At 71.5% G+C, this 50,320-nt stretch carries 42 protein-coding genes and 1 riboswitch; of the genes, 24 read left to right on the top strand and 18 right to left on the bottom strand.

Annotation, left to right across the window (positions count from 1 at the left end):
* Window positions 1-347 precede the first annotated feature (347 nt).
* The 3 genes from DMH12_RS13835 (at window position 348) to DMH12_RS13825 (ending at window position 3,263) form a co-directional block, all read left to right on the top strand.
* A complete protein-coding gene (locus DMH12_RS13835) occupies window positions 348-1,175 on the top strand; it encodes a glycerophosphodiester phosphodiesterase (protein WP_125491870.1) in 828 nt (275 codons plus the stop codon).
* Between the two features lie 149 nt (window positions 1,176-1,324).
* Entirely contained in the window at window positions 1,325-1,963 is a 639-nt protein-coding gene (locus DMH12_RS13830) for an ATP-binding protein (protein WP_125491869.1), read from the top strand.
* Between the two features lie 334 nt (window positions 1,964-2,297).
* On the top strand, window positions 2,298-3,263 hold the full coding sequence (locus tag DMH12_RS13825) for a DUF5926 family protein (protein WP_125491868.1): 966 nt from the start codon (window positions 2,298-2,300) through the stop codon (window positions 3,261-3,263).
* A 150-nt stretch (window positions 3,264-3,413) separates the two neighbouring features.
* Here the strand turns inward: DMH12_RS13825 and DMH12_RS13820 are convergent, their stop codons facing one another.
* Together DMH12_RS13820 and DMH12_RS13815 are read right to left on the bottom strand one after the other, a co-directional pair.
* Window positions 3,414-4,268, bottom strand: a complete 855-nt coding sequence (locus DMH12_RS13820; protein WP_312023933.1) for a hypothetical protein — start codon at window positions 4,266-4,268, stop codon at window positions 3,414-3,416.
* 55 nt (window positions 4,269-4,323) lie between these two features.
* Window positions 4,324-4,989 (bottom strand): bifunctional DNA primase/polymerase, encoded by a 666-nt coding sequence (locus DMH12_RS13815; protein ID WP_125491867.1) that lies wholly within the window; start codon window positions 4,987-4,989, stop codon window positions 4,324-4,326.
* 682 nt (window positions 4,990-5,671) lie between these two features.
* On the opposite strand from DMH12_RS13815, the gene DMH12_RS13810 reads away from it, so the two are divergent.
* Together DMH12_RS13810 and DMH12_RS13805 are read left to right on the top strand one after the other, a co-directional pair.
* The gene (locus DMH12_RS13810; protein WP_125491866.1) at window positions 5,672-7,093 is read left to right on the top strand and encodes a PP2C family protein-serine/threonine phosphatase; all 1,422 of its coding nucleotides are present in this window, start codon (window positions 5,672-5,674) and stop codon (window positions 7,091-7,093) included.
* A gap of 133 nt (window positions 7,094-7,226) precedes the next feature.
* Window positions 7,227-8,729, top strand: a complete 1,503-nt coding sequence (locus DMH12_RS13805; RefSeq protein WP_125491865.1) for an aminopeptidase P family protein — start codon at window positions 7,227-7,229, stop codon at window positions 8,727-8,729.
* A 90-nt stretch (window positions 8,730-8,819) separates the two neighbouring features.
* Here the strand turns inward: DMH12_RS13805 and DMH12_RS13800 are convergent, their stop codons facing one another.
* A complete protein-coding gene (locus DMH12_RS13800; RefSeq protein ID WP_125491864.1) occupies window positions 8,820-9,284 on the bottom strand; it encodes an ATP-binding protein in 465 nt (154 codons plus the stop codon).
* Window positions 9,285-9,517: 233 nt separating this feature from the next.
* Between DMH12_RS13800 and DMH12_RS13795 the strand changes: the two genes are divergently transcribed.
* From DMH12_RS13795 to DMH12_RS13755, 9 genes are all read left to right on the top strand, one after another.
* Window positions 9,518-10,357, top strand: coding sequence for a hypothetical protein (locus tag DMH12_RS13795; protein WP_125491863.1), 840 nt, complete (start codon window positions 9,518-9,520; stop codon window positions 10,355-10,357).
* A gap of 149 nt (window positions 10,358-10,506) precedes the next feature.
* Window positions 10,507-11,268, top strand: a complete 762-nt coding sequence (locus DMH12_RS13790; protein ID WP_125491862.1) for a YcnI family protein — start codon at window positions 10,507-10,509, stop codon at window positions 11,266-11,268.
* 124 nt (window positions 11,269-11,392) lie between these two features.
* Window positions 11,393-12,043, top strand: coding sequence for an SCO family protein (locus DMH12_RS13785; protein ID WP_125491861.1), 651 nt, complete (start codon window positions 11,393-11,395; stop codon window positions 12,041-12,043).
* Complete coding sequence (locus tag DMH12_RS13780) at window positions 12,040-12,534, top strand: copper chaperone PCu(A)C (protein ID WP_125491860.1); 495 nt, start codon at window positions 12,040-12,042, stop codon at window positions 12,532-12,534. Before DMH12_RS13785 ends, DMH12_RS13780 begins: the two co-directional genes overlap by 4 nt.
* A 23-nt stretch (window positions 12,535-12,557) precedes the next feature.
* Window positions 12,558-14,699, top strand: a complete 2,142-nt coding sequence (locus DMH12_RS13775; protein WP_125491859.1) for a copper resistance CopC/CopD family protein — start codon at window positions 12,558-12,560, stop codon at window positions 14,697-14,699.
* Window positions 14,700-14,707: 8 nt separating this feature from the next.
* Window positions 14,708-15,982, top strand: a complete 1,275-nt coding sequence (gene efeB, locus DMH12_RS13770; protein ID WP_125491858.1) for an iron uptake transporter deferrochelatase/peroxidase subunit — start codon at window positions 14,708-14,710, stop codon at window positions 15,980-15,982.
* Between the two features lie 93 nt (window positions 15,983-16,075).
* Window positions 16,076-17,008 carry a prephenate dehydratase gene (gene pheA / locus DMH12_RS13765; protein ID WP_125491857.1) on the top strand — a complete coding sequence of 311 codons (933 nt, stop codon included), beginning with the start codon at window positions 16,076-16,078 and terminating at the stop codon, window positions 17,006-17,008.
* Window positions 17,009-17,527: 519 nt separating this feature from the next.
* Window positions 17,528-18,805 carry a serine--tRNA ligase gene (serS, locus tag DMH12_RS13760; RefSeq protein WP_125491856.1) on the top strand — a complete coding sequence of 426 codons (1,278 nt, stop codon included), beginning with the start codon at window positions 17,528-17,530 and terminating at the stop codon, window positions 18,803-18,805.
* Window positions 18,802-19,644, top strand: coding sequence for an HAD family hydrolase (locus tag DMH12_RS13755; protein WP_125491855.1), 843 nt, complete (start codon window positions 18,802-18,804; stop codon window positions 19,642-19,644). The genes serS and DMH12_RS13755 overlap by 4 nt, the downstream gene beginning before the upstream one ends.
* Window positions 19,645-19,826: 182 nt before the next feature.
* On the opposite strand, the gene DMH12_RS13750 is transcribed toward DMH12_RS13755, so the two are convergent.
* The 5 genes from DMH12_RS13750 to DMH12_RS13730 all read right to left on the bottom strand — a co-directional run bounded on the left by DMH12_RS13750 (window position 19,827) and on the right by DMH12_RS13730 (window position 23,732).
* Window positions 19,827-20,117, bottom strand: a complete 291-nt coding sequence (locus tag DMH12_RS13750; RefSeq protein ID WP_260474208.1) for a hypothetical protein — start codon at window positions 20,115-20,117, stop codon at window positions 19,827-19,829.
* A gap of 115 nt (window positions 20,118-20,232) precedes the next feature.
* Complete coding sequence (locus DMH12_RS13745; protein WP_125491854.1) at window positions 20,233-20,952, bottom strand: ABC transporter permease subunit; 720 nt, start codon at window positions 20,950-20,952, stop codon at window positions 20,233-20,235.
* Between the two features lie 11 nt (window positions 20,953-20,963).
* Window positions 20,964-21,875 (bottom strand): ABC transporter ATP-binding protein, encoded by a 912-nt coding sequence (locus tag DMH12_RS13740; RefSeq protein WP_125491853.1) that lies wholly within the window; start codon window positions 21,873-21,875, stop codon window positions 20,964-20,966.
* Window positions 21,872-22,780 (bottom strand): ABC transporter permease, encoded by a 909-nt coding sequence (locus tag DMH12_RS13735; RefSeq protein WP_125491852.1) that lies wholly within the window; start codon window positions 22,778-22,780, stop codon window positions 21,872-21,874. The genes DMH12_RS13740 and DMH12_RS13735 overlap by 4 nt, the downstream gene beginning before the upstream one ends.
* Window positions 22,770-23,732, bottom strand: a complete 963-nt coding sequence (locus DMH12_RS13730; RefSeq protein ID WP_125491874.1) for an ABC transporter ATP-binding protein — start codon at window positions 23,730-23,732, stop codon at window positions 22,770-22,772. The genes DMH12_RS13735 and DMH12_RS13730 overlap by 11 nt, the downstream gene beginning before the upstream one ends.
* A 250-nt stretch (window positions 23,733-23,982) precedes the next feature.
* Between DMH12_RS13730 and DMH12_RS13725 the strand changes: the two genes are divergently transcribed.
* The 5 genes from DMH12_RS13725 to DMH12_RS13705 all read left to right on the top strand — a co-directional run bounded on the left by DMH12_RS13725 (window position 23,983) and on the right by DMH12_RS13705 (window position 29,189).
* Entirely contained in the window at window positions 23,983-24,825 is an 843-nt protein-coding gene (locus DMH12_RS13725; RefSeq protein ID WP_125491851.1) for a M24 family metallopeptidase, read from the top strand.
* Window positions 24,822-26,579, top strand: a complete 1,758-nt coding sequence (locus DMH12_RS13720) for an SDR family oxidoreductase (protein WP_125491850.1) — start codon at window positions 24,822-24,824, stop codon at window positions 26,577-26,579. Before DMH12_RS13725 ends, DMH12_RS13720 begins: the two co-directional genes overlap by 4 nt.
* Before the next feature lie 149 nt (window positions 26,580-26,728).
* The gene (locus DMH12_RS13715) at window positions 26,729-27,337 is read left to right on the top strand and encodes an RNA 2'-phosphotransferase (RefSeq protein ID WP_125491873.1); all 609 of its coding nucleotides are present in this window, start codon (window positions 26,729-26,731) and stop codon (window positions 27,335-27,337) included.
* Between the two features lie 10 nt (window positions 27,338-27,347).
* The gene (locus DMH12_RS13710) at window positions 27,348-28,253 is read left to right on the top strand and encodes an LLM class flavin-dependent oxidoreductase (protein WP_122616511.1); all 906 of its coding nucleotides are present in this window, start codon (window positions 27,348-27,350) and stop codon (window positions 28,251-28,253) included.
* Between the two features lie 48 nt (window positions 28,254-28,301).
* The gene (locus DMH12_RS13705) at window positions 28,302-29,189 is read left to right on the top strand and encodes a Cof-type HAD-IIB family hydrolase (protein ID WP_185832306.1); all 888 of its coding nucleotides are present in this window, start codon (window positions 28,302-28,304) and stop codon (window positions 29,187-29,189) included.
* Window positions 29,190-29,207: 18 nt separating this feature from the next.
* Here the strand turns inward: DMH12_RS13705 and DMH12_RS13700 are convergent, their stop codons facing one another.
* From DMH12_RS13700 to DMH12_RS13680, 5 genes are all read right to left on the bottom strand, one after another.
* On the bottom strand, window positions 29,208-30,251 hold the full coding sequence (locus tag DMH12_RS13700; protein WP_125491848.1) for a M23 family metallopeptidase: 1,044 nt from the start codon (window positions 30,249-30,251) through the stop codon (window positions 29,208-29,210).
* A gap of 122 nt (window positions 30,252-30,373) precedes the next feature.
* Window positions 30,374-32,056 carry a GAF domain-containing sensor histidine kinase gene (locus DMH12_RS13695; protein WP_125491847.1) on the bottom strand — a complete coding sequence of 561 codons (1,683 nt, stop codon included), beginning with the start codon at window positions 32,054-32,056 and terminating at the stop codon, window positions 30,374-30,376.
* A 114-nt stretch (window positions 32,057-32,170) separates the two neighbouring features.
* Window positions 32,171-35,677: a thiol reductant ABC exporter subunit CydD gene (gene cydD, locus DMH12_RS13690; RefSeq protein ID WP_125491846.1), complete on the bottom strand. Its 3,507-nt coding sequence runs from the start codon at window positions 35,675-35,677 to the stop codon at window positions 32,171-32,173.
* Between the two features lie 22 nt (window positions 35,678-35,699).
* Entirely contained in the window at window positions 35,700-36,704 is a 1,005-nt protein-coding gene (gene cydB / locus DMH12_RS13685; protein ID WP_125491845.1) for a cytochrome d ubiquinol oxidase subunit II, read from the bottom strand.
* A gap of 20 nt (window positions 36,705-36,724) precedes the next feature.
* Window positions 36,725-38,230, bottom strand: coding sequence for a cytochrome ubiquinol oxidase subunit I (locus DMH12_RS13680; RefSeq protein ID WP_125491844.1), 1,506 nt, complete (start codon window positions 38,228-38,230; stop codon window positions 36,725-36,727).
* A 210-nt stretch (window positions 38,231-38,440) separates the two neighbouring features.
* Between DMH12_RS13680 and DMH12_RS13675 the strand changes: the two genes are divergently transcribed.
* Window positions 38,441-38,842, top strand: coding sequence for a cyclophilin-like fold protein (locus tag DMH12_RS13675; RefSeq protein ID WP_125491843.1), 402 nt, complete (start codon window positions 38,441-38,443; stop codon window positions 38,840-38,842).
* Window positions 38,843-38,910: 68 nt separating this feature from the next.
* Here DMH12_RS13675 and hisC read toward each other — a convergent pair whose 3' ends face one another.
* Window positions 38,911-39,990 (bottom strand): histidinol-phosphate transaminase, encoded by a 1,080-nt coding sequence (gene hisC / locus DMH12_RS13670; RefSeq protein ID WP_125491842.1) that lies wholly within the window; start codon window positions 39,988-39,990, stop codon window positions 38,911-38,913.
* A gap of 401 nt (window positions 39,991-40,391) precedes the next feature.
* Here hisC and DMH12_RS13665 point away from each other — a divergent pair, with 401 nt between their 5' ends.
* The 3 genes from DMH12_RS13665 to DMH12_RS13655 all read left to right on the top strand — a co-directional run bounded on the left by DMH12_RS13665 (window position 40,392) and on the right by DMH12_RS13655 (window position 43,976).
* Window positions 40,392-41,504: a LacI family DNA-binding transcriptional regulator gene (locus DMH12_RS13665; protein ID WP_125491841.1), complete on the top strand. Its 1,113-nt coding sequence runs from the start codon at window positions 40,392-40,394 to the stop codon at window positions 41,502-41,504.
* 313 nt (window positions 41,505-41,817) lie between these two features.
* On the top strand, window positions 41,818-42,924 hold the full coding sequence (locus DMH12_RS13660) for a metallophosphoesterase (protein ID WP_125491840.1): 1,107 nt from the start codon (window positions 41,818-41,820) through the stop codon (window positions 42,922-42,924).
* 182 nt (window positions 42,925-43,106) lie between these two features.
* A complete protein-coding gene (locus DMH12_RS13655) occupies window positions 43,107-43,976 on the top strand; it encodes a hypothetical protein (protein ID WP_125491839.1) in 870 nt (289 codons plus the stop codon).
* 24 nt (window positions 43,977-44,000) lie between these two features.
* Here DMH12_RS13655 and DMH12_RS13650 read toward each other — a convergent pair whose 3' ends face one another.
* The gene (locus DMH12_RS13650) at window positions 44,001-45,371 is read right to left on the bottom strand and encodes a VWA domain-containing protein (RefSeq protein ID WP_125491838.1); all 1,371 of its coding nucleotides are present in this window, start codon (window positions 45,369-45,371) and stop codon (window positions 44,001-44,003) included.
* An 89-nt stretch (window positions 45,372-45,460) separates the two neighbouring features.
* Entirely contained in the window at window positions 45,461-47,254 is a 1,794-nt protein-coding gene (thiC, locus tag DMH12_RS13645) for a phosphomethylpyrimidine synthase ThiC (RefSeq protein ID WP_125491837.1), read from the bottom strand.
* A riboswitch (TPP riboswitch) is annotated at window positions 47,247-47,436 on the bottom strand. (Overlaps the previous gene by 8 nt.)
* A 71-nt stretch (window positions 47,437-47,507) precedes the next feature.
* Between thiC and DMH12_RS13640 the strand changes: the two genes are divergently transcribed.
* The gene (locus DMH12_RS13640; RefSeq protein ID WP_125491836.1) at window positions 47,508-48,962 is read left to right on the top strand and encodes a YibE/F family protein; all 1,455 of its coding nucleotides are present in this window, start codon (window positions 47,508-47,510) and stop codon (window positions 48,960-48,962) included.
* Between the two features lie 48 nt (window positions 48,963-49,010).
* Here the strand turns inward: DMH12_RS13640 and DMH12_RS13635 are convergent, their stop codons facing one another.
* Together DMH12_RS13635 and DMH12_RS13630 are read right to left on the bottom strand one after the other, a co-directional pair.
* Window positions 49,011-49,448, bottom strand: a complete 438-nt coding sequence (locus DMH12_RS13635) for an SsgA family sporulation/cell division regulator (RefSeq protein ID WP_125491835.1) — start codon at window positions 49,446-49,448, stop codon at window positions 49,011-49,013.
* 98 nt (window positions 49,449-49,546) lie between these two features.
* Window positions 49,547-50,281: an IclR family transcriptional regulator gene (locus DMH12_RS13630; protein ID WP_260474209.1), complete on the bottom strand. Its 735-nt coding sequence runs from the start codon at window positions 50,279-50,281 to the stop codon at window positions 49,547-49,549.
* Between the last annotated feature and the right edge of the window lie 39 nt (window positions 50,282-50,320).

Here is a 50,320-nt window from a genome sequence, read left to right as displayed (position 1 = left end):
GGCGGAGGCAGCGGGAGCGTCCACCGGCACGGGGGGTGCGGACGGGGCCGGGGGTACCGCGGTGCCCTCGTTCTCGGTGCTCACAGCTTCTCTCCTAGTTCCACGGCAGTGTGTCGGTCACCCTGGTCGCGCCCAGCCACGCTCACGCGGTGGTCCACGGTCCGGCGCAATGCGGATGTGCTGGCCTTTTTGTATGCCATCAGCTTTTCCCACGGGCCGTCAGAGCACCATAAGCGGTTGCTGTGGGTCCTGGACCGTCCCTTACATGGGATATTCAAGGCTAAACGGACGCGTTGTCGAGTCGACCCGATGGCACGTCTACCCGCCCGCGGTGGCACCATGACGCGGTGACCCACGCACGACAGCACCGGATTCAGGTCGTCGCCCACCGTGGGGCCTCCGAGGAGGCCCCCGAGCACACCCTGGCCGCCTACCGGAAGGCGATCGAGCACGGGGCGGACGCCCTCGAGTGCGATGTGCGCCTGACGGCGGACGGTCATCTCGTCTGTGTTCACGACTGGCGCGTCAACCGTACGTCGAACGGCCGGGGAGCGGTGTCCGCGCTGGAGCTCGCCGACCTGGCCGAGCTGGACTTCGGGGCCCGCAGGACCCGCGAGTTCTGGCGCACGCGCGACGAGCAGCCGGACTGGGAGCACCGGCCCGAGGACCGGGAGGACACCTCCGTCCTGACCCTGGAGCGGCTGCTCCAACTGGTGGCCGACGCCGGACGGCGGGTGGAGCTGGCGATCGAGACCAAGCACCCCACGCGGTGGGCGGGTCAGGTCGAGGAGCGGCTGCTGCTGCTCCTGAAGCGGTTCGGACTCGACGCCCCGGCCTCGGCCACGGATTCCCCGGTGCGCGTGATGAGCTTCTCGGCACGTTCGCTGCACCGGGTGCGGGCCGCCTCACCGACGCTGCCGACTGTCTATCTGATGCAGTTCGTCTCACCCAGGCTGCGCGACGGGCGGCTGCCCGCGGGTGTCCGGATCGCGGGCCCCTCGATCCGGATCGTGCGCAACCACCCCGCCTACATCGAGCGACTGAAGCGCGCCGGCCACCAGGTGCACGTCTGGACCGTGAACGACACCGACGACGTGGATCTCTGCGCCGACCTGGGCGTCGACGCCATCATCACCAACCGGCCGCGCGCGGTACTGGACCACCTCGGACGCTGATCGGGCGCTGTACCGGGGCCGATTCGTCCACAGGCCTTGACCCGGCGGCCCGTCTGCCGCATTCTCCGGTCTCGGCCACACCGACGAAATCCAGCCACGTGATTACAGGGAGTGCTCCGGCGCGTTCGGTGCGTGTTCGACCGTGTCGAATGCGTCACTGGGCGAGGACGGGCCGGTTTCCGGTTCAGGCCAGAGGGGCATCCACACCGTGGCGTGGGGCGAAGGAGGTCTCGGGGGTGGCGTTGGTGGTGGCACAGGAAGTGCCCACGTCGTCGAGCATGGCCGTTCCCCATGGCCCTGCGGGCGTGGGGAGAGCAAGGCACCGGATGCGCGAGCAGCTGCGCAGCGGCGGTGTGGCGGAACCGGTCATCGACGACGCCGTACTGGTCCTTTCCGAACTCTTGAGCAATGCGTGCAAGCACGGCCGCCCGCTGGGCGACGCCCTCGCCGGCGACGGCGACGTGCGCGCCGCGTGGCGGGTGGACCCGCGCGGGCGGCTGGTCGTCGAGGTCACGGACGGCGGCGGTCCGACCCGGCCGGCGCCGGCGACCCCCTCGGTCACCGCGCACGGCGGCCGCGGGCTGAACATCATCACCGCGCTCGCCGACGACTGGGGTGTACGGGACGACGCGCGCGGCGAGGTCACGGTCTGGGTCGTCGTCCACGACGACGTGCACGACCCGGACGCCGGACACCGGCGCGACGACTTCGCCACCCGGATCGCGGCACCGGCGGTGTCGGAGATCCCCGGCCTGGACTTCGCGGACGTCGTCGAAGAGGCGGGCTGACCCCGCCGGCTTCGGCGCGGCACCTCTCGCCGCTGCGAGGCGCGGAGGCCCGGAGGTGGTGGGCGCAGAGGCGGCGAGCCGGGACGCGGGCCGGGCCGACTCCCGTCGTCGGGCCTCGCAGGGGTCCCGGGCTTCGCGCAGCCGCCCGCCGCGATTCCCCTCCAGCCCATCCAGATCCCTCCAGGCCGGCCCGTCCAGGCCCATCCAGCCACCAGGCAGACAGACCCACCCCCTGTCCACAGACGCCCCGTTGTCCACAGGTTCCCGTCCGTCCCCGCACGAACGGCTAGGCTCGCGCCGTACGAGATGAGCCGCCCACCGGGAGACACCCACGATGGCCAAGAAGCGACCCCAGACGAAGGCAAAGCGCCCGCAGGCCACCGCCGGAGAGATCCCGGTCGTCGGTGCCCGCGAACCCTGCCCCTGCGGCAGCGGCCGCCGCTACAAGGCGTGCCACGGCCGAGCGGCCGCGCAGGCGACGACCGCGCTGGTGCACCGCCCCTTCGAGGGGCTGCCCGGCGAGTGCGACTGGGTGGCCCTGCGGGAGCTGGTCCCGGCGGCCACGGTGGAGCTGACCCTGCGGGACGGCCTGCCCGAGGGCGTCCCCTCCGTCACACTGGCCACGGTGCTCCCGATGGCCTGGCCGGCCCTGCGCCGCGACGACGGCTCGGTCCTGCTCGGCCTGCAGAACGACACGGCTTCGGGCGACATCAGCCGCGACCTCGCCGACACCCTCAAGCAGGCGCTGGAGGCCGCGCCGGGCACCCCGGTGCAGGGCCGCCGCGCGCCGGCCGAGGGTCCCCGGCTGCAGGACCTGCTCGCACCCGAGGGGGCGTTCGAGCCGGAGGTGCACACGGGTTTCGAGTTCTGGGTGCCGGACCCGGAGAACGCCACGCCGGAGGTGACCGCCTCCCTGGAGCGGGCCAACGCCGCGGCCATCCCGACCGTCCGGCTGCAGAGCGTGGACGCCGCGTACTGGTGCGAGACGCCGGACAAGAACCACCTGCGCTGGGTCATGCCGCACGAGGAGGAGCGGCTTCTGGACGCTCTCGCGCGGCTGCACGCGGCCGGCCGGTCGTCGCTCGGCGAGGGCACCCGCCTCGTCGGCTCCTTCCGCGCCCATGGGCTCACCGTGCCGGTGTGGGACCTGCCGAGCGAGGTCACCGCGCAGGACATCGAGAAGCCCGCCGCCGAGTTCGGTGAGCGGCTCGCCGAGGCCCTGGCCGCGGACGCTCCGCTCACGCACGACGAGCGCCGGGCGCGCGGCGGCCTGACCAACCGGCAGGTGACCCTCAGCTGACGCGCGGCGGCAGGGGCCGGCCCGGCTGACCGACCGGTCAGCCGGAGCGCCCGCCGTGGAGCCGGTGACTCCGGTCACAACTCGCGGCGCGGACAAGCCAATCGGTGACCGGAAAACAGGAGATCGAATTTGCTAACAGCCGATCTCTTGTTACCGTTCGAGTAGCCCGGTTGCTGGTGCATCCCCCGTCGCCAGCAACCGGGTCTTTCCATGTCCCGGGTCGCGCACGCACCGCGACCGACGGTCAACTCCCCGTTCCCGCAGGTGAGTTGCTTCTCCCGCGGTCGGGGTTCCCGACGAAACCGTTGCTTCCGCTACTCCCGGCGCCCGCGTCATCCTGGCTCTCCGGTCGCGTCCGGTGTCCCTGTTGCTGCCGGTTCGCAGCAGCAGTGGCCCGTACCCGGCCCGGCTCGCGAACTCCGCGACCGCGGTGTATCCGGCCAATCCGCCCCGAGCGCGTTCCCGGGGTGTCTCGCAGGTGCCCGGCGCGTCCTCGGCGCTCACGGCGCACCGCATTCGCAGGCTGCGCCCGTCGGGCCCCATGAGGCTCAGCACGGCTTCGAGCCGGTCGCCGGTGGCGTTGCGGTAATAGGTCCGCGCCCAGGTCTCCGGCCCCTGGGCCAGGACGCAGGTCTGCGCCTCGACGCCTTCGGGCGAGGTGAGTTCGGGCCCGCAGCGCACGGCCGTGGCCGGTCCGGGCGGCAGCGGCGAACGCGGAGAGGCGGCCCCGCTCGGCGCGGGGGTGCCGCCGGCGGCACCGTCGGACGCCTTGGAGTCACCGCCCTGCGAGAGGATCCGGACGGTCGCGGAGGTGTCCGGCCCGGGGTCGGGCGGCGGCCCCGCGGACGCCACGGCGAACGGCAGCACCACCGCGCAGACCACGACGCCGGCGATGCCGTACAGACGGACGCGCCGCCGGTCCGGCCCTCCACGGCGCGGCCCGGCGCGGTGCAGGCCGGCGCGGGGCGTCGCGGCGGCACGGTGCTCCCCTGCATGAAGCGGCATGGTCCGGACGATAACGACGAAGGCCGGACAGACCCTTCGCGCGCGCCGGAGACCCCTACAACTCGGGCGCGCTCACACCCGTACGAGTGAGGGCGTCGACGGCCGCGTCCACCACGGCCTCCACGTCGGGCACCCAGGGCGAGGCGGAGCCGGGCAGCGGTGCCCGCTCCCAGCGGACGGCGCCGCCGCCGGTCTCGGACGGCGGCAGGGCGAGGTAGCCGCCGTCGCCGTGGAAACGCAGGGATCCGGGGACGAAGTCCTTGGCGTAGAGCAGCTCGCCCAGCTGCTCCATGGAGTAGGGCCGCACCAGCAGCGACCAGCGGGTGGGCGAGGCGACGACCGGGCCGACCCGCAGGCCGGCACGGTCGAGCGCGGCCAGGGCGTGGGCGGCCGGCAGGGCGGGCAGCGAGACCGCGCACGGGGCGCCGCCGCCGGTGGCCAGGACGATCGGCGCGGAGGGCCGGTTGCTCCACCACCAGCGCACCATGCGCGCGTCGGTCGTGGCTGCGAGGAGACCGGGGTCGAAGGGATGCGCGCCCGGCACCGTGCACTCGGGATCGGGGCAGCCGCAGCGGGTCCGCGCCTGCGGGTCCGCCGCCACGCCCGGGAGGACGGGCCACTGCCATTGCGTCGCGTAGGTCAGGGCCGCGCCGATCAGCTCAGGCCGCCCGCCGTCGTGCCGGGACAGGAGCCTGCGTCGCCTTCCGAGGATCTCGCGCATGAGCGCTCGTTCCTTTCCGTTGCACGCCTGGCAACACCGTGGTCACTCACACCATGTGTCGAGCATTCGCTGTGCGTAGCTTGGTGGCGCATCACATCCGTGCCGCGGGACGACCCCCACACCAGGGCGCGCTCCCCCGAGCGACATCCTGCCGGGGAACACCACTGCCGAAGGCAGGGGAAACCCCTGTGGGTCGAGCACTGACTGCGTCCGTGACGGTCCGTCCACACTGCGTCTGGCAAAAGCATGGGCGTGGCGCGGGGGTGGCGAAGTCTGGCGTTTGCCGTTCCGCGTATTTCTCTCCGCCTCCGCCACGGGAGGATGGGGCACGGTCGTCGGTGGATAGGACGCCCGGGTCCGTCGCCAGGTTCCGGGTGGCCCCCAACCACCCCCGGCCTTCTCCGAGTACGTACCCATCACGACCGCTGTGACGCTCCGTGAAGCACCCCCAGTCGACCGCAACAAGCCGTCCTCTGGGGCAGTTTCAAGCCAATCTAGCCTTTTCGCAAGAGTTCCGGAAGGAGGCCGCTCGCACCCCACGGACACCAGGAATCCCGGCAGGACAATGCTGGACATCCCCTTACGAGTGCGTGTACATGTGGAGACACTGCTAGCGGCGCAGAATGACATGGGGGTTTGCGATGCTTTTGAGCAGTAAGCGCCGGTCGGAAAGCCGGACACCATGAACGCCCCGCACCCTCCGAAAGTGGCCGGAATCGATTCAGTGGTCCCGTCCCCCGCACACACTGTCGCGCCCGCCGCCCCCGACGCCGCCCCGCCGGACACCTCGGACGCCGCTGCCGACGACGCCCCGGGCAAAGGCTCCGCCCCCGGCCTCCTCCTCCAGGACCGGCTGGCCGGCTGGGTCTCGGACCTCACGACCCTGCACGAACTGACCGAACGCCTGGTCCGTACGGACACCCTCTCCGACGGTCTCCAGGAGTTGCTGCGCGCCGGTGCCGCCCTGGTGGGCGCCCGGCGCGGTCTCGTCACCCTGGAGCCGGCCGACGGACTCGGCCCGGACACCACCATCGGCCTCGGGCTGGCCCGCGCCGACCTCGGCCACATCGAGACCGTGCCCCGGACCTCCCTGTCCTACGGGCGGATCCTGGACGGGCTGCCGGTCGACGAGGACGGGATCGCCGAGCCCGACCTGATGGCCGAGAAGGGCCTCGACCCGCGCCACCGGGAGGTCGCCGCCCGCCTCGGCTACGCCGCCAGCTACGCGCTCCCGCTCTCCGCCGAGGGCACCGGACGCCTCGGCGCCGCCGCGTGGCTCTACGACGAACCCGCAGAACCGGACGAGCACCAGCGGCACCTGGCCGGCCTCTACGTCCGGTACGCCGCGCCCCACCTGACCCGCCTCCTGGAGGTCGAGCGCACGCGCGCGTGCATGGCGACGATGGCCGAGGAACTGCTGCCCTCCCGCCTGCCGCGGGTGCCCGGCGTCCAGCTCGCCGCCCGGCACCGCACCGGCCCGCTCGGCGGCGGCGACTGGTACGACGCGCTGCCGCTGCCGGACGCCGCGCTCGGTCTCTCCGTCGGCTCCGTCACCGGGGCCGGGCCCAGCGCGGTCGCCGCGATGGGGCGGATGCGCGCCTCGCTGCGGGCGTACGCCGTGATGGAGGGCGAGGACCCGGTCGCCGTCCTGTCCGACCTGGAGCTGCTGCTGCGCCTGACCGAGCCCGCCCGTTCGGCCACCGCGCTGTTCGGCTACTGCGAGCCCGCGCTGCGCCGGATCACCCTGGCCGGCGCCGGGCACAGCCCGCCGCTGCTGATCGGGGAACGGCGCACGGAGTTCGTCGAGACCTCCGTCTCCGCGCCGCTCGGCATGCTCGCCTGCTGGGAGGCGCCCAGCGTGGAGCTGCAGGCCGAAGCGGGAGAGACGGTTCTGCTGTACACGGACGGGCTGCTGCACCGCACGGGGGACCGGGCCGACCGCGCCTTCGCCCGGCTGCACGCGGCCGCCGCCGGTGTACCGAGGGCAGCGCGCCACGATCCGGACGCGGTCGCCGACCACGTCCTGCGCACCGTGCTGCCGGACGGGAAGGCCGACGCGGACTCCGAGGAGGACGTCGCCCTGCTGGCCGTCCGGTTCGAATAACGGACACTGACCCATCGGAGATTGCGGATAACGGACAGTAGCGGCCCCCTCGTAACAGGCCCTTCGCCCCTGGGCCCCCTTCCGTACGACCGTACGATGGGGGTGGTCCAGTGCCGTATCGAGGAGGATGACCGTGGCGGAGGAGCTCACCCAGGAGAACCCGGAGATCCCGGAGACCCCGGAGGCCGTGCTTGAGGACGCCGCTGCCGAGGACGGCGACGAGCCGGTCAAGCAGCGCAAGAACGGCCTGTACCCGGGCGTGTCCGACGAACTGGCCGAGAACATGAAGTCCGGCTGGGCCGACACGGAGCTGTACGACCTGGAGCCCATCGCCCAGGCCGCCGAGACCGCCACCCGCCGCGCCGCGCTGTCCGCCCGCTTCCCGGGTGAGCGCCTGGTGATCCCCGCGGGCAACCTGAAGACCCGGTCGAACGACACGGAATACGCCTTCCGCGCCTCGGTCGAGTACGCGTACCTGACCGGCAACCAGACGGAGGACGGCGTCCTGGTCCTGGAGCCCAGGGGCGACGGCCACACCGCCACCATCTACCTCCTGCCCCGCTCCGACCGTGAGAACGGCGAGTTCTGGCTCAGCGGCCAGGGCGAGCTGTGGGTCGGCCGCCGCCACTCCCTCACCGAGGCCGGGAAGCTGTACGGCATCCCCGCCGCCGACGTCCGCGAGCTGCCGGACAGCCTCCGCGAGGCCACCGGCCCGGTGCGCGTCGTGCGCGGCCACGACGCCGGCATCGAGGCCGCCCTCACCGACAAGGTCACCGCCGAGCGCGACGAGGAACTGCGCGTCTTCCTCTCCGAGGCCCGCCTCGTCAAGGACGAGTTCGAGATCGGCGAGCTGCAGAAGGCCGTCGACTCCACCGTGCGCGGCTTCGAGGACGTCGTGAAGGTCCTCGACAAGGCGGAGGCGACCAGCGAGCGCTACATCGAGGGCACCTTCTTCCTCCGCGCGCGCGTGGAGGGCAACGACGTCGGCTACGGCTCGATCTGCGCCGCCGGCCCGCACGCCTGCACCCTGCACTGGGTCCGCAACGACGGCCCGGTCCGCTCCGGCGACCTGCTGCTGCTCGACGCGGGCGTGGAGACGCACACGTACTACACGGCGGACGTCACGCGCACGCTGCCGATCAACGGCCGCTACAGCGAGCTGCAGAAGAAAATCTACGACGCGGTGTACGACGCCCAGGAGGCCGGGATCGCGGCCGTGAAGCCGGGCGCCAAGTACCGCGACTTCCACGACGCGTCCCAGCGCGTGCTGGCCGAGCGGCTGGTCGAGTGGGGCCTGGTCGAGGGCCCGGTCGAGCGGGTGCTGGAGCTGGGCCTGCAGCGCCGCTGGACGCTGCACGGCACCGGCCACATGCTCGGCATGGACGTCCACGACTGCGCCGCCGCGCGGGTGGAGTCCTACGTCGACGGCACCCTGGAGCCCGGCATGGTGCTCACCGTCGAGCCGGGTCTGTACTTCCAGGCCGACGACCTGACCGTGCCCGAGGAGTACCGGGGCATCGGCGTCCGCATCGAGGACGACATCCTCGTCACCGCGGACGGCAACCGGAATCTGTCCGCCGGGCTGCCGCGCCGGTCGGACGAGGTCGAGGAGTGGATGGCGGCGCTGAAGGGCTGACGCACGAACGACGGCCGGGCACCTTCGCGGTGCCCGGCCGTCGTCGTACCGCCTGGTCGTGCCGTCGCCTCGTTGGGTCGTGCCGTCGAGTCAGACCGCCACCAGCGGCGCGTCCTCCCGCCACTTGAGGATCTTGTCGAAGCTCACCACGGCGCCGTTGCGCCCCGGCTCGTTGCCGATCTGGACGTGGTCCGCCAGTTCCCGGATGAGGCACAGGCCGCGACCGCTCTCGGCGTCCGCGGAGACCGGGCGGCCCACACTCCCCGGCCGGCCCGGCGCGGCGGCGGGGAATCCGGGGCCGGTGTCGGAGACCTCGATGTGGCAGCGCTCGCCGTCCAGGTAGGCCGTGACCCGGTAGGCCTCCGTGGGGCCACCCGCGCCGTCGTCCCCGCCGTGCTCGACGGCGTTGGCACAGGCCTCGCTCAGGGCTACGGAGAGATCGAAGGAGATGTCGGGGTCGACGCCCGCGCTCTCCATGGTGCCGATCAGCAGGCGGCGGGCCAGGGGCACGCTCGCAGCCTCGCGCCGCAAATGGAGTGACCACCAGATGCTCATGCTCCAGCCTCCCGGCCGCGGCTCGACATACCGTTACGTATTGCCCCTCACACCCCGGTGTAAGCACGCCCGGGCCGTGACACCGCTCATCTGGCGGATGTGGCCCCGTCGTGCGCCGGTGTATGCGGCACGGCTCCCACCAGAGAGTGATCTTCCGGTTCACTTCGGGGCGTACCGCATCTTGTGGACCTGCCGTACGGCGCCGGGGGCGGCAGTGCGATGATGAGCCCGCCATGACTGCCCCCCACCCGCCAACGGCGCGCTCCGGGAACGATCTCCGGATCCTGCGGGCCGCGGTGTTCGCCGCGGTCTGCGTCGTGCTGGCCGCGGCGGGGCACACCCTCGCCTCCTGCGCCACGGTTCCGCTGTGGTCGCTGGGGGCCGGATTCCTCGGGGTGGTCGTGGTCGCCGCGCCCCTCGCCGGCCGGCTGCGCTCGCTGCCCGGAATCGTGGCGCTGCTCACCGTCGGACAGACCGCGCTGCACGTCCTGTTCGGACTGGGCCAGCACGGCACCACCGCGGCCACCGCATCCGGTACGGCCGCCGGGGCGACCGGCGGGCTGTCCGACGCCTCTCTGGTCCAGCAGGCGGCGCGGCTGGTCTGCGGGACCACCGCCGCGGCGATCAGCCCGGCCCAGGCCCAGCGGATCCTCGACGACGCCCGGGTCGCGCCGGACGCCTCCGCCGGCGCCACGCACCATTCCGCCGACGCGCTGGCCGGCGCCGGCGACCCCGCCGCACTGCTGCCGTCCCTGCCGATGCTGCTCGGCCACGTTCTCGCGGCACTGGCCGCCGGCTGGCTGCTGCGCCGCGGGGACCTGGCACTGGCCCGGCTCGTCGAACTGTCGGCGCACTCGGCGCACTCGATGGCCGAGGAGGCGTTCGTTCGCGCGCTGCGCGCGGCGCTCTCCCTGGTGCGCGCCCTGCACGCCGGGCTCGCCGGCGCCCCCGGTACGGGCCCGCGCCCGCCGCGTCCCGCCCCGCCGGCGCCGCCGCGGCCCCGCACCACCGCACTCCAGCACACGGTGATCAGGCGCGGCCCGCCGAGCGACGTGTTCGCCCTCGCCGCCTGACACGACACGTCCACCACCCCGCTTCCGCCCAGGGAGTACGGAGGGGCCGTCGTCGTGCGGCACGCGCGCGTGCGCGCATCCCTCTCCTCACCCCGCACCGGTGCAGTACCGGTGCCCACTCGAAGCGGAGTGCTCCGTCCATGAAGGCTATGAAGGCTTCCCGTCTCGCCGCCGCCTGCGCCGTCTCCGGCATCGCCGTCCTCGCCCTGTCCGCCCCCGCCTTCGCGCACGTCAGCGTGCAGCCGGAGGGCACGGCCGCCAAGGGCGGTTACGCGACCGTCAACTTCAAGGTCCCCAACGAGCGCGACAACGCCTCCACCACCAAGCTGGAGATCAACCTCCCCACTGACCAGCCGCTGGCGTCCGTCATGCCGCAGCCGGTCCCCGGCTGGAAGGCCGAGGTCACCAAGTCCAAGCTGGACAAGCCGATCGAGTCGCACGGCAAGCAGCTCACCGAGGCCGTCTCCAAGGTGACCTGGACCGCCGAGGGCAAGGGCGTCGAGCCCGGGTACTTCCAGAAGTTCCCGCTCTCCATCGGCGCGCTGCCCGAGGACGCCGACCAGATGGTGTTCAAGGCCATCCAGACGTACTCCAACAAGGAGGTCGTGCGCTGGATCGAGGTGCCGCAGGAAGGCCAGGAGGAGCCCGAGAACCCGGCGCCCGTGCTGGAGCTGGCCGCCGCCGAGGACGACGCGCACGGCGCGGCGGACTCTTCGGACGCGAAGGCCGGGGACGACGCCGAGTCGGCCGCCAAGGACACGTCCACCGAGGCCTCCGCCGACGACGGCTCCGGCAACGGCGGCGACACCACCGCCCGGGTCCTCGGCGTCGTCGGCATCGTCGTCGGCGCCGCGGGCGTCGGCTACGGCGTGCTGGCGGGCCGCCGCCGCGACTCCGGCGCGTCGGCGTAACGACGCCCGCGCCGGTGCGCCGGCGCCACCCCGTCGGCGCATCCTCACGTCCGGTGCGCGCCGTTCCGTCGGTCCGACGGACCCCGGCGCGCACCGGTGCACCTCACATCTGGGACATTTTTCTATGCGCAAGAAGACGTTCGCCGCGGCGGTCCTGCTCGCCGCCGCCTCCCTGACCCTGTCCGCCTGCGGCAGCGGCGCCGACAGCGACAAGCCGGTCACCATGGTCTCCGAGGACACCGCCCAGCAGGCCGCCACCGTCCTCGACAAGCCCTTCGAGAAGCCCGATCTCGTCCTCACCGACACCCAGGGCAAGAAGTACGACCTCCGCGAGCAGACCGCCGGACGGCCCACGCTGGTCTACTTCGGCTACACACACTGCCCCGACGTCTGCCCCCTGACCATGAACAACATCGCCGTCGCCAAGAAGCAGCTGTCGCAGGCCGAACAGGACAAGCTCCGGGTCGTGTTCGTCAGCACCGACCCGGAACGGGACACACCGGCCGCGCTGGGCGAGTGGCTCAAGGGCATCGACCCGCAGATCGTCGGCCTGACCGGCGACTTCGACACCATCCAGGCCGGCGCCCGCACCCTCGGCATCTCGATCGACCCGCCGGCCAAGGACAAGAACGGCAAGATCGTCTCGACCCACGGCACCCAGGTCGTCGCCTTCTCCCCGAAGTCCGACGCGGGCTACGTCCTCTACGGCGAGGACGCCACGGTCGACGACTACACGAAGGACCTCCCCAAGCTCGTCAAGGGAGAGAACCCGTGAGGGGCCGCGGCACCCGCCCGGCCCTCGCCGCGCTCGCGGTGATCGGCACGCTGGCCCTCGCGGGCTGCGGCGGCGCGGACTCCGGGGCCTCCGGTGCCTCCGGGGCCGAACTCTCGGTCGGCGCCGCCTACATACCGCAGCCGGTCTCCGCCTCGATGGCCGCCGGGTTCCTCACCATCACCAACGAGGGCGACTCGGACGACGAACTGACCTCGGTCACCAGCGGGGCCGGCGACGTCACCGTGCACGAGACCGTCGACGGGACGATGAAGGAGGTGGACCGCCTCAAGATCCCCGCACACGGTCAACTCGTGTTCAGGAGCGGCGGAAACCACCTGATGTTCGAGAAGCTGAAGCAGCAGCCGAAGCAGGGCCAGACGGTCACCGTCGAACTGCACTTCGCCCAGTCCGACCCCGTCACGGTCAAGGTGCCCGTGAAGGCGGCCACCTACCAGCCCGCCGACGGACACTCCGCACACACCGGAAACTGACCGACACCGAGGGAGGGACCACCTTGACGCAGACCATCGCCCCACGCTTCCGGACCCTGGTGCTGCTGCTCCTGGCCGCGGCCTGCGCGCTGCTCGCCGGCGCCGGACCGGCCTCCGCGCACGCCGCCCTGACCGGCAGCGACCCCCAGCAGGGGGCGGTGGTCGACCGGGCTCCGGCCCAGGTGTCGCTCACCTTCTCCGAGTCGGTCTCCGTGGACGACGACTCGCTGCGCGTCCTGGATCCCAAGGGCAAGCGCGTCGACGACGGCAGCCCGTCCGGTACGGGCGGCACGACGTACTCCGTGAAGCTGCACACCGGGCTGCCCGACGGCACCTACACGGTGACCTACCAGGTGGTCTCCGCCGACAGCCACCCCGTCGCCGGCGCCTACACCTTCTCCGTCGGAGCCCCGTCCGACACGTCGGTCTCCGTCTCCGCCCAGGAGGCGGGGGGCGGGTTCGTCGGCGCCCTCTACGGCTTCGGCCGGTACGTGTCGTACGCCGGGTTCGCGGTGCTGGTGGGCGGCGCCGCCTTCGTGCTGGCCTGCTGGCCGCGCGGCTCCGGGGTCCGCGTCGTCCAGCGGGTCGTCGTCTCCGGGTGGCTCGCGCTGACCGCCGCCACCCTCATGCTCCTGCTGCTGCGCGGCTCCTACACCGGTTCCGGGAAGGCCGGTGACATCGTCGACCTGAACCTGCTCGGCGAGGTGCTGCAGACCAAGACCGGCGCCGCGCTCGTCTCCCGGCTGCTGCTGCTCGCGGCCGCCGCGCTGTTCGTCGCCGTGCTCTTCGGCGCCTACGACAAGCGGGAGGACGAGGAGAAGAGAGACCTCACCTTCGGGCTCGCGGTCGGCGGGGCCGTCGTCGCGGCGGGTCTCGCGGCGACCTGGGCGATGTCCGAGCACGCCTCCGTGGGCCTCCAGGCGGGCCTCGCCATGCCGGCCGACATCGTCCACCTGCTCGCCGTGGCCACCTGGTTCGGCGGACTCACCGCGCTGCTCGTCGCGCTGTACCGCGGCCCCGCGGACACACCGGTCCCGGCCGTCGCCGTACGCCGGTTCTCGCGCGTCGCCTTCGGCAGCGTGGTCGCGCTGGTGGTGACCGGTACGTACCAGTCCTGGCGCCAGCTGGGCTCCTGGACGGCCTTCACCGAGACGCGGTACGGACAGCTGCTCCTCGTCAAGATCGGGCTCGTCGCGGTGCTGGTCGGGATCGCCTACCTCTCGCGTCGGTGGACGGCGCAGCTGGCGGGGGCCGCGGCCACGGGCGTGGTCCGGCAGCGAGAGCAAGGGGAGAAGCACGAGAAAGGCCAGAAGGGCGAGAAGGCGGAAAAGGAGCGGGTGGGCGCGTCGTCCGGCCGGGGGAACGAGAAGGCGAAGGCTTCCGGGAGAGCGGCGGCCTCGGGCAAGACGGCGGCCTCCGGCGAGGCGGCCAGTGACTCGAAGGGCTCCGGGGACGGCAAGGGAGCCGGTACGGGCGCCAAGGGGGCCAGTGCGGGCGCCAAGGGAACCGGTAAGGGTGTCAAGGCGGGTGCCAAGGAGCCCGGAACCGGGAAGGGTTCCGGTGCCGCGAACGGCTCCGGCGGCTCCCAGCGTGCCGCTCAGCTCGCCCGGCAGCGTGCCGCCGTGGACGCCGCACGGCAGAAGCGGCAGCGGGACGCCGACCCGAACCGTTTCGGACTGCGCCGATCCGTGCTCGCCGAGGCGGGCGTCGCCGTCGTCCTGCTGGCCGTCACGACCGTGCTGACCCAGACCGAGCCGGGCCGCACGGAGCAGGAGGCCAAGGCCACCGGCGCCTCCTCCGCCACCACACCCGCACCGTCCACCGGCGCGGTGACCCTGGACATGCCCTTCGACACCGGCTCCCAGAACGGCAAGGGCGTCGTACGGGTCGAGCTCGACCCCGCCCGGGTCGGCGCCAACGACCTGCACCTCTACGTCGAGCGCCCGGACGGGACCGCCTTCGACCTGCCCGAGGTGAAGGTCGCCCTGACCCAGGAGGCCAAGGACATCGGTCCGCTGCCCGTCGCCCCGGACCACATCACCACCGGCCACTGGTCGGCGAGCGGAGTGCAGATCCCGATCGGCGGCGACTGGGAAGTCTCGGTGACCGTGCGGACCTCCGACATCGACCAGGTGACCGTCTCCAAGAACGCGCAGATCGGCTGAACCGCACCATGTCTGACCAGTCCACTCCGCAGGCCCCGAACGCCGAGTCCGCCGACCGCGAGGGCATCTCGCGTCGGCGGCTGCTCGGCACCGCCGGTGCCACGGGGCTCGTACTCGGCGCGGCCGGCGGCGCCACCGGCTACGCCGCCGCCCCCTCCACGGCGGCCGTCCCGCTCACCTCGCTGGGCAGCGGGCGTGCGATGTTTCACGGGAAACATCAGCCCGGCATCACCGACCCCATGCAGGCCTGCGGCCATCTCGTCGCCTTCGACCTTGCGGCCGGCGCCGGACGCAAGGAGGCCGCCGCGCTGCTGAGCCGCTGGTCCGACACGGCACGCCGGCTGATGGCGGGCGAACCGGCCGGCACCCGTGACACGGACGTGGCCCGGGACTCGGGGCCCTCCTCGCTGACCGTCACCTTCGGCTTCGGGTACAGCTTCTTCGGCCGGACCGGCCTGGAGGGACAACGCCCGGTCGCCCTCGACCCGCTTCCCGACTTCTCCTCCGACCACCTCGACAAGAACCGCAGCAACGGCGACCTGTGGGTGCAGATCGGGGCGAACGACTCCCTCGTCGCCTTCCACGCCCTGCGCGCCATCCAGCGGGACGCCGGATCCGCCGCCCGCGTCCGCTGGCAGATGAACGGCTTCAACCGGTCACCGGGCGCCACCGCCCGCCCCATGACGGCCCGCAACCTCATGGGACAGGTCGACGGCACCCGCAATCCGAAGCCCTCCGAGGCCGACTTCGACCGGCGCATCTTCGTCCCCGAACAGCCCGCGAAGAACGATCGGGCCTGGATGGCGAACGGCTCCTACGCCGTCGTACGCCGGATCCGCATGCTCCTCGACGACTGGGAGAAGCTCTCGCTCAAGGGCCAGGAGGACGTCATCGGCCGCCGCAAGTCGGACGGGGCGCCGCTGTCCGGGGGCGGTGAGACGACCGAGATGGACCTGGAGAAGACGGACGAGGCGGGGAACCTCGTCGTCCCGATCAACGCCCACGCCCGCATCACCCGGCCCGACCAGAACGGCGGCGCGGCCATGGTCCGCCGCCCCTTCTCGTACCACGACGGCTTCGACGCCGACGGAGTCCCGGACGCGGGCCTGCTCTTCATCTGCTGGCAGGCCGACCCACTGCGCGGCTTCGTACCCGTGCAGCGCAAGCTGGACCGGGGCGACGCCCTGTCGCAGTTCATCCGGCACGAGGCGAGCGGCCTGTTCGCGGTGCCGGGCGGGGCCGCGGAGGGTGAGTACGTGGGCCAGCGGCTGCTGGAGGGGTGACCCGGCGGCGCGGGAGCAACCGGGTCCCACCCGTGCGAGGGGCCGGAATGAGACACGTGAGCCGCGTCTCCCCGGGCCCATTAGGGTGAGGTCATGCCAGCCAGTTACGCGTATCTCGGCCCTGAAGGCACCTTCACCGAAGTCGCCCTGCGCACACTTCCGGAGACGGCGACCCGGGAGCTGGTCCCGTACGTTTCGGTCCAGTCCGCGCTCGACGCGGTGCGCACGGGCGAGGCCGAGGCCGCGTTCGTGCCGATCGAGAACTCCGTCGAGGGCGGCATCACCACCACCCTCGACGAGCTGGTCGCCGGCCAGCCGCTGATGATCTACCGCGAGGTGCTGCTCTCCATCACCTTCGCGCTGCTGGTCCGGCCCGGCACCAAGCTCTCGGACGTCAAGACGGTCACCGCCCACCCGGCCGCCCAGCCCCAAGTCCGCAACTGGCTCAAGGCGCACCTCCCGCACGTCGCCTGGGAGTCCGCCGCGTCGAACGCGGACGGCGCCCGCCTGGTCCAGGAGGGGCGGTACGACGCCGCCTTCGCCGGCGAGTTCGCCGCGGCCCGCTACGGCCTCGAGGTACTGGAGGCCGACATCCACGACGCGGAGAACGCGCAGACGCGCTTCGTGCTGGTGGGCCGTCCGGCCCGGCCCGCGGCCCCGACCGGCGCCGACAAGACGTCCGTGGTGCTCTGGCAGCGGGACGACCACCCCGGCGGCCTGCGTGATCTGCTGGGCGAGTTCGCCACCCGGGGCATCAACCTGATGCTGCTCCAGTCCCGGCCCACCGGCGCGGGCATCGGCAACTACTGCTTCTGCATCGACGCGGAGGGGCACATCTCCGACCGCCGGGTCGCCGACGCGCTGATGGGCCTGAAGCGGACCTGCCTCCAGGTGCGCTACCTGGGCTCGTACCCGCGCGCGGAGGTCGGGGTCGCGGACGTGGACGCACTGCTGCCGGGCACCTCGGACGAGGCGTTCGTCGCGGCCGCGGACTGGGTGGCGCGCTGCCAGGACGGCCGGTTCTGACGGCCCCGTCCGACCGGTCCTACCTGCTGATTTTCGTTATCCACAGGAGTTATCCACAGGTCTGCTTCTCGACCTGGGGACAAGTCGACAACGTAAGGGCATTCAGTCGACATATCCCCCTACAGCCCCCCACTTCGTCCACAGGGGCCCAAGCCACCCTTCGTCCACCTGTTTCTTGCACCCCATCCCCCGGAGTGACACCGGGTGTCCCGTTTCCACTCGAAAGTGCGGGCGTGGAGGGTTTGGACGGGCCGCCTCCAGGAATTGGGAATGATCACTTCCGTGAGTCCACAGATCTTTCGCACAGCCTGTGGATAACTTTTCCGGGCTGTGGATTCCTGTGGACAGTCACGCCTCAAGTCCCGTTCCCCACAAGGAAATCCGGTCAACCCGTCGTCGCCGAGGTGCCTCGTTCCAGGGATGCCGCAGCATTTCATTGACCGGTCGCACGGAACGTGAGACGCGCGTTCGGCAATAGTGGGTCGAGACCCGTCACTGCGCACCGGTAGCCTTGACCGCGTGATTGACCTTCGCCTGCTCCGTGAGGACCCCGACCGTGTGCGCGCCTCTCAGCGCGCCCGTGGAGAGGACGTCGCGCTCGTCGACTCCCTCCTGTCCGCCGACGAGCGACGCAGGTCGTCCGGCGTGCGCTTCGACGAGCTGCGCGCCGAGCAGAAGGGCCTCGGCAAGCTCATCGGCAAGGCCTCCGGGGACGAGAAGGCGGAGCTGCTGAAGCGCGCCGAACAGCTGAAGACCGACGTCAAGACCGCCGACGCCGAGCGCGACGCGGCCGACGCCGAGACCCAGCAGCTGCTCCAGCGGCTCGGCAACCTCGTCCACCCCGACGTCCCCGTCGGCGGCGAGGAGGACTTCGTCACGCTGGAGACCCACGGCACGCACCGCGACTTCGCCGCCGAGGGCTTCGAGCCCCGCGACCACCTGGAGCTGGGCCAGCTGCTCGGCGCCATCGACGTCGAACGCGGCGCCAAGGTCTCCGGCTCGCGCTTCTACTTCCTGACCGGCGTCGGCGCGCTCCTGGAGCTCGCCCTGGTCAACGCGGCGATCGCCCAGGCCACGGCCGCGGGCTTCACCCCGATGCTGACCCCGGCGCTGGTCCGTCCCCAGTCGATGGCCGGCACCGGCTTCCTCGGCCAGGCCGCCCAGGACGTCTACCACCTCGACAAGGACGACCTGTACCTGGTCGGCACCTCCGAGGTCCCCCTCGCCGCGTACCACATGGACGAGATCCTCGACGCCGACCGCCTGCCGCTGCGCTACGCCGGCTTCTCGCCCTGCTTCCGCCGCGAGGCGGGCTCGCACGGCAAGGACACCCGGGGCATCTTCCGCGTGCACCAGTTCGACAAGGTCGAGATGTTCTCCTACGTCCTCCCCGAGGACTCGCAGGCCGAGCACCAGCGCCTGCTGGAGTGGGAGAAGCAGTGGCTGACGTCGCTGGAGCTGCCGTTCCGCGTCATCGACGTGGCCTCGGCCGACCTGGGCTCCTCGGCGGCGCGCAAGTACGACTGCGAGGCGTGGATCCCGACCCAGGGCAAGTACCGCGAGCTGACCTCGACCTCGGACTGCACCGAGTTCCAGTCCCGCCGGCTGTCGATCCGGGTCCGCGAGGACAGGAAGGTGCGCCCGCTCGCCACGCTCAACGGCACGCTGTGCGCCGTCCCGCGCACGATCGTGGCGATCCTGGAGAACCACCAGCAGGCCGACGGCTCGGTGCGCGTGCCCGAGGTGCTGCGCCCGTACCTGGGTGGCCGGGAGGTCCTGGAGCCGGTGACCAAGTGAGTGACACCGCCTCCGCCACGGCCGCCGACGCCGGTGGAGCCGGGACTTTCCCGTACCGGCTGATCGCGACCGATCTCGACGGCACGCTGCTGCGCGGCGACGACACGATCTCGTCGCGCACCCGGGACGCGCTCGCCGCCGCCACCTCGGCGGGCGCCGCCCACATCGTGGTGACCGGTCGCGCGGTCCCGTGGACCCGGCACATCCTCGACGATCTCGGCTACGACGGACTCGCCGTCTGCGGCCAGGGCGCGCAGGTCTACCACGCCGGGGAGCACCGGCTGCTGACCTCGGTCACGCTGGACCGCCAGCTGGCCGGGGTGGCGCTGGCCAAGATCGAGGCAGAGACGGGTCCGCTGTACCTGGCGGCGAGCCGCGACGGCCTGGACGGCGACGTCCTGGTCGGCCCGGGGTACGAGGTCGGCGGCGATCTCCCCGCGGTGCCCTTCACCGACGCCTCGGACCTGTGGTCGGCGCCGCTGAACAAGATCTACATCCAGCATCCGACCCTGTCGGACGACGAACTGGCCGAGGCGGCCCGGCGCACCGCGGGCGGCTTCGTCACGGTCACCATGGCCGGCGCGGGCATCGTCGAACTGCTCCCCCTCGGCCTGTCCAAGGCGACCGGGCTGTCGCTCGCGGCCCGTCGCCTCGGCCTGAAGGCAGCGGACACCATCGCTTTCGGCGACATGCCCAACGACGTCCCGATGTTCGGCTGGGCCGCCCGCGGCGTGGCGATGGCCAACGCCCACGAGGAGCTGAAGGCGGTGGCCGACGAGGTCACGTCCTCGAACGACGAGGACGGCATCGCGGTGGTCCTGGAGCGCCTGTCGGGCTGACCCGCCCGGCACGGAGCCCACGAGCCGGACGGCGCCGACGTCCCCGTCGGTCGGCCCACGCGAGGCATCCCGCGTGCTCGAAGCGGCCGCCCGATGCGCCGGCGCCGTCCGGCCTCGTGCATCCACCACAATGCCGCCGCGGAAAGCCGGGCGCCACCGAATAAAGGCGGACATACGCCGCGTCAGCTCCGGCGCCACCAGCGGCGTCTGCCCTTGCTGAACAACCAGTCGGCGGGCGGCTCGTCGGAGCGCCACGGCTGCGGCTCCGGCTTCTCGCGGCGCCAGCGGGCGGCGAGCATCCGGGCGCGGGCCGAGGGCTCGGAGGTGCCGGCCTCGCGCACGAACTCCTCGTCCAGGACCTGGCCGCCCCAGCCGTCGTCACCGGCGCTGTGTCCCGCGCCGCCCCTGGTGGCTTCCTCGCCGCCGTCCCGCAGGCGGCCGTGGCCGTCCTGCCGAGGTGTCTGGCCCGCCATCCCGGTCCTCCCCGCTCCGTGTCCCCCGTGGGTTCCCCGTTCTCTTCCCGGCCCGGTGTGCCCGGGCCGGGGTGAAGGCCCGGTCAGGCCGGGGCCCCGTAGGCCCGGTGCCCGCTCACTCCTCTCCGGCGAGCGTCAGCGACCTCAGCTTCTGGCCCGCGTACCAGGTGGCGAGGACGGTCACGCCCACCAGCAGCACCGTCGCGGTCGGCAGGCCGACGTCGGAGACCACCAGGTTTCCGTCGGCGACCTTCTGGGCCACGGCCAGGGACCACTGCTGGACGCTCAGCGTGCGGGCGCCCGGCACCAGGGAGCCGAACAGGGCCTCCCAGACGAGGGCGTAGACGAGCCCGAAGACCACCGCGTGCCGGGACACCGTGCCCAGCAGCAGGAAGAGCGCGGCGTAGGCGATGGAGGCGACCAGCGCGGCGATCGTGTAGGCGACGGCGATCTGCTGGCCGTTGCCGTTCAGTATCAGGCCGGCGAGGAACGTGGGTACGGCGGAGAAGACCATCGTCACCGCTATGGCGACGATCAGCTTGGTGAAGATGATCGTCGGCCGTTTGATCGGCTTGGACAGCAGGTACACCACCGAGCCGTCGTCGATCTCCGGACCGATCGCGCCGGTGCCGGCGATGACGCCGATGATCGGCACCATGGTGGCCAGGGCGAACCCGCCCAGCACGTCCGCCGCGGTCTGGTCGTCGACTCCGGCGAGCGCGCGCACCGCGACGGCGATGACGAGCAGCAGCAGGGGCAGCACGCCGAGGATGAGGGCCCGGCGGCGGCCGAGCAGGGCTCGGTAGGTGAGCCGGGCGACTGTGGGGTCGTACATTCTTCGGCCTCCTACGCCGCGACGAGGTACGAGAAGACGGACTCGAGGGACTCGTCGGACGGCGAGACCGTGAGCAGCCGGATGCCGTGGTCGCGGGCGACCTTGGGCAACAGGGCCGTGAACCGTCCGAAGTCGACGGCCTGGACGCGCAGCGCGCCCTCGGCGACGTCGACCTCGATGCCGGACGTGGACGGGTCGGCGATCAGCGCGGCCGCGAGGGCACGGTCGTCGCTGGAGCGCACCAGGTAGCGGTGCGGCCGGTCGGTCATCAGGCGGCGGATCTTGCGGAAGTCGCCGCTGGCCGCGTGGCGTCCGGCGACGATCACCTCGATGTGCCAGGCGAGCTGTTCGACCTCTTCGAGGATGTGCGAGGAGAACAGCACGGTGCGGCCCTCGTCGCCCATGCGCCGCAGCAGGTCCATCAGCTGCATGCGCTGGCGCGGGTCCATGCCGTTGAACGGCTCGTCGAGCAGGAGCAGGGACGGCTGGTGGACGAGGGCGGAGGCCATCTTCACGCGCTGCCGCATGCCCTTGGAGTACGTGGCGATTTTGCGGTCCTGCGCGTATTCCATCTCCACGGTGGAGAGCGCCTCCTGGGCCGCCTTGGCGCCCAGGCCGTGCAGTTCGGCGTTGGCCAGGACGAACTCGCGGCCGGTGAGGAAGTCGTACATCGCCTCCCGCTCGGGGACGATGCCGATGTGCTTGTAGATGGCCTCGTTGCGCCAGACCGGCCGGCCGTCGAGGGTGACGCTGCCGGTGGAGGGGGCGAGGAAGCCACCCATCATGTTGATGAGGGTGGACTTTCCCGCGCCGTTGGGGCCGAGGAGGCCGGTGACGCCGGGGCCGATCGTCATGGTGATGTCGTTGACGGCGACCACGTTGCCGAACCAGCGGGAGACGTGGTCGATGCTGAGGGTGCTCACAGTCCCACCTTCTTGTAGCGGCGCATCAGCAGGCCGTAGGTGCCGGCGATCAGGCCCAGGGTGACGAGGACGAAGACCAGGCCCTCGCCGTTGCTCGGGCCGACCCCGCCCGGGAAGGCCGAGGTGGCGCCGAGGAAGGCGGACTGCACCCCGTCGATGAGGGTGATGGGCGAGAACAGGCCGATCCAGGAGACGGCCCCGGAGCTGCCCTGGACGTCGGCGATCGCCTGGAGCGTGGAGACCGCGCCGTAGGTGATGGTCAGGACGGCGATGACGGCCGCGATGCCGAAGCCGCGGCGCGGGGTGACCGAGGCGACGACCAGGCCGAGACCGGCGAAGAGCAGCGAGAGCAGTGCCACGGAGACGAGTCCCTGTGCGAACCCCTTGGTCTGGTCCGCGAAATCGAGTTTGGCGAGCAGCGCGCCCACGTAGAGCACCAGCAGGGGTGCGGCGGTGAGGATGAACAGGGCCGAGGACAGCGCCGCGTACTTCGCACGGACGTAGTCGGAGGTCTCGATCGGCCGGGAGAAGTACAGCGGCACGGTCTTGAAGCGCAGGTCGCGCGAGACGGACTGGGGGGCCTGCGAGGCGACGTACAGGCTGATGACGGCCTGGAGGACGATCGCGTAGCGGGTGTAGTCCACGGGCAGGTCGTTCGCCTTGGTCGCGACGGCGACGGCGACCATGATGGCCGCGGGCAGGCACATCACCACGAACAGCAGCATCGGCAGCACCTTGGACTTGGCCGAGCGGCCGAGGCCGTAGGCGCCGCGCAGGGACTGCGAGTAGAGCGAGCGGCGGGCGTAGGCGCGGCCGAGGCGGGGGCCGTCGTAGTTGCGGTAGCCGATGTTGTGGATACGGGTCTGGTCACCCGGGACCGTGGCTGTGGGCTGTTCAGCTGCCATGGCCGACCGCCTCCTTCCGTGCTTCGTCGCTGTCCTTGAAGACCTCCGAGATGTGGTGCCGGCGCTGTTCCATCCGGACCAGGCCGAGGCCGAGGTCGGCGATGACGTCCCGGACCAGGTCGTAGGTCTCCTCGCCGGAGGCGGTGAGCAGCAGCACGTGGCCGGCGCCGGGCAGGCCGCTGCCGTCCTGGACGGCCACGCCGCGCGCGTCGAGCGCGTCGCGCACCACGCGGGTGCCGTCGGGGTGTTCGTCGGTGTCGGTGACCTCGATGGCGAGGGTCGTCGTGTTCTGCGTGAAGTCCGTGGTGGAGCTGGAGCGCAGCAGCTTGCCGCCGTCCACGACGACGACGTGGTCGCAGGTGCGTTCCAACTCGCCCAGCAGGTGTGAGGTGACCAGGACGGAGATGCCGAAGTCGGTGTGGATGCGGCGGATGAGGCCGAGCATCTCGTCGCGGCCGACCGGGTCGAGGCCGTTGGTCGGCTCGTCGAGGAAGACCAGCTGGGGGTCGTGCACCAGGGCCTGGGCGAGCTTCACGCGCTGCTTCATGCCGGTCGAGTAGCCGCCTATGGGCCGGTAGCGCTCTTCGTAGAGGCCGACGTGGCGCAGGGTGTCGGCCGTACGCTCGCGCGCGGCGGTGGGCGGCAGGCCGGACATGCGCGCCATGTGGACGACGAACTCGGTGGCCGAGACGTCGGGCGGCAGGCAGTCGTGTTCCGGCATGTAGCCGACCCGCTCGCGGATGGTGGCGCCCTTGGTGGCGACATCGAGTCCGAGCACTTCGGCCCGGCCCTCGGTGGCGGGAGACAGACCCAGAAGGATCTTGATCAGAGTGGACTTGCCGGCGCCGTTGGCACCGACGAGTCCGGTCACACCGGGTCCGACATCCACGGAGAGCCGGTCAAGCGCGGTCACCCGGGGGAACCGCTTGCTCAGGCTTTCGGTCGCGATCACAGTCACATCCACGACAGTAGTGACGCGCGCCACTGAGGTCGTCAGACCGCAGAGCCGTCTTGGAGTCAGACTCGAGTAGTACGGGCCCGTAGGGGATGCCGTACTTGAGAGCCACGAAGAGGGGTTTGAGGGCCCGCGCCGGCCGTCCTATTGACGTTGGGTCTAACAACTGGGAGATTCGGCGGCGTCACGTTACGAGCGAGTAGCACCGTCGGCGCGGACCGCGTCGGGACGGCTGGGACGGGGTGGCATGGCGACGGCAGTGGCGGCGGAACTCCGTGCGGAGCTGCGGGGATTCCGGGAGGTGCAACGCCTCGCCTACGAGTGCGCCGAGGCGGTGGCGGCCCGGCTGGCGCCGGGGGTGACCGAGCGCGAGGCGGCCCGGATGCAGCGCGAGTGGCTGCGGGAGCGGGGCGTGCGGGACTGGTTCCACCTGCCCTTCGCCTGGTTCGGCGACCGCACGGCGTTCACGGACTTCCGCGTTCCGCTCCAGTTCTTCCCCACCGGCCGCCGACTGGAGCCGGGGATGCCCTTCATCCTGGACATGGCCCCGGTGTACCGGGGTTTCACCGCCGACATCGGCTACTCCGGATCACTCGGCCCCAACCCGGTCCAGCACCGGCTGGCGGCCGACCTGGCGGCCCACCGCGAGCTGATCCTGCGCGAGGTGCGCGAGCGCCGTTCGCTGCGGGAGATCTACGAGGACGTGGACCGGCTCATGGTCCGTCAGGGCTATGCCAACCGGCATCGCGCCTATCCCTTCGGCGTCATCGCCCACAAGGTGGACCGGGTGCGGGAACGGCGGCTGTCGCCACGCCTGTTCGGCTTCGGCACGCAGTCGCTCAAAGGTCTGGCGGGCGACGCGCTGCACGGCCACCGCGAGGGCTGGTCCCCGCTGTGGTCGCCCTACCGCTTCTCCGACCACCCGCCCCGCCCGGGGCTGTGGGCGGTCGAACCCCACCTCGGTTTCCGGGGTACCGGCGCGAAGTTCGAGGAGATCCTGGTCGTCACCGACTCCACGGATCCCGCGGAGAGCGCCTTCTGGCTGGACGACGATCTGCCGCACGTGCGGCGCTGGGCGGAGGCGAAATGACGGCGCTGGACGGAGCGCGGGAGCGCTGGGTGCGCACGGGCGGGGTCGAGCTGTGCGTGGCCGAGCTGGGCGATCCGCGGCAGCCCACGGTCGTGCTGGTGCACGGCTACCCGGACAGCAAGGAGGTCTGGTCCGAGGTCGCCGGCCGCCTCGCCGACCGCTTCCACGTGGTGCTCTACGACGTCCGGGGCCACGGCCGGTCCTCGGCGCCGAGCCCGCTGCGCGGCGGGTTCACCCTGGAGAGGCTGACGGACGACTTCATGGCGGTTGCGGACGCGGTCAGTCCGGACCGGCCCGTGCACCTGGTGGGCCACGACTGGGGCTCGGTGCAGTCCTGGGAGTTCGTCACGGCCGGACGCACCGAGGGGCGCATCGCCTCCTTCACCTCGATGTCCGGGCCGTCCCTCGACCACTTCGGGCACTGGATCAACAAGCGCCTCAGGCGTCCCACCCCGCGCCGGGTCGGCCAGCTCCTCGGCCAGGGCGCCAAGTCCTGGTACGTCTACCTGCTGCACACGCCCGTGCTGCCCGAACTGGCCTGGCGCGGCCCTCTCGGCAAGCGCTGGCCGCGGATCCTGGAGCGCGTCGAGCAGGTGCCCGGTGGCGACTACCCGACCTCGTCCCTGCCGACGGACGCGGCGCACGGGGCATGGCTGTACCGGGACAACGTCCGGCCCCGGCTGCGGCGCCCGCGCGACGACGCCTACGCGCACGCTCCCGTGCAGCTCATCACGCCCCTCGGCGACGCGTTCCTGTCGGAGCGGCTTTACGACGGGCTGGAGGAGTGGGCGCCCCGCCTGACCCGTCGCACGCTGCCCGCCAAGCACTGGGTGCCGCGCACCCGGCCGGACCGGCTGGCGGACTGGATCACGGAGTTCGTCACCGCCACGGAGGACGGACGGTCCGAGCCGGCGCCGAAGGGCAGGCACGCCGACCGGTTCGGCGGACAGCTGGTGCTGGTCACCGGAGCGGGCAACGGCATCGGGCGGGCGACGGCGTTCGCGTTCGCCGAGGCCGGAGCGCGCGTGGTGGCCGTCGACCGGGACACCGAGGCCGCCGCCCGCACCGCGGAGCTGTCCCGGCTGATCGGCGCGCCGGACGCCTGGGCCGAGACCGTCGACGTCTCCGACGAACAGGCGATGGAGATGCTGGCCGCCAAGGTCGCCGCCGAGTACGGCGTGCTGGACGTGCTCGTGAACAACGCCGGGATCGGACTGTCGGGCTCCTTCTTCGACACCACCGCGGAGGACTGGCGGAAGGTCCTCGACGTCAACCTGTGGGGCGTGATCCACGGCTGCCGCCTGTTCGGCCGTCAGATGGCCGAGCGCGGGCAGGGCGGCCACATCGTCAACACCGCGTCGGCGGCCGCCTTCCAGCCCTCCCGGGCCCTGCCCGCGTACAGCACGTCCAAGGCGGCCGTGCTGATGCTGAGCGAGTGCCTGCGGGCCGAACTGGCCGGGCAGGGGATCGGGGTCACGGCGATCTGCCCCGGCCTCGTCAACACCAACATCACCTCGACGGCGCGCTTCGCGGGTGTGGACGCCGACGAGGAGAGGCGGCGGCAGCAGCGAAGTGCGCGGTTGTACGGGATGCGCAACTACCCGCCGGAAAAGGTGGCCGACGCGGTCCTGGAAGCCGTCGTGCACAACAGGGCCGTCGTCCCCGTGACGCCGGAGGCACGCGGAGCACACCTCATGTCCCGCTTCGCCCCACGGGTGTTGCGGCGTCTCGCACGGGTGAAGCCGCCGCTCTAGTTTCCACAGAAGCCCTCAACCAGCCTGTGGATAACCATACTTGGCTGTGGATCAAACCTCGGAGGCAAAATCGATCGCGTGAAGCGTGTCTGTCTCGGCAGGGTGGTTTTATGCAACGCGAAAACAGATCCGAACGCAGAAGCGAACACATCGACGACAGACGCACCGTGAAGGTGTCCAAGTACCTGTCGAAGCATCTGCGTCACCAGCCGGAGCGCATCGGCCTCACCCTCGACGCGGCCGGCTGGACCGAGATCGACACGCTGATCGCCGCGGCGGCCGCACACGGCTTCCGGTTCACCCGCGAAGAGCTCGACCACGTGGTGGCCACGAACGACAAGCGGCGCTTCGCCGTCGAGGGCACCCGGATCCGCGCCAGCCAGGGGCACAGCGTCGACGTGGATCTCGGACTGCCCGCGGCGACCCCGCCGCCGTACCTCTACCACGGGACCGTGGCCCGCCACCTGGGCGCGATCCGGGCCGAGGGGCTGCGGCCGATGAACCGGCACGACGTACACCTCTCGCCGGACCGCGAGACCGCGACCCGGGTCGGCTCCCGCCGCGGCCGGCCGGTCGTCCTCTCGGTGGACACCGCCGCCATGCACCGCGACGGCCACGTCTTCCACGTCAGCGCGAACGGCGTCTGGCTGACGCGGACCGTTCCCCCGCAGTACCTGCGCTTCCCCTCCGGCACTGACCCCGCGTCGCGCGCGGTGACAGCGCGTGATGTTTCACGTGAAACGGGTCCGGCCGCTTAGGCTCGGGAGCATGAGTCTGCGCCTGAGCACCGTGATCCTTCCGTACCGCCGCTGGCACGAAGGCGGACGTTCGTCCTGGACGCGTGCCGAGCAGCTCGGCTTCCACACCGCGTACACCTACGACCACCTGTCCTGGCGGAGCTTCCGGGACGGCCCGTGGTTCGGCGCCGTGCCGACGCTCACCGCCGCCGCGGCGGTCACCGAGCGGCTGCGGCTGGGGACCCTGGTCACCTCCCCCAACTTTCGGCACCCGGTGACGCTCGCCAAGGAACTGATCTCCCTCGACGACATCTCCGGCGGCCGGATCACGCTCGGCATAGGAGCGGGCGGCACCGGCTTCGACGCCACCGCGCTCGGACAGGAGCCGTGGACGCCGCGTGAGCGGGCCGACCGGTTCGGCGAGTTCCTGCCCCTGCTCGACCGGCTGCTGACGGAGGACGCCGTCTCGTACGAGGGCGACTTCTACTCCGCCCACGAGGCGCGCAACATCCCCGGCTGTGTGCAGCGGCCCCGGCTTCCGTTCGCGGTGGCCGCCACCGGTCCGCGCGGGCTGCGGCTCGCGGCCCAGTACGGACAGGCGTGGGTGACCACCGGCGACCCGAAGCTCTACGAGAACGGCACTCCCGAGCAGTCCGACCGGGCCCTGCGGCAGCAGAGCGACAAGCTGGCCGACGCCTGCGCCGCGATCGGCCGCGACGTGGGCGAACTGGACCGGGTCCTGCTCACCGGCTTCACCCCGGACCGCAGCCGCCCGCTGGAGTCCGTCGACGCCTTCGTGGACTTCGCCGGCCGCCACCGCGATCTGGGCTTCACCGAGCTGGTCGTCCACTGGCCGATCGCCGACTCGGACTTCACCGCCGACGAGAAGATCTTCGAGCGGATCGCCATGGAGGCCCCGGCGCAGCTGAAGGACTGAGAGCCGTAGCTCACAGATGTGCGGACCGCCGCACGGGCGTGCACGCATGTGCGTGACAATGACCCGGTGACCTCAGCGACCCGACAGCCCGAGCCCCCGGACGCCGCCACCCGACCGCGGCTCATCGCCACCGACCTCGACGGCACACTGCTGCGCGACGACAAGTCGGTCTCCCCACGCACGGTCGCCGCACTGGCCGCCGCGGAGAAAGCGGGCATCGAGGTCTTCTTCGTCACCGGCCGCCCCGCCCGCTGGATGGACGTCGTCAGCGCCCACGTCCACGGTCACGGGCTCGCCATCTGCGGCAACGGCGCCGCCGTGGTCGACCTGCACGGCGGCCCCGGCGCCCACCGCTTCGTGAAGGTGCGGGAGCTGGCCCGGGAGAACGCGCTGGACGCCGTACGTCTGCTGCGCGAGGCCGCACCCGGCACGGTGTACGCGGTCGAGCAGACGTACGGCTTCCACCAGGAGCCCGCGTACCCGAAGCTGCACATGGAGGTGCCCGACGACCTCCTGCCCGCCGAGGAGATCCTGGCCCCCGGCGGCCGCGCCGCCGACGAGCCGGTCCTCAAGATCCTGGCCTTCCACCCCGATCTGGACCCCGACGGCTTCCTCACCGTGGCCCGCCTCGCCATCGGCGACCGTGCCAACGTCACCCGCTCCAGCCCCAGCGCCCTGCTGGAGATCAGCGGGCCGGAGGTGTCCAAGGCCAGCACGCTCGCCCTGTGCTGTGCCGAACGCGGCATCTCGCACGAAGAGGTCGTCGCCTTCGGCGACATGCCGAACGACGTGGAGATGCTGACCTGGGCGGGACAGTCGTACGCGATGGGCAACGCGCACCCGGACGTCATCGCCGCCGCGTCGGGACGGACGGTCGCCAACAACGAGGACGGCGTGGCGGTCGTCATCGAGCGGCTGCTCGCCGACCTGGACTGACGGCCGCGCCCGCGTCGCTCAGAGGGGCACTCCACGCTGCGACAGCCAGGGCACCGGGTCCAGCGCGGAGCCCATCTCCGGCGTCACCCGTACCTCGAAGTGCAGGTGCGGTCCGGTGGAGTTGCCGGTACTGCCCGACTGCCCGATCCACTGACCCGGACGGATCCGGTCGCCCTGGTCGACGGCGACCGAGGCGAGATGGGCGTACTGCGTGTAGTAGCCGCCCGCGTGCTGGACGACGACCTGGATGCCGAAGGCGCCGCCGCAGGACACCTGCACCACCCGGCCCGTACCGACCGACGCCACCGGCGTCCCGACCGGCACCGCGAAATCCTGGCCGGTGTGCCGGTGCGCCCACCGCGAGCCACCGCTGCCGAAGGACGCCGACAGCTCGTACGCCTCCACCGGCGCCACCCAGGGCCGGCCGACGGGCAGGTCCTGCTGGTCGAGGCGGACCGCTCCGGGGCACGAGCCGGCGGCGACGGAGGCGTCCGCCCGTCCCTCCAGCCGTGCACGCGCCGCCTCCAGCTTGCCCTCGATCCCGGTCTTCAGCGCCGCCAGATCGGCGTTGCGCTTCTCCAGCGCCTGCCAGGCCGCCTGCGCCTTCGCCTCGTCGGCGGCGAGCCGGGCCTCGGCCCGCAGGCTCTTGCCGATGGCCTTGTTGACCGCCAGGTCCGCGCGGGTGAAGGCCCGCTGACCGCGCATCAGCTCGTCCGGGTCGTCCGCAAGGAACATCCGCGCGGTCAGGGGGAGCCCACCGCCACCGCGGTACTGGGCGCGGGCGATACGGCCCAGGTCCGCGTGCATGGCGTCGATCTTCTGCCGCTGCTCGTCCAGCCGCTTCTCGTACGCCAGCGCCTTCGCCCTCTGGGCCTCGGCCGCGCGCCGCCCCTCCTCGTACCGCTGCGTCGCCTTGGCCGCGTCCTCGTACAGACGTGCCACCTCCGGGCCCGGGTCGGCACCCGATCCGGCGTCCGTGCCGTCGGCGGGGCGGGCCGCGAGCACGGCGAGCGCGCACAGCAACACCGGAACGAGCAGCGGATGTCGGCGGGATGAGCGCATGTCAGCGATCGTGGACCGTGCGGGGCCGCCGGGTCTCCTTCACGTCGTACGAGTGGGGGAACCGTTGCTGCACACGGCGCAGCGCGGCTGCTGCAACCGGGGCAACGGCGCCCCGGCGGCGTTCAGTACGGCGCCTCCCACCACACGGTTGTGCCGCCGCCGTCCGCCCCGATGCCCGGGCCGAGCCCGCTGGTGCCGCCGACCGTCTCGGCGCGGCGCTGCAGATTGTGCAGGCCGCTGCGCCGGCCGCCCTCGGGGATGCCGACACCGTCGTCCGCGACGGTCAGCCGCACGCCGGGCCGCCCGTCCGGCAGGGTCGCCGTCGCGTCCACGGCCACCTCGATCCGGGTGGCGTGGGCGTGCCGGAAGGCGTTGGACAGGGTCTCGCGCAGCGCGGCGATGAGGTTCTTGCCGGTCAGCTCGCCGACGGCGGTGTCGACCGGGCCGACGAAGCGGTGCGCGGGTGTGAAGCCCAGCGGTACGGCGGCCATGGTGATCTCGCGCAGCATGCGGGTCCGTAGCCCCGCGGGTGCCTCGGCGGGCTGCTGCAGGGCGAAGATCGCCGAGCGGATCTCCTGGATGGTGACGTCGAGTTCGTCGACGGCGCCGCCGACGCCGTCGCGCACCTCGGGCGACGCCGCCCTGCGCTGGGCGCTCTCCAGCATCATCCCCGTCGCGAACAGCCGCTGGATGACGAGGTCGTGCAGGTCCCGGGCGATGCGGTCCCGGTCCTCGTACACGGCGAGCCGCTCCCGGTCGCGCTGGGCGTCGGCCATCATCAGCGCCAGCGCGGCCTGCGCGGCGAACTGGTCGCCGAGCGCGCGCTCCGTGCGCGTGAACGGGCGCTCTCCCCGGGCGCGGGGCATGACGAGGCCACCGAGGATCCGCCCGTCCCGGCACAGCGGCAGCAGCATGATCGGCCCGTAGGCGCGCACCGGTCCGGCATCCAGACGCGGGTCGGTGGCGGCGTCGTCCACGAACACGGGACGGCCGGCGAGGAGTTCGGAGACGATGCCGTTCTCCGGGGGGATGACCTTGCCGAGGGCGTTCGTGCGGTGCGGTGCGGCTACCGCCACGATCTCCAGGCCGCCCCCGTCGGCGGGCAGCAGCACGATGCCGGCGGCCGCTCCGGAGAGCCGGCGGGCCTGCTCGGCGACGGTCTGGAGGGCGTCGTCGGTGTCACCGCCGGACAGCAGCGCCGTGGTGACGGCGACCGACCCGTCGATCCACCGCTCCCGCTGCTGTGCGGCCTCGTACAGTCGCGCGTTGCCGATGGCGATGCCGGCCTCGGTGGCCAGGACCCGGACCATGGCGAGGTCGTAGTCGTTGAACGGCTCGCCCGTGTACTTGTCGGTCAGGTAGAGGTTGCCGAAGACCTCCTCCTGTACCCGGATGGGGACCCCGAGGAAGCTCCGCATCGGAGGGTGGCCCTCGGGGAAGCCGCACGCGCGCGGATCCTCGGTCAGGTCGGTGAGCCGGACCGGCTCGGGTTCGACAATGAGGGCGCCGAGCAGCCCTTTGCGGCCGTCGGGGAGGCGGCCGACGCGCCGGACGGTCGCCTCGTCGAGGCCGTGGTGCACGAAGTCGGCGAGTCCGTGCCCGTCCTCGTCGACGACTCCGATGGCCGCGTACCGGGCGTTCGCCAGGTCGGCGGCCGTCTCGCAGATCCGGTTCAGCGTGGAGTGCAGCTCCAGTCCGCTGCCGACGGAGCGCATCGCATCCAGCAGTTTCGGCACCCGGGCCAGGAGCTCGGCGGAGGCACCCTCATAGGGCGGCGGGGGGCCGGGGGGCGGCGCTGGGTGCATGGCCCGAGCCTAGTGAGACCCTTTTGTTCAGGAAAGTCGGATTACCGAAAAATTTCCTGACCGTGCTCACACCCGTGCTCACACCCGTGCCCGTGCCCGCGCCGGTGTCCGCGCCTACGGCCGTGGCTGTGGCACCAGCAGTTCCGCTGCCGCCTCGTGCCCGGCCATCTCCCGCAGCGGACCCGGCACGGCCGCCAGCTCCGCGTACGTCCCCCGCTGCACGACCCGTCCCCGGTCCAGCACCAGCACCTCGTCCACGGCCTGCAAGCCAGCCAGCCGGTGCGTGATCAGCAGGGTCGTCCGGCCCTCGGTCGCGGCCAGCAGATCGGCGGTGAGCGCGTCCGCGGTCGGCAGGTCGAGGTGTTCGGCGGGCTCGTCGAGCACCAGGACCGGGAAGTCGGCGAGCAGCGCCCGGGCCAGGGCCAGCCGCTGCCGCTGGCCACCGGACAGCCTGGCCCCGTGCGCACCGACCAGGGTGTCCAGGCCGTCGGGCAGGCTGTCGGCCCACTCCAGCAGCCGGGCCCGGGCCAGCGCGTCCCGCAGTTCGCCCTCGGTGGCGTCCTTCCTGGCCAGCAGCAGGTTCTCGCGCACGGAGCTGTCGAAAAGGTGCGCGTCCTGGGCGCACAGCCCGACGAGGCGCCGCACGTCGTCGCCGGCCAGGGCGTACGCGTCCACACCGGCCAGCGTGTAGGAGCCGGCGTCCGCGTCGAGGAAGCGCAGCAGCGTCTGGGCGAGCGTGGTCTTGCCGGAGCCGGACGGGCCGACCACGGCGACGCGGCGGCCCTCGGCGAGCGTGAGGTCCAGGCCCGCCAGGGCGTCCCGGTCCTGCCCGGCATGCCGTGCGGCCAGTCCCCTCAGGACGACGGGGAACGGCGAGGAGGGAGCCTGCCGGGGTGTCTCCGGCTCCCGTACCGGCTCGGGGGCGTCGAGGACCTCGTACACGCGCTCGGCGCTCCTGCGCACCCGCTGCCGGTACTGCACGGCCAGCGGCAGCCCGAGTACGGCCTCGAAGGCGGCCAGCGGCGTGAGGACGACGACGGCCATGGCCACGCCGGCGAGCCGGCCGCCGGCCACCGCCTGGGCGCCGACGAGGGCGGCGCCCGCGACGGTCAGGCCGGAGATCAGCGCGGTGAGTCCGTCGCCCAGCGCGGTGGCGGTGGCGGCGCGGGAGGCGATCCGGGTGAGCGTGCCGTCGGCCCGGCGTGCCTCCGCGGCCCGGCCGGGCAGGGCTCCGGCAACGGTCAGCTCCGCGGTGCCGGTCAGCAGGTCGGTGACCCGGGTGGCGAGCACACCCCGCGCGGGGGCGAGCCTGCGCTCGGCCCGCCGGGCCACCGCCCCGGTCAACAGCGGGACGCCGACACCGGCCGCCAGCAGACCGGCCGCGAGGACCGCACCGGCCTCCGGCAGCAGCCAGGCCGTGAACCCGACCGAGGCGGCGGAGACGACGACAGCGCCGCCGGCGGGCAGCAGCCACCGCAGCCAGTAGTCCTGCAGGGCGTCGACGTCGGCGACGAGCCGGGACAGCAGGTCGCCCCGGCGGGTGCGGCGCAGCCCTGCGGGCGCCAGCCGCTCCAGCCGCCGGTACACGGCGACCCGGGTGTCGGCCAGCATCCGCAGCACGGCGTCGTGCGTCACGAGGCGCTCCGCGTAGCGGAACACGGCCCGCCCGATCCCGAAGGCGCGCGTCGCCGTGACGGCCACCATCAGGTACAGCACCGGCGGCTGCTCGGAGGCCCGGGAGATGAGGTACCCGGAGGTGGCCATCAGGCCCACGGCACTGCCCAGTGCCAGGCTGCCGAGCAGCAGCCCGAGGGCGAGCCGTCCGCGCCGGGCGGCGGACATGGCACGGACCCTGGCGAGGACACCGCCCCGGGCCTCCACCACGGGCGCCGGGACGTCCGGAGCGACGGGAACAGCGGATGCGGCGGGCTCCTCGGCACCGCGCCCGGCCGGTACGAGAAGGGTGCCGTCGGACAGGGCGGCGGTCGCCGGCTCCGCGAGCCGCACCACCCGGTCGGCCACCTCCAGCAGCGCCGGACGGTGCACCACCAGCAGCACCGTCCGCCCCTCCGCGAGCCTGCGCACGGCGGCCACGACCTCGGCCTCGGTCGCCCCGTCCAGGGCCGCCGTCGGCTCGTCAAGCAGCAGCACCGGCCGGTCCGCGAGGAACGCCCGGGCCAGCGCGAGCCGCTGCCGCTGCCCGGCGGACAGCCCCGTCCCGTCCTCGCCGAGGACGGTCGCCGTGCCGTCGGGCAGTGCGTCCACGAACTCCAGCGCGCCCGCGTCCCGCAACGCGCGGCATACGGCGAGGTCGTCGGCGTCGGGCCGGGCCAGGCGTACGTTCTCCGCGATGGTCCCGGCGTACAGGTGCGGGTGCTGCGGCACCCAGGCGACCTGGGCGTGCCACTGCGCCGGGTCGAGCGAGGAGAGGTCGGTCCCGCCGATCCGGATCCGTCCCGCGCTCGGGGGCACGAAGCCGAGGAGGGCGTTGAGCAGCGTCGACTTGCCCGCCCCGCTCGGGCCGACGAGCGCGACCGTCTCTCCGGGCTCGACGGTGAGGCTCACGTCCCTGACGGCGTCTACGGAGCGTCCGGGGTAGCGGACCGTGACGTCCTCGAAGGCGAGGGCGCCGTGGGCGGGAACCGGGGTGTTCCCGGATGCCGGTACGGGGCGTTCCAGGACCTCGAAGATCTCCTCGGCGGCGGCGAGCCCCTCGGCGGCCGCGTGGTACTGCGCCCCCACCTGCCGCAGCGGCAGGTAGGCCTCGGGCGCGAGGACGAGGACGACCAGGCCGTCGTACAGGGCCATGTCCCCGTGGACGAGCCGCATGCCGATGGTGACCGCCACTAGGGCCACGGACAGGGTGGCGAGCAGTTCCAGCGCGAAGGACGACAGGAAGGCGATCCGCAGCGTCCGCATGGTCGCCTGCCGGTACTCACCGGTGATGCGCTTGATCGACTCGGCCTGGGCCTTGGCCCGTCCGAAGACCTTCAGCGTGGGCAGCCCCGCGACCACGTCCAGGAAGTGCCCGGACAGCCGGGACAGCAGGCGCCACTGGCGGTCCATCCGGGACTGGGTGGCCCAGCCGATCAGCACCATGAAGACCGGGATGAGCGGCAGGGTCCCGACGATGATGGCCGCCGAGACCCAGTCCTCGGTGACGATGCGGGCCAGCACCGCCACGGGTACGACCACCGCGAGGCCCAACTGCGGCAGATAGCGCGAGAAGTAGTCGTCGAGGGCGTCGACGCCCCGGGTGGCCAGGGCGACCAGCGAGCCGGTCCGCTGTCCGCTCAGCCAGCCGGGGCCGAGCGCGGTGGCCCGCTCCAGCAGCCGTCCCCGCAGCTCCGACTTCACCGCCGCGCTCGCCCGGTGGGCGGCCAGTTCGGTGAGCCAGCCGACCAGCGCGCGGCCGCAGGCCACGGCGGCCAGCAGGAGCAGGGGAGTGCGGAGTTCGGCGGCGGTCATGGAGTGCTGGAAGGCGCCCACCACCACCTCGGCGATGAGCATCGCCTGCGCGACGAGCAGTCCCGCCCCGACGGCTCCCAGGACGACGACGGCCGTGAGGAAGAGCCGGGTGGCGCGGGCGTACCGCAGAAGACGTGGATCGATGGGTTTCACGTGAAACAGTCCTCCCCGGCACTCAGTGCTTGGCGTCGGCGAGGTGCTGGGTGCCGATGCGCTTGCGGAACACCCAGTACGTCCAGCCCTGGTAGAGCAGGACGACCGGTGTGGCGATCACGGCCAGCCAGGTCATGATCTTCAGCGTGTAGGCGCTCGAGGACGCGTTGGTGACGGTGAGGCTCCAGTCCGGGTTGAGCGTGGACGGCATGACGTTCGGGAAGAGCGTCAGGAAGAGCATCGCCACGGCGGCGACGATGGTGCCGCCGGAGAGTGCGAACGACCAGCCCTCACGCCCGGCCTGGTTCGCCACCAGGGCCGCGGCCAGGGCGGCGACGGCCACCACGAGGGCGACCAGGCTCTTGCCGTTCCCGCTGTGGGCCTGCGTCCAGACCAGGAAGACCAGGGCCAGCACGGCCGTGACCAGCCCGACCCGCAGCGCCAGGGCCCGCGCGCGCTCTCGGATCTCACCGACGGTCTTGAGGGCGGTGAACACCGTTCCGTGGAAGGTGAACAGCGTCAGCGTGACCAGTCCGCCCAGCAGCGCGTACGGGTTGAGCAGTTCCCAGACGGTGCCGACGTACTCCAGGTCCCGGTCGATCTTCACCCCGTGGACGATGTTGCCGAAGGCCACGCCCCACAGGAACGCCGGGATCAGCGAGGTCCAGAAGATCGCGGTCTCCCAGTTGCGCTGCCAGTTCTCCTCGGGCCGCTTCACGCGGTACTCGAAGGCGACACCCCGGACGATCAGGCAGACCAGGATGACCAGCAGCGGAAGGTAGAAGCCGGAGAAGAGCGTGGCGTACCACTCGGGAAAGGCGGCGAAGGTGGCGCCGCCGGCGGTGAGCAGCCACACCTCGTTGCCGTCCCACACGGGGCCGATGGTATTGATCAGCACCCGCTTCTCGGGCCGGTTCCGGGCGAGCAGTTTGGTGAGCACGCCGACCCCGAAGTCGAAGCCCTCCAGGAAGAAGTAGCCGGTCCACAGGACGGCGATCAGTACGAACCAGACGTCGTGCAGTTCCATGACTGTGCAGCTCCCTCGGCCTAGTACGAGAAGGCCATCGGCTTGTCGGCGTCACGGAGGTCGTCGCCGATCTTCTTGGGCGGGTTGAGGTCGGCCTCGGTCAGCTCGGGCGGACCCGCCTTGACGTACTTCGCCAGCAGCTTGACCTCGATGACGGCCAGGACGGCGTAGAGCAGGGTGAAGACGGACATCGAGATGATGACCTCGGTGGTGGAGACACCGGGGGAGACCGCGTCCCGGGTCTGCATCACGCCGTAGACCACCCAGGGCTGGCGGCCCATCTCGGTGAAGATCCAGCCCCAGGAGTTGGCGATCAGCGGGAAGGCCATCGTCCAGAGCGCCAGCAGCCAGTACACGCGGGTGAGCCTCGCCCCGAGCGGCTTCTTCAGCAGCACCAGTCGTGGCACTTCGTCCTCCCCAGTGCGCAGCGGGGCCGGCAGCAGGAACCTCTTCCGGGTCAGCCACAGGCCCAGCAGGCCGAGGGAGAAGGAGGCCATGCCGAAGCCGATCATCCACCGGAAGCCCCAGTAGGCGACGGGGACGATGGGCTTGTAGTCACCGGGACCGTACTTCTCCTGGAGGGCCTTGTTGGTGTCGTTGATCCCGGGCACGTAGGACTCGAAGTCGCTGTGCGCCAGGAAGGACAGCAGACCGGGGATCTCCAGGGCGACCTTGTTGTGCCCCTTGTCGACGTCCCCATAGGCGAACACCGAGAAGGGCGCCGGCTTCTCGCCGTCCCACAGGGCCTCGGCGGCGGCCATCTTCATCGGCTGCTGCTCGTACATGACCTTGCCGAGGGTGTCGCCGCTCACCGCGGTGAGCACGCCGCCGACCGCCAGGGTGACCAGGCCGAGCCGCAGCGAGGTCCGCATCACCGGGATGTGCTTCTTGCGCATCAGGTGGAAGGCGGCGATGCCGACCATGAAGGCACCGCCCGTCAGGAAGGCCGCCGAGAAGCTGTGGAAGACCTGGTTGAGGGTGGTGTTCTGGGTGAGGACCTGCCAGAAGTCGGTGAGCTCGGCGCGGCCCTTCTCCTCGTTGATCCGGTAGCCGACGGGGTGCTGCATCCAGGAGTTGGCCGCGAGGATGAAGTACGCCGACAGCAGGGTGCCGATCGAGACCATCCAGATGCAGGCCAGGTGGATCTTCTTGGGCAGCTTGTCCCAGCCGAAGATCCACAGACCGATGAAGGTGGACTCGAAGAAGAAGGCGATCAGCGCCTCGAAGGCGAGCGGGGCACCGAAGACGTCGCCGACGAAGCGCGAGTAGTCGGACCAGTTCATGCCGAACTGGAACTCCTGCACGATGCCGGTGACGACACCCATGGCGATGTTGATCAGGAAGAGCTTGCCCCAGAACTTGGTCGCCCTGAGGTACTTCTCCTTCTCCGTGCGGACCCATGCGGTCTGCAGCCCGGCCGTCAGAGCGGCCAGGGAGATCGTCAGCGGGACGAACAGGAAGTGGTAGACGGTCGTGATGCCGAACTGCCACCGCGCCAGGGTCTCCGGCGCCAGAGCCATGTCCACGTCGTCACTCTCCTTACCTCGCCACATCGCCGTGGTCAGCGGCGTTTTGAACGTGTTTGTCACACCCAACGCGGGCGCAACCGGGACACGCTTGTGAACGCGTTCACATTCACAAGCAATTATGACCTACCGCTTTTCGACATCGGAAGGGGGGTCCCCTGTGACGTCAACCCCTTGGCAGGGACTTCAACATATTGTTGAATCCGCCGCATGCAGATTCGGATCTCATGGCCTGCGGGACACCTCACCGCGACACTCGACGACACCCCGACAACGGAGGCGCTGCTCAAGGCCCTGCCACTCACCGCCTCCGCTCACACCTGGGGCGAGGAGGTGTACTTCGACACAGGTGTGTCGGTTTCACGTGAAACGGACGCCCGGGAGGTCGTCGAGCCGGGCACGGTCGCCTTCTGGACCGACGGGGACGCCCTGGCCCTCCCCTACGGGCCCACACCGATCTCGCGAGGCTGGGGGTCCCCCCGAACGGAGTTTGAGGGAGAGTGCCGCCTCGCGAGTCCGTGCAACGTCATGGGCCGACTGGACGGAGACCCGCGCCTGCTGGCGACGGTGCGTGACGGCGACCCGGTACGCGTCGAGCGCGTCGACACCTGACGGTCGCGTCCCGCTCCGCCGCCAGACAGGCGCCCCGGCCCGCCGCCTGACCTGCGGCTCCCTCTGAACTACAGCTCCTTGCGGAACGCTTCCGACACCTTCAGGAAGATGTCGTTCGCCTCGCTCTCTCCGACCGTGACCCGCACACCCTCGCCCGGGAACGGTCGGACGACCGCGCCGGCCTGCTCGCACGCGTTCGCGAAGGCCACTGTGTTCTCCCCCAGTCGCAGCCACACGAAGTTGGCCTGGGTCTCCGGCACCGTCCAGCCCTGTGCGCGCAGCGCGTCGACCACGCGTGTGCGCTCGCACACCAGCGACCCGACCCGGCCGATCAGCTCGTCCTCGGCGCGCAGCGAGGCGATCGCCGCCTCCTGCGCGATCTGGCTCACCCCGAAGGGCACCGCGGTCTTGCGCAGCGCCGCCGCCACCGGCTCGTGCGCGATCGCGAACCCGACCCGCAGCCCCGCGAGGCCGTACGCCTTGGAGAAGGTGCGCAGGACGCAGACGTTGGGCCGCTTCCGGTAGATCTCGACGCCGTCCGGCACCTCGGGGTCGCGGATGAACTCGCGGTAGGCCTCGTCCAGGACCACCAGCACATCGCCCGGCACCCGGTCGAGGAAGCGCTCCAGCTCGGCCCGCCGCACCACCGTGCCGGTCGGGTTGTTGGGGTTGCAGACGAAGATCAGCCGGGTCCGGTCCGTGATCGCGTCCGCCATCGCGTCCAGGTCGTGCACGTCGCCCGGGGTCAGCGGGACCTTCACGGAGGTCGCACCGCTGATCTGGGTGATGATCGGGTACGCCTCGAAGGAGCGCCAGGCGTAGATCACTTCATCGCCCGGGCCCGAGGTCGCCTGGATCAGCTGCTGCGCCACGCCGACCGACCCGGTGCCGGTGGCCAGGTGGGCGAGGGGCACGCCGAAGCGGTCCGACAGCTCGCTCATCAGGGACGTACAGGCCATGTCCGGGTACCGGTTGAAGGACGCGGCGGCGGCCGTCACCGACTCCATGACGCCCGGCAGGGGCGGATAGGGGTTCTCGTTGGAGGACAGCTTGTAGGCCACCGGGCCGTCGGCCGCGGCGGGCTTGCCCGGCTTGTAGGTGGGAATTCCCTCCAGCTCGGCGCGCAGCTTGGGGCTCGTCTCGCTCACCGCAGTCCTCCTCGTGACCACCACCGGCATCGAATACTTCTCACCTTATGAGGATTCGCCGCCGCTGCGTATAGGGGAGGCCGGACCTCCTCCGTCACACTGGCAACAGGGGCATCAGGGTACGAAGGCGCACGATTCGGGGGGCGCGCCGCACATATATCTACGCGCCGGTGGCTCGCGCCGTGGCGCGCATCCCCCGTGCAGGTGAGTTGAGACCTCTTCGCAACATCCGCCCCATGGCAGGCCCTCACTGGTCGACACGCCACGTAACGGCATAACTGAGGCCAACTAGCTTGCATTCCAAGGCTGTTCTGCGTTAATGATCATGCAGAAACGTGACTGTCAACGCGTGCATATGCGTCCGCCCTACCCCACCCCATGAGCCCTACTATCGGCTCGCCATGACAGCAGCAGGGAAGCACCAGGTGAGCCGCGCGGAAACCTCACGTCGAGGCAGCCGGCCGGGCCGGGCGGGCATCAGGGACGTGGCCGCCGCCGCCGGAGTATCCATCACTACCGTCTCCGACGCACTCAACGGCAAGGGCAGACTCCCGGACGCCACCCGGCGCCATGTGCGCGAGGTCGCCGACCGTCTGGGCTACCGGCCCTCGGCCGCCGCCCGCACGCTCCGCACCGGCAAGTCCGGACTCATCGGCCTGACCGTGACGACGTACGGGGATGAACCTTTCACCTTCACCGAGTTCGCGTACTTCGCGGAGATGGCGCGCGCCGCCACCTCCGCCGCACTCGCCCGCGGCTACGCCCTCGTGATCCTCCCGGCGACCTCCCGCCACGACGTGTGGTCCAACGTCGCACTCGACGGGACGGTCGTCATCGACCCCTCGGACCACGACCCGGTCGTCACCGAGCTGGTCCGCCAGGGCTTACCGGTCGTCTCCGACGGCCGCCCGGCCGGCACGCTCCCCGTCACGGCGTGGGTGGACAACGACCACGAGGCGGCCGTTCTCGGCATCCTCGACCACCTCGCCGACGCCGGCGCCCGCAGGATCGGCCTGCTCACCGGCACCACGACGGACACGTACACCCATCTGTCGACCACCGCCTACCTGCGCTGGTGCGAGCGCGTCGGGCAGGACCCGGTCTACGAGGCCTACCCCGCCCACGACCCGTGCGCCGGCGCGGTCGCCGCCGACCGGCTGCTGGCCCGTCCCGACCGGCCCGACGCCGTCTACGGCCTGTTCGACCCGAACGGGACCGACCTCCTCGCCGCCGCCCGCCGCTACGGACTGCGTGTCCCCGAGGACCTGCTGCTGGTCTGCTGCAGCGAGTCCACCGTGTACGCCAGCACCGAGCCGCCCATCACCACCCTCTCGCTCAAACCCCGCCGCATCGGTACGGCCGTGATCCAGGTGCTGATCGACGCGATCGAGGGGATGCACTCGGACCAGCCGGTCGAGCAGGTCATACCGACCGAACTGATCGTGCGCACGTCCTCGCAGCGCCGTCCGCCCCGGACGACGGTCAGCCCGCCGCGATCGCCGGAGAGCGACTAGCCAGGAGCGCGCCGGGCCACGAGCCCGGCGCGTACCGCGGCGCGCCCCGGCCCGAAACGGGGCGCAAAAGGGCGGCGCACGGGGCGCGCGAAAGGCGGCGAACGCCACACGGGGCACGCTCGCAACACGGCCGGACGGCATTCACGGACGGGCGAAGACCGGCCCAATCGGGGCGAAAGCCGCGGTGAACCGGAGTCCTGTTCTGATTCACCACCCCTGGGTCATCACACAGCGCGATCCGCATTCCTATGATGGGCCCACACACCGCGGGCCGCTGCGACCAGGCAGTCCGAAGCGGTGCAGATGCGGCGCGATGGTGGAGGGGTCAATGACTCAGGGGGCCGGTCAGGGACCCGAGGTGGAGCGGACCGCGACGGTGCGCGACTTCCGGGTGCCCGCTTACGTCCACGAGACCGCTCCCTATGCCGGCCCCGGCACTCAGGCGGGCGAGCCCGCGCCGCCCTCCGAGGAGGGGCCCGAGGAGCCCTACCCGGAGGGGTACACGCCCACGCAGCGGGATCTGCCCGTCATCCGTCGGGGTGACACGGTTCAGGTGCCCGTCGACCCCGAGTCGATCCAGGTGGGGCAGCCCGTCACCGGCCAGGGTCCCCTGTTCGTCGTGGGCGACGTGCACGGTTACCTCGACGAGCTGCTCGCCGCGTTGCGCGAGAAGGACCTCGTCGACGCCGACGGCCAGTGGTGCGCGGGCACCTCACGCCTGTGGTTCCTCGGCGACTTCACCGACCGCGGCCCGGACGGCATCGGCGTCATCGACCTGGTGATGCGGCTGTCCGCCGAGGCCGCCGCGGCCGGCGGCTACTGCAAGGCGCTGATGGGCAACCACGAGCTGCTGCTGCTCGGCGCCAAGCGGTTCGGCGACACGCCGGTCAACTCCGGCGCCGGCACCGCCACCTTCCAGGCGGCCTGGCTGCTGAACGGCGGCCAGAAGACCGACATGGACCGCCTCCAGGACCACCACCTGCAGTGGATGGCCCGCCTCGACGCCCTCGAAGAGGTCGACGACCACCTCCTGGTCCACTCCGACACCACCACCTACCTCGACTACGGCCGCTCCATCGAAGAGGTCAACGACACCGTCCGCGAGACCCTCACCCGTAACGACGCGGAAGAGGTCTGGGACCTGTTCCGCAAGTTCACCAAGCGCTTCTCCTTCCGCGACGAGGGCGGCGCCGAGGCGGTGCGCTCACTGCTGGATACGTACGGCGGCACCCGGATCGTTCACGGACACAGCCCCATCCCCTACCTGCTGGGCGAGGTCGGCTCCGAGGACGGCGAGGACGACACCCGTACGGCGGTCGAGGGACCCCACGTCTACGCGGACGGGCTGGCCATCGCGATGGACGGCGGCGTGACCATGGCCGGAAAGCTGCTGGTCCAGCAACTTCCGCTGGACGTCTGACCGTTCGGCTGACGCGCCTTTCGACGGCGGGACCCGTACGGGACGGCACCCAATTTCTGGAAACCCCCTGTCACCCTCCACCGTCACCGCTCTACCATCGGCTTATCCGTAGCAGGCTCCCCTCCGTTTCTGCCCGACGGCTCGTTGGCATGCGAGCCCCAAGCCCTACGGAGCATCGGGGGATGCACATGAACAGCGTTCCGCAGCACCTGTCCAACGAGGACCGCCAAGAGTACGAGCGGATCCTCGACGAGGCGCTGCGCTCCGCACCACACCGCCCGGAACTGGCCGCTGTCGGACAGCGGCTCAACTCCGAACAACTGCGCACCATGGCACTCAACGCGACCGCCCTCATCACGGCGGCGGCCACCACCGAGTACCAGCACTACGTGAAGGCCCGCGAGGAACTGCGCCACCCCGCGCCGTCCGCCACGTCGCCCGCCACGCGCGAGTCCGGCTCCGAGGAGCAGGGCGGCAACGCGGTGGGACTCGCCGCCACCATGGGGGAGGTGGCCGAGGCGACCGGTGCGGGGGCCGTCGCCGTCGTCGCCGTCCTGGCACCCGTCCTGGCCGGCACCGCTGCGGCGATCTTCCTGCTCGTCGGCTACATCCTGAAGATGCTGGATCCGGGGCAGGCCTTCGCGCAGACCATGCTCACCACGGGATGGATGTTCGGCGCCGTGACCGCGGTGGCGATCCTCGTCGCCGCGGTGGGGCTGCTGATCACCGCGCTGCGCAACCGGCCGTCCGCCGAGTCCGGCTCCTACGGCGTACTCGACGACGAAGTGGCCCGGGCCAGGGACGCCTGGCACGACGCCCTGCTGGAACGCGGCATCCTGCCCTTCCTGCAGGATGCGCTGGGCAATCCGGGCCCTGCGGCACTGCACCGCACGGGACCGAAGGCCCCGAGCAGCCGCATGCCGCACCTCGGATACGGCCGGCCCGGGTTCACCAGCCCCGACGGCGGACCCGAGACCGGTCACCGTCCGAGCTACTCCAGCCCGGACTACAGCAGCCCGGACTTCGGGGGCCCGGAACACCGGCCCGAGTAGCCACCGGTCCGGGCGGGCGGCGCGTCAGAGGATGCCCGCCCGGCCGGCGGCTGTGATCCAGGACGGAAACTCGGACAGCAGGCGGTCGTAGAGCTCCGGGTCCGGCACGGTGGCGATGTCGTCCACGGCGAAGAAGCCGACGTTGTCGACGCGGCGGCCCGTCAGGGTGTCGAAACGCTCCAGCACGCCGTACTTGGCCCGGCCGAGCCCCACGAACTGCCAGAAGACCGGCTCCTCCACCGCCTCCCGCAGTTCCCGCTCGATCTCGGCGTCGCGGTACACACCGCCGTCGGAGAAGAACAGGACCAGGGTCGGAACCGGTGCCGGATTCTCCCGGACGAAGGCACGGACCTGGGCGATCACCTTCTGCTCCTCGTTCTGGATCCCGACCGCCCGCATGTCGGCCTGCCGGGGGTCCAGGCCCTTCTTCCGGCCGCGGCGGAAGAGGCTGATCTCCCCCACGCGAACGTGCAGCCGCAGCCACTCGGGCAGCTCGCCCAGGCGCAGGTCGGGCAGGCGTGCCGGGTTCGAGGCGAAGGTCCATGCCTGCATCTCGCCGTCGTCGTCCAACTGCGCGGCGACGGCGGCCATCCGCTCCACGACGTCCGCCACGACGCCCTTGGAGTAGAGGAAGGACATGGAACCGGAGGCGTCCAGTACGAGGATGACGCGCGCGGTGACGCCGTCCGCGCCGTGCTTGCGCAGGCTGACGGCGACCTGCTCCTTGCGCAGGGAGAGCCGCTTGCGCATGTCCACGGGCAGCTGTTCCTCGCCCTTGGTGAGGCGGGTCGGTCCGGCGGATGCGGTCGGCGGTGGGGACAGGGGCTGAGGGGGTGGCGTCGGCGTCGGGGGAGCGTCGTCGTCCACGGTGATGCCGAAGTCGGTGGCGAGACCCGCGAGTCCGGCGGCGTACCCCTGCCCGACCGCGCGGAACTTCCACTTCCCCTGCCGCCGGTACAGTTCACCGCCGACCAGGGCGGTCTCCGTCCCGGCGGTCATGTCGAACCGGGCCAGCTCCGCGCCGGAGGCGGCGTCCAGCAACCGCAGCGACAGCCCCGGCACGTTGCCGAACGTCCCGCCGTCCGCCGAGGCGCACAGCGCGATGCGGTCGACGGCCGGCTCCACCGAAACCAGGTCCACCTCCACCGCGTCGACGGTGGTCCCGGGCTGCGCGCCGGTCCGCTTACTCAGGTGCCCCACCGCGCCGGAGGCGTGCCGGGGCTGGTTGTAGAAGACCAGGTCACCGTCGTCCCGCACCCGCCCGGCCGAGGTGAGCAGCAGCGCGGAGACGTCGATGTCGGGCACGCCGGGCCCGGCGGTCCACACGAGTTCGACCCGCACTGCGGGGGAGTCGACGGCGAGGTTGGCACCCTTGCTCAGGGAGGTGGATGTCATGCCCCCAGTCTGCCGAGACGGACCCCTCGGCGGGGAGAGGACGGACCGACCGTCCGCCCTCCCCACCGTACGGTGACGCGCTCGGCCGGTCAGTCCGCGAGTGGCAGGTACACGCGGTTGCCGGCGGCCGCGAACTCCTTCGACTTCTGGGCCATGCCCTCCTCGATCTCGGCCGCGCTTCCCCCGTGTTCGCGGCGGATGTCGTGCGAGATCTTCATCGAGCAGAACTTCGGCCCGCACATCGAGCAGAAGTGGGCTGTCTTGGCGGGCTCGGCCGGCAGGGTCTCGTCGTGGAACTCCCGTGCCGTGTCCGGGTCGAGGGCCAGGTTGAACTGGTCCTCCCACCGGAACTCGAAACGGGCGTCGGACAGCGCGTCGTCCCACTCCTGCGCACCCGGGTGGCCCTTGGCGAGGTCGGCGGCATGGGCGGCGATCTTGTAGGTGATGACGCCGGTCTTGACGTCGTCACGGTTGGGCAGGCCCAGGTGCTCCTTGGGCGTGACGTAGCAGAGCATGGCCGTGCCCCACCAGGCGATCATCGCGGCACCGATGCCGGAGGTGATGTGGTCGTACGCCGGCGCGACGTCCGTGGTCAGCGGGCCGAGCGTATAGAACGGAGCTTCATCGCAGATCTCCTGCTGAAGGTCGATGTTCTCCTTGATCTTGTGCATCGGGACGTGTCCCGGGCCCTCGATCATGGTCTGAACGTTCAAACGCTTGGCGGTCCGGTTGAGTTCCCCGAGCGTGCGCAACTCGGCGAACTGCGCCTCGTCGTTGGCGTCCGCGATGGAGCCCGGCCGCAGGCCGTCGCCGAGGGAGTACGTGACGTCGTACGCGGCGAGGATCTCGCAGAGTTCCTCGAAGTTCTCGTACAGGAACGACTCCCGATGGTGCGCCAAGCACCACGCCGCCATGATCGACCCGCCGCGCGAGACGATGCCGGTCTTGCGGTTCGCGGTCAGCGGCACGTACGCCAGGCGCACGCCCGCGTGGACCGTCATATAGTCCACGCCCTGCTCGGCCTGTTCGATCACGGTGTCCTTGTAGACCTCCCAAGTCAGCTCCTCGGCCCGGCCGTCGACCTTCTCCAGGGCCTGGTAGAGCGGCACGGTCCCGATGGGGACGGGGGAGTTGCGCAGCACCCACTCGCGAGTGGTGTGGATGTTGCGGCCGGTGGAGAGGTCCATGACCGTGTCGGCGCCCCACCGGGTCGCCCAGGTCATCTTGTCGACCTCCTCCTCGATGGAGGACGTCACCGCCGAATTGCCGATGTTGGCGTTGACCTTCACCAGGAACCGCTTGCCGATGATCATCGGCTCGATCTCGGGGTGGTTGACGTTGGCCGGCAGTACGGCCCGGCCCGCCGCGATCTCCTCGCGGACGACCTCCGGCGAGACGTTCTCCCGGACGGCCACGTACTCCATCTCCGGCGTGATCTCGCCACGGCGGGCGTACGCGAGCTGCGTGACGGCGGTGCCGTCCCGGCCCCGGCGGGGCTGCCGCGGCCGGCCGGGGAAGACGGCGTCGAGGTTGCGCAGCCCGCCCCGCGGCGAGGTGTGCTTGATGCCGTCGTCCTCGGGACGGACGGGACGGCCCGCATACTCCTCGGTGTCGCCGCGGGCGATGATCCAGTTCTCCCGCAGTGGCGCCAGTCCCCTGCGGACGTCGGTGTCGACGAGCGGATCGGTGTACGGGCCGGAGGTGTCGTACAGCGTGACCGACTGCCCGTTGGTGAGGTGCACCTGACGGACCGGCACCCGCAGGTCGGGGCGCGAGCCCTCGACGTACGCCTTGTGCCAGCCGATGGACTTCCCGGCCTCCGCGGTCCCCTCCGGGGAGGAGTTCTGCGTGGAGGCAGGCGTGCGTGCGTCCTTGATGGTCATGAGACCTACTCCCTACGCCGGCATTACCCGGTAACAGGTTCAGCGGTCGACGCAGCGGATTCCGTCCGCCGACGCTTCGTGGGATACATCACTCGACTTCGGTGATGTTTCCCGTGAAACGTCGCTGGGACGGAGGTCAGCGCCCTCTCAGCCCGGTGCTCCGAGCTCCCGCGTGTACAAAGGTGCCTCCACGCTAACGCCCATTCGGGCGCGGTGAACAGAGGGCCCCCCTTGTTCTTGCGATGATCGGTCGGTGACCACACCGCAGCATCCCCCCTTTCCGCCGCACGATCCCGGCCGCGGACCGCACGCAGAAGAGGGCGCCGCCCGTGGAGCCGGCGACCACGGACACGGCCACGGCGGCGGCGGCCACGGCGGCGGCCACGGCCCCGGAGCGGGAGGAGGCCACGGGCACTCGCACAGTCACGGTCCCGCGGCGCCCGTCTCCCGGCATCTACGGAAGATCATCGCCGCGATCCTGATCCCGTTCACCGCGGCGGTCCTGGTCGGGCTGGCCGTCCTGTGGCCGGGCGGGGCGCCGCCGCACGAGCGCACCGGCGTCGGCTTCGACCGGCAGACGCAGCAGGCCACCGTGACCAAGGTGGTGGAACTGAGCTGCCAGTCCGTCAACGCCTCGGGCTCCACCCCCACCGGCGACACCTCCACCGCCGAGGGCTCCTCCGCGGTGCAGCAGGCGAACGGCGAGTGCAAGCGGGCGACGATCCGCGTGGACAGCGGCAAGGACAAGGGCCGCACATTCGAGGAGGTCGTGCAGCCGGACCAGTCACGGCAGTTGCACGAGGGCCAGGAGGTCGTGGTCGCCTACGAGCCCTCCGCACCGCGCGACCTGCAGTACTCGGTGACCGACATCAACCGCCGGCTCCCCCTCGCCCTGCTCGCCGGCATCTTCGCGCTGGCCGTGGTGGTCGTCGGAAGACTGCGGGGCCTGATGGCGCTGATCTCCCTGGCGATCAGCTTCCTGCTGCTGAACTTCTTCATCCTCCCCGCGATCCTCCAGGGTTCGAACCCGTTGCTCGTGGCGGTGATCGGGTCCAGCGCCATCATGCTGATCGCGCTGTATCTGTGCCATGGCTTCTCCGCGCGCACGTCCGTGGCGGTGCTCGGCACGCTGATCTCCCTGTTGCTGATCGGTGTTCTCGGGTCGCTGTTCATCGACTGGGCGGCGCTGACCGGCAACACGGACGACAACACCGGCCTCATCCACGGCCTGTATCCGTCGATCGACATGAGCGGTCTGCTGCTCGCCGGCGTGATCATCGGTTCGCTCGGTGTCCTCGACGACGTGACGGTCACCCAGACGTCGGCGGTCTGGGAGTTGCACGAGGCCAACCCGACGATGGGCTGGCGCGGGCTGTACCGCGCGGGCATCCGCATCGGCCGCGACCACATCGCCTCGGTCGTCAACACGCTCGTGCTCGCCTACGCAGGCGCCGCGCTGCCCCTGCTCCTGCTGTTCTCGATCGCGCAGAGCGGGGTGGGAACGGTCGCCAACAGTGAGTTGGTCGCGGAGGAGATCGTGCGCACCCTGGTCGGCTCGATCGGCCTGGTGGCGTCCGTACCGGTCACCACGGCCCTCGCCGCGCTCGTCGTCTCGGCCGACCGGACGGCCACGCAGTCCGCCGGAGCGACGCCGGGCGGGGACGCGGCCCCCGTACGCGGTGGCCGCGGCCGGCGCCGCAAGCGCTGACGCACCCCGGGCGAAGAGTTACGCCCGCACCGCGCCTGCCGTAACGGTTCAGCCCGCGCTCTGTTCCTCCGCCAGGATGCGGTCCAGCGCCTCGTCGAGGTGGGTGTCGAAGTCCGCGAGCGCGCCCTCCTGACCCAGGGGCACCAGCTTGTCGGTGCGATCGAGGAACGCCACCAGGGGCGCCGCGGAGGAACGGAACAGTGCCTGGTCGCAGCCGACCTGGAGGCGGATCAGCACCTCGGCCAGCGGCTCCGGCTCGACCGGTGCGATGCGCACGTCCCCGTCACCGCAAGGCCGGCCCACCCCGTCGACCAGCAGCTCCCGGCCGAAGGCCCAGGTCACCGGGGCGTCCCCGGGGAGATGGAAGGTCAACCGCACGGCATAGGGATCACAGGTCGCGTAGCGCAGCTCCACCGGAATGCGGAACGAGAGCTCCTCGGACACGAGAAAGCTCATCATGACCTCTGCCTGTACGGACTCGCCCATCGCACACCCGTCATTCGCCGTCGACTGTCCGGGAATCAAACCTCTAACACTGGTGGCATCTTGCTCAACGTACACACCAGATCACAAGGAGTGAGTTTTCAGATACTGATAGAGATCGCGAGTGACCCCAGGAGCCGCCCCACCTCGTCCTGCAGCCGCTCCGCGGCCGACAGCAGCCGGTCGGCCTGGTGAAGGGGCAGGGAGACGGCCATCGTGGCCACCGTGGTGCCGACGGTGATGGGGATCGCGGCGCACACCGTCCCCAGGGCGTACGCCTGGCGTTCGGTCACCGGAGACGTCCGCCGCATGCGTTCCAGGCGTCTCAGCAGGGCATTGCCATCACGGACCGTGTACGGCGTGAGCGACTGCACCGAGTAGCGGTTCAGGTGGTCCCGGCGGGCGTCCTCGTCCAGTTGCGACAGCAGACACTGCCCGACGGCGTGCGCGTGCCCGGTCTCGCGGAAGTCCGCCCACTCCTCGACGGCCGGGTTGCCCGGGGTGTCGGAGACGCACATGACCTCGATCTCGCCGTCGCGGTACATGGCGTAGTACACGGGGGCGCCGATCGCGTCGCGCACCTGCGCGAGCGCGTCCACCACCGTGCTGCGACGTTTCTGCGCGGCCCCGCTGCTGCCCAGCCGCTCGGCGGCGTCGCCGAGGAAGAACAGCCCCTTCTCCCGGCGCAGGTAGCCCTCGTGCACCAGGGTGCGCAGCAGGTGGTACGCCGTGGGGAGCGCCAGCCGGGTCTCCCGGGCCAGCTGCTTGGCGGGGGCTCCGTACTCGTGTTCCGCGACGCACTCCAGGAGACGCATCGCCCGCTGTACGGAGCCGATGAGGGTCGCCGAGGGCGGGTCGGCGGACGGGGTCGGGGG

The sequence above is a fragment of the Streptomyces sp. WAC 04229 genome (assembly GCF_003947455.1).
Classification (GTDB): Bacteria; Actinomycetota; Actinomycetes; order Streptomycetales; family Streptomycetaceae; genus Streptomyces.
This window is presented reverse-complemented; position numbering and strand designations above follow the sequence as displayed.

Coding starts and splice junctions, on each gene's coding strand:
- DMH12_RS13830 (WP_125491869.1), top strand. CDS start 1,325: ATGCGTCACTGGGCGAGGACGGGCCGGTTTCCGGTTCAGGCCAGAGGG.
- DMH12_RS13825 (WP_125491868.1), top strand. CDS start 2,298: ATGGCCAAGAAGCGACCCCAGACGAAGGCAAAGCGCCCGCAGGCCACC.
- DMH12_RS13820 (WP_312023933.1), bottom strand. CDS start 4,268: ATGCCGCTTCATGCAGGGGAGCACCGTGCCGCCGCGACGCCCCGCGCC.
- DMH12_RS13815 (WP_125491867.1), bottom strand. CDS start 4,989: ATGCGCGAGATCCTCGGAAGGCGACGCAGGCTCCTGTCCCGGCACGAC.
- DMH12_RS13810 (WP_125491866.1), top strand. CDS start 5,672: ATGAACGCCCCGCACCCTCCGAAAGTGGCCGGAATCGATTCAGTGGTC.
- DMH12_RS13800 (WP_125491864.1), bottom strand. CDS start 9,284: ATGAGCATCTGGTGGTCACTCCATTTGCGGCGCGAGGCTGCGAGCGTG.
- DMH12_RS13795 (WP_125491863.1), top strand. CDS start 9,518: ATGACTGCCCCCCACCCGCCAACGGCGCGCTCCGGGAACGATCTCCGG.
- DMH12_RS13790 (WP_125491862.1), top strand. CDS start 10,507: ATGAAGGCTTCCCGTCTCGCCGCCGCCTGCGCCGTCTCCGGCATCGCC.
- DMH12_RS13785 (WP_125491861.1), top strand. CDS start 11,393: ATGCGCAAGAAGACGTTCGCCGCGGCGGTCCTGCTCGCCGCCGCCTCC.
- efeB (WP_125491858.1), top strand. CDS start 14,708: ATGTCTGACCAGTCCACTCCGCAGGCCCCGAACGCCGAGTCCGCCGAC.
- pheA (WP_125491857.1), top strand. CDS start 16,076: ATGCCAGCCAGTTACGCGTATCTCGGCCCTGAAGGCACCTTCACCGAA.
- DMH12_RS13750 (WP_260474208.1), bottom strand. CDS start 20,117: ATGGCGGGCCAGACACCTCGGCAGGACGGCCACGGCCGCCTGCGGGAC.
- DMH12_RS13745 (WP_125491854.1), bottom strand. CDS start 20,952: ATGTACGACCCCACAGTCGCCCGGCTCACCTACCGAGCCCTGCTCGGC.
- DMH12_RS13735 (WP_125491852.1), bottom strand. CDS start 22,780: ATGGCAGCTGAACAGCCCACAGCCACGGTCCCGGGTGACCAGACCCGT.
- DMH12_RS13725 (WP_125491851.1), top strand. CDS start 23,983: ATGGCGACGGCAGTGGCGGCGGAACTCCGTGCGGAGCTGCGGGGATTC.
- DMH12_RS13720 (WP_125491850.1), top strand. CDS start 24,822: ATGACGGCGCTGGACGGAGCGCGGGAGCGCTGGGTGCGCACGGGCGGG.
- DMH12_RS13710 (WP_122616511.1), top strand. CDS start 27,348: ATGAGTCTGCGCCTGAGCACCGTGATCCTTCCGTACCGCCGCTGGCAC.
- DMH12_RS13700 (WP_125491848.1), bottom strand. CDS start 30,251: ATGCGCTCATCCCGCCGACATCCGCTGCTCGTTCCGGTGTTGCTGTGC.
- DMH12_RS13695 (WP_125491847.1), bottom strand. CDS start 32,056: ATGCACCCAGCGCCGCCCCCCGGCCCCCCGCCGCCCTATGAGGGTGCC.
- cydB (WP_125491845.1), bottom strand. CDS start 36,704: ATGGAACTGCACGACGTCTGGTTCGTACTGATCGCCGTCCTGTGGACC.
- DMH12_RS13675 (WP_125491843.1), top strand. CDS start 38,441: ATGCAGATTCGGATCTCATGGCCTGCGGGACACCTCACCGCGACACTC.
- DMH12_RS13665 (WP_125491841.1), top strand. CDS start 40,392: ATGACAGCAGCAGGGAAGCACCAGGTGAGCCGCGCGGAAACCTCACGT.
- DMH12_RS13660 (WP_125491840.1), top strand. CDS start 41,818: ATGGTGGAGGGGTCAATGACTCAGGGGGCCGGTCAGGGACCCGAGGTG.
- DMH12_RS13655 (WP_125491839.1), top strand. CDS start 43,107: ATGCACATGAACAGCGTTCCGCAGCACCTGTCCAACGAGGACCGCCAA.
- DMH12_RS13650 (WP_125491838.1), bottom strand. CDS start 45,371: ATGACATCCACCTCCCTGAGCAAGGGTGCCAACCTCGCCGTCGACTCC.
- thiC (WP_125491837.1), bottom strand. CDS start 47,254: ATGACCATCAAGGACGCACGCACGCCTGCCTCCACGCAGAACTCCTCC.
- DMH12_RS13635 (WP_125491835.1), bottom strand. CDS start 49,448: ATGGGCGAGTCCGTACAGGCAGAGGTCATGATGAGCTTTCTCGTGTCC.